Source organism: Streptomyces sp. NPDC051364, from assembly GCF_040682115.1.
Taxonomy (GTDB): Bacteria; Actinomycetota; Actinomycetes; order Streptomycetales; family Streptomycetaceae; genus Streptomyces.
The window spans coordinates 1-56,981 of the sequence record NZ_JBFBAH010000004.1; the positions used below are offsets into that span (position 1 = coordinate 1).

Annotated in this window: 47 protein-coding genes and 1 pseudogene; 26 read left to right on the forward strand and 22 right to left on the reverse strand. The window is 71.5% G+C overall.

From position 1 onward, the window contains the following. Positions 1-106: 106 nt before the first annotated feature. The gene (gene glgP, locus AB0M76_RS09625; RefSeq protein WP_365952365.1) at positions 107-2,761 is read right to left on the reverse strand and encodes an alpha-glucan family phosphorylase; all 2,655 of its coding nucleotides are present in this window, start codon (positions 2,759-2,761) and stop codon (positions 107-109) included. An 891-nt stretch (positions 2,762-3,652) separates the two neighbouring features. Between glgP and AB0M76_RS09630 the strand changes: the two genes are divergently transcribed. From AB0M76_RS09630 to glgB, 4 genes are all read left to right on the forward strand, one after another. Further along, a complete protein-coding gene (locus AB0M76_RS09630) occupies positions 3,653-5,647 on the forward strand; it encodes an alpha-1,4-glucan--maltose-1-phosphate maltosyltransferase (RefSeq protein ID WP_365952366.1) in 1,995 nt (664 codons plus the stop codon). Further along, positions 5,644-7,338: a maltose alpha-D-glucosyltransferase gene (gene treS / locus AB0M76_RS09635; protein ID WP_365952367.1), complete on the forward strand. Its 1,695-nt coding sequence runs from the start codon at positions 5,644-5,646 to the stop codon at positions 7,336-7,338. Before AB0M76_RS09630 ends, treS begins: the two co-directional genes overlap by 4 nt. A gap of 154 nt (positions 7,339-7,492) precedes the next feature. Then, complete coding sequence (locus AB0M76_RS09640; protein ID WP_365952368.1) at positions 7,493-9,016, forward strand: maltokinase; 1,524 nt, start codon at positions 7,493-7,495, stop codon at positions 9,014-9,016. Beyond that, positions 9,013-11,340: a 1,4-alpha-glucan branching enzyme gene (glgB, locus tag AB0M76_RS09645; RefSeq protein ID WP_365952369.1), complete on the forward strand. Its 2,328-nt coding sequence runs from the start codon at positions 9,013-9,015 to the stop codon at positions 11,338-11,340. Before AB0M76_RS09640 ends, glgB begins: the two co-directional genes overlap by 4 nt. Here glgB and trxA read toward each other — a convergent pair. Together trxA and AB0M76_RS09655 are read right to left on the reverse strand one after the other, a co-directional pair. Beyond that, positions 11,330-11,686, reverse strand: a complete 357-nt coding sequence (trxA, locus tag AB0M76_RS09650) for a thioredoxin (protein WP_365952370.1) — start codon at positions 11,684-11,686, stop codon at positions 11,330-11,332. The two genes, glgB and trxA, sit on opposite strands and share 11 nt — an antisense overlap. A 17-nt stretch (positions 11,687-11,703) precedes the next feature. After that, the gene (locus tag AB0M76_RS09655) at positions 11,704-12,099 is read right to left on the reverse strand and encodes a MerR family transcriptional regulator (RefSeq protein ID WP_053784736.1); all 396 of its coding nucleotides are present in this window, start codon (positions 12,097-12,099) and stop codon (positions 11,704-11,706) included. Between the two features lie 348 nt (positions 12,100-12,447). On the opposite strand from AB0M76_RS09655, the gene AB0M76_RS09660 reads away from it, so the two are divergent. Further along, positions 12,448-13,140 carry a helix-turn-helix transcriptional regulator gene (locus tag AB0M76_RS09660; protein WP_365952371.1) on the forward strand — a complete coding sequence of 231 codons (693 nt, stop codon included), beginning with the start codon at positions 12,448-12,450 and terminating at the stop codon, positions 13,138-13,140. Here AB0M76_RS09660 and AB0M76_RS09665 read toward each other — a convergent pair. Continuing rightward, on the reverse strand, positions 13,137-14,162 hold the full coding sequence (locus AB0M76_RS09665) for an ATP-dependent 6-phosphofructokinase (RefSeq protein ID WP_030295196.1): 1,026 nt from the start codon (positions 14,160-14,162) through the stop codon (positions 13,137-13,139). The genes AB0M76_RS09660 and AB0M76_RS09665 overlap by 4 nt on opposite strands. Before the next feature lie 308 nt (positions 14,163-14,470). On the opposite strand from AB0M76_RS09665, the gene pta reads away from it, so the two are divergent. From pta to pyk, 3 genes are all read left to right on the forward strand, one after another. Next, positions 14,471-16,555 (forward strand): phosphate acetyltransferase, encoded by a 2,085-nt coding sequence (pta, locus tag AB0M76_RS09670; protein WP_365952372.1) that lies wholly within the window; start codon positions 14,471-14,473, stop codon positions 16,553-16,555. Positions 16,556-16,644: 89 nt separating this feature from the next. Beyond that, complete coding sequence (locus AB0M76_RS09675; protein ID WP_365952373.1) at positions 16,645-17,862, forward strand: acetate kinase; 1,218 nt, start codon at positions 16,645-16,647, stop codon at positions 17,860-17,862. A 61-nt stretch (positions 17,863-17,923) separates the two neighbouring features. Then, positions 17,924-19,354: a pyruvate kinase gene (gene pyk / locus AB0M76_RS09680; RefSeq protein ID WP_365952374.1), complete on the forward strand. Its 1,431-nt coding sequence runs from the start codon at positions 17,924-17,926 to the stop codon at positions 19,352-19,354. A 148-nt stretch (positions 19,355-19,502) separates the two neighbouring features. On the opposite strand, the gene AB0M76_RS09685 is transcribed toward pyk, so the two are convergent. The 4 genes from AB0M76_RS09685 to AB0M76_RS09700 form a co-directional block, all read right to left on the reverse strand. Beyond that, positions 19,503-20,801 carry a hypothetical protein gene (locus AB0M76_RS09685; RefSeq protein ID WP_365952375.1) on the reverse strand — a complete coding sequence of 433 codons (1,299 nt, stop codon included), beginning with the start codon at positions 20,799-20,801 and terminating at the stop codon, positions 19,503-19,505. Then, positions 20,776-21,348, reverse strand: a complete 573-nt coding sequence (locus AB0M76_RS09690; RefSeq protein WP_365952376.1) for a DUF6114 domain-containing protein — start codon at positions 21,346-21,348, stop codon at positions 20,776-20,778. Before AB0M76_RS09690 ends, AB0M76_RS09685 begins: the two co-directional genes overlap by 26 nt. A gap of 114 nt (positions 21,349-21,462) precedes the next feature. Further along, positions 21,463-22,101, reverse strand: coding sequence for a DUF6230 family protein (locus AB0M76_RS09695; RefSeq protein ID WP_266663613.1), 639 nt, complete (start codon positions 22,099-22,101; stop codon positions 21,463-21,465). A 607-nt stretch (positions 22,102-22,708) separates the two neighbouring features. Next, positions 22,709-23,713, reverse strand: coding sequence for a tetratricopeptide repeat protein (locus AB0M76_RS09700; protein ID WP_365952377.1), 1,005 nt, complete (start codon positions 23,711-23,713; stop codon positions 22,709-22,711). A gap of 260 nt (positions 23,714-23,973) precedes the next feature. Here AB0M76_RS09700 and AB0M76_RS09705 point away from each other — a divergent pair, with 260 nt between their 5' ends. Then, on the forward strand, positions 23,974-24,600 hold the full coding sequence (locus tag AB0M76_RS09705) for a TetR/AcrR family transcriptional regulator (RefSeq protein ID WP_365952378.1): 627 nt from the start codon (positions 23,974-23,976) through the stop codon (positions 24,598-24,600). Positions 24,601-24,803: 203 nt separating this feature from the next. Here the strand turns inward: AB0M76_RS09705 and AB0M76_RS09710 are convergent, their stop codons facing one another. From AB0M76_RS09710 to AB0M76_RS09725, 4 genes are all read right to left on the reverse strand, one after another. Continuing rightward, complete coding sequence (locus tag AB0M76_RS09710) at positions 24,804-26,504, reverse strand: methylmalonyl-CoA mutase family protein (RefSeq protein WP_365952379.1); 1,701 nt, start codon at positions 26,502-26,504, stop codon at positions 24,804-24,806. An 87-nt stretch (positions 26,505-26,591) separates the two neighbouring features. After that, positions 26,592-26,921, reverse strand: a complete 330-nt coding sequence (locus tag AB0M76_RS09715; RefSeq protein ID WP_365952381.1) for a DUF3817 domain-containing protein — start codon at positions 26,919-26,921, stop codon at positions 26,592-26,594. 74 nt (positions 26,922-26,995) lie between these two features. Continuing rightward, positions 26,996-27,505: a MarR family transcriptional regulator gene (locus tag AB0M76_RS09720; RefSeq protein ID WP_266663623.1), complete on the reverse strand. Its 510-nt coding sequence runs from the start codon at positions 27,503-27,505 to the stop codon at positions 26,996-26,998. Positions 27,506-27,526: 21 nt separating this feature from the next. Then, a complete protein-coding gene (locus AB0M76_RS09725) occupies positions 27,527-28,780 on the reverse strand; it encodes an MFS transporter (protein WP_365952382.1) in 1,254 nt (417 codons plus the stop codon). Positions 28,781-29,059: 279 nt separating this feature from the next. Between AB0M76_RS09725 and AB0M76_RS09730 the strand changes: the two genes are divergently transcribed. Further along, on the forward strand, positions 29,060-30,055 hold the full coding sequence (locus AB0M76_RS09730; protein ID WP_365952383.1) for a DUF5937 family protein: 996 nt from the start codon (positions 29,060-29,062) through the stop codon (positions 30,053-30,055). 123 nt (positions 30,056-30,178) lie between these two features. Continuing rightward, a complete protein-coding gene (locus AB0M76_RS09735; protein WP_365952384.1) occupies positions 30,179-31,228 on the forward strand; it encodes a glycoside hydrolase family 6 protein in 1,050 nt (349 codons plus the stop codon). 58 nt (positions 31,229-31,286) lie between these two features. Here the strand turns inward: AB0M76_RS09735 and AB0M76_RS09740 are convergent. The 3 genes and pseudogenes from AB0M76_RS09740 to AB0M76_RS09750 all read right to left on the reverse strand — a co-directional run. After that, positions 31,287-31,517 (reverse strand): annotated as a pseudogene (locus tag AB0M76_RS09740) (galactose oxidase early set domain-containing protein); the annotation flags it as partial. Positions 31,518-31,572: 55 nt separating this feature from the next. After that, on the reverse strand, positions 31,573-31,863 hold the full coding sequence (locus AB0M76_RS09745) for an MTH1187 family thiamine-binding protein (RefSeq protein WP_030153812.1): 291 nt from the start codon (positions 31,861-31,863) through the stop codon (positions 31,573-31,575). Continuing rightward, entirely contained in the window at positions 31,860-32,210 is a 351-nt protein-coding gene (locus AB0M76_RS09750) for a DUF3817 domain-containing protein (RefSeq protein ID WP_030295226.1), read from the reverse strand. The genes AB0M76_RS09745 and AB0M76_RS09750 overlap by 4 nt, the downstream gene beginning before the upstream one ends. Before the next feature lie 179 nt (positions 32,211-32,389). Between AB0M76_RS09750 and AB0M76_RS09755 the strand changes: the two genes are divergently transcribed. The 5 genes from AB0M76_RS09755 (at position 32,390) to AB0M76_RS09775 (ending at position 35,749) form a co-directional block, all read left to right on the forward strand. Further along, on the forward strand, positions 32,390-33,028 hold the full coding sequence (locus AB0M76_RS09755; protein WP_365952385.1) for an AIM24 family protein: 639 nt from the start codon (positions 32,390-32,392) through the stop codon (positions 33,026-33,028). Next, entirely contained in the window at positions 33,028-33,678 is a 651-nt protein-coding gene (locus AB0M76_RS09760) for an AIM24 family protein (RefSeq protein WP_030295230.1), read from the forward strand. The genes AB0M76_RS09755 and AB0M76_RS09760 overlap by 1 nt, the downstream gene beginning before the upstream one ends. Further along, positions 33,675-34,505, forward strand: coding sequence for an AIM24 family protein (locus AB0M76_RS09765; RefSeq protein WP_365952386.1), 831 nt, complete (start codon positions 33,675-33,677; stop codon positions 34,503-34,505). Before AB0M76_RS09760 ends, AB0M76_RS09765 begins: the two co-directional genes overlap by 4 nt. A 63-nt stretch (positions 34,506-34,568) precedes the next feature. Next, positions 34,569-35,045 (forward strand): MarR family transcriptional regulator, encoded by a 477-nt coding sequence (locus AB0M76_RS09770; RefSeq protein ID WP_266633215.1) that lies wholly within the window; start codon positions 34,569-34,571, stop codon positions 35,043-35,045. 128 nt (positions 35,046-35,173) lie between these two features. After that, positions 35,174-35,749 (forward strand): PepSY domain-containing protein, encoded by a 576-nt coding sequence (locus AB0M76_RS09775; RefSeq protein ID WP_365952387.1) that lies wholly within the window; start codon positions 35,174-35,176, stop codon positions 35,747-35,749. A gap of 283 nt (positions 35,750-36,032) precedes the next feature. Here AB0M76_RS09775 and meaB read toward each other — a convergent pair whose 3' ends face one another. Both meaB and AB0M76_RS09785 read right to left on the reverse strand, forming a co-directional pair. Beyond that, positions 36,033-36,992 carry a methylmalonyl Co-A mutase-associated GTPase MeaB gene (meaB, locus tag AB0M76_RS09780; protein WP_365952388.1) on the reverse strand — a complete coding sequence of 320 codons (960 nt, stop codon included), beginning with the start codon at positions 36,990-36,992 and terminating at the stop codon, positions 36,033-36,035. 64 nt (positions 36,993-37,056) lie between these two features. After that, the gene (locus AB0M76_RS09785; RefSeq protein WP_365952389.1) at positions 37,057-38,253 is read right to left on the reverse strand and encodes an acetyl-CoA C-acetyltransferase; all 1,197 of its coding nucleotides are present in this window, start codon (positions 38,251-38,253) and stop codon (positions 37,057-37,059) included. 137 nt (positions 38,254-38,390) lie between these two features. Between AB0M76_RS09785 and mce the strand changes: the two genes are divergently transcribed. The 7 genes from mce (at position 38,391) to AB0M76_RS09820 (ending at position 48,777) form a co-directional block, all read left to right on the forward strand. Beyond that, complete coding sequence (mce, locus tag AB0M76_RS09790) at positions 38,391-38,819, forward strand: methylmalonyl-CoA epimerase (RefSeq protein ID WP_030153803.1); 429 nt, start codon at positions 38,391-38,393, stop codon at positions 38,817-38,819. Positions 38,820-39,012: 193 nt separating this feature from the next. Further along, entirely contained in the window at positions 39,013-43,548 is a 4,536-nt protein-coding gene (gene scy, locus AB0M76_RS09795; RefSeq protein WP_365952390.1) for a polarized growth protein Scy, read from the forward strand. 193 nt (positions 43,549-43,741) lie between these two features. Beyond that, positions 43,742-44,680: a cellulose-binding protein gene (locus AB0M76_RS09800; RefSeq protein WP_030153801.1), complete on the forward strand. Its 939-nt coding sequence runs from the start codon at positions 43,742-43,744 to the stop codon at positions 44,678-44,680. A 137-nt stretch (positions 44,681-44,817) separates the two neighbouring features. Beyond that, positions 44,818-45,840 (forward strand): ABC transporter ATP-binding protein, encoded by a 1,023-nt coding sequence (locus AB0M76_RS09805; protein WP_365952746.1) that lies wholly within the window; start codon positions 44,818-44,820, stop codon positions 45,838-45,840. Between the two features lies 1 nt (position 45,841). Next, positions 45,842-46,615 carry an ABC transporter permease subunit gene (locus AB0M76_RS09810; protein ID WP_365952391.1) on the forward strand — a complete coding sequence of 258 codons (774 nt, stop codon included), beginning with the start codon at positions 45,842-45,844 and terminating at the stop codon, positions 46,613-46,615. 189 nt (positions 46,616-46,804) lie between these two features. Continuing rightward, a complete protein-coding gene (locus tag AB0M76_RS09815; RefSeq protein ID WP_365952392.1) occupies positions 46,805-47,932 on the forward strand; it encodes an ABC transporter ATP-binding protein in 1,128 nt (375 codons plus the stop codon). Next, complete coding sequence (locus AB0M76_RS09820; RefSeq protein WP_365952393.1) at positions 47,929-48,777, forward strand: ABC transporter permease; 849 nt, start codon at positions 47,929-47,931, stop codon at positions 48,775-48,777. Before AB0M76_RS09815 ends, AB0M76_RS09820 begins: the two co-directional genes overlap by 4 nt. A gap of 14 nt (positions 48,778-48,791) precedes the next feature. Here the strand turns inward: AB0M76_RS09820 and AB0M76_RS09825 are convergent, their stop codons facing one another. Continuing rightward, entirely contained in the window at positions 48,792-49,118 is a 327-nt protein-coding gene (locus tag AB0M76_RS09825) for an ATP/GTP-binding protein (RefSeq protein ID WP_266663658.1), read from the reverse strand. Between the two features lie 228 nt (positions 49,119-49,346). Here AB0M76_RS09825 and AB0M76_RS09830 point away from each other — a divergent pair, with 228 nt between their 5' ends. Then, a complete protein-coding gene (locus AB0M76_RS09830; RefSeq protein WP_365952394.1) occupies positions 49,347-50,366 on the forward strand; it encodes an LLM class flavin-dependent oxidoreductase in 1,020 nt (339 codons plus the stop codon). A gap of 97 nt (positions 50,367-50,463) precedes the next feature. Here AB0M76_RS09830 and AB0M76_RS09835 read toward each other — a convergent pair whose 3' ends face one another. Further along, positions 50,464-50,856: an SCO5389 family protein gene (locus AB0M76_RS09835; protein ID WP_030153794.1), complete on the reverse strand. Its 393-nt coding sequence runs from the start codon at positions 50,854-50,856 to the stop codon at positions 50,464-50,466. Between the two features lie 220 nt (positions 50,857-51,076). Here AB0M76_RS09835 and nucS point away from each other — a divergent pair, with 220 nt between their 5' ends. Further along, positions 51,077-51,748 (forward strand): endonuclease NucS, encoded by a 672-nt coding sequence (gene nucS / locus AB0M76_RS09840; RefSeq protein ID WP_266625384.1) that lies wholly within the window; start codon positions 51,077-51,079, stop codon positions 51,746-51,748. Positions 51,749-51,906: 158 nt separating this feature from the next. Then, positions 51,907-52,689 carry a DUF4190 domain-containing protein gene (locus AB0M76_RS09845; protein WP_365952395.1) on the forward strand — a complete coding sequence of 261 codons (783 nt, stop codon included), beginning with the start codon at positions 51,907-51,909 and terminating at the stop codon, positions 52,687-52,689. A gap of 228 nt (positions 52,690-52,917) precedes the next feature. On the opposite strand, the gene AB0M76_RS09850 is transcribed toward AB0M76_RS09845, so the two are convergent. The 3 genes from AB0M76_RS09850 to AB0M76_RS09860 all read right to left on the reverse strand — a co-directional run bounded on the left by AB0M76_RS09850 (position 52,918) and on the right by AB0M76_RS09860 (position 56,874). Then, a complete protein-coding gene (locus tag AB0M76_RS09850) occupies positions 52,918-55,323 on the reverse strand; it encodes an ATP-binding protein (RefSeq protein ID WP_365952396.1) in 2,406 nt (801 codons plus the stop codon). A gap of 192 nt (positions 55,324-55,515) precedes the next feature. Next, positions 55,516-55,839 (reverse strand): STAS domain-containing protein, encoded by a 324-nt coding sequence (locus tag AB0M76_RS09855; RefSeq protein WP_030153791.1) that lies wholly within the window; start codon positions 55,837-55,839, stop codon positions 55,516-55,518. Positions 55,840-56,025: 186 nt separating this feature from the next. Next, positions 56,026-56,874 (reverse strand): 3-hydroxyacyl-CoA dehydrogenase family protein, encoded by an 849-nt coding sequence (locus AB0M76_RS09860; protein WP_030295254.1) that lies wholly within the window; start codon positions 56,872-56,874, stop codon positions 56,026-56,028. Positions 56,875-56,981 lie beyond the last annotated feature (107 nt).

Consider the following 56,981-nt stretch of genomic DNA (forward strand, 5'->3'; position numbering starts at 1 on the left):
CGCGTTGTCGCAGCACCCTGGTACGTCCAGTACAAGCGTGCCGCTCCGCCTTGCGATGCACCGCACCGGACGACGCGAAAACGAAACCCCACTTCACCGAGGCCTCTTAGCGCAGCAGTACGCCGCCCCCCGCCCCCGTGTCACCGGCCGCGTCGGCCTCCACCGGGGCTGCGACCAGCCCCAGTTCGGCCGGCGTCGCCAGCAGCGGGTGCGCGGGCAGGATGCGCACGGTGTAGCCGTAGGGCCCCGTGCGGTCGAGGGCGAGCGGGCCCTCGTACATCCAGCGCCCCTCCAGGTCGGGCCCGGCGGCCGGCTTCAGCGGAAAGGTCCGCCCGTCGCGGATCACGTCCTGCGGATCCACCCGGCCGGCGACGGCCTGCACCTCCACGTCCTCGGGGGTGAGTGCGTCGAGCGCCACCCGCACCCGCAGCGTGAGGGTGGCCCCGAGCTCGGCGGTGCCGTTCACGGGAGCCGCGGCCAGCGCCTCCACGTGCTCGACGCCGACCCGCGGCCAGGCCGCCCGGACGCGGCCCTTCCACCAGGCCAGGTCCCGTGCCGCATCGGGGTTCAGGGCCCGGTGGGCGCGCGCGGCCGGCGCGTACAGCCGCTCCACATACTCCCGCACCATGCGCCCCGCGAGCACCTTGGGACCCAGCGAGACGAGGGTGCGCCGGACCATCTCGATCCACCGCACCGGCAGTCCGCTGCGGCCCGCCCGGTCGTAGAACCGCGGCGCGACCCGGCCCTCGATCAACTCGTAGAGGGCATTGGCCTCCAGGTCGTCGCGCCGGTCCTCGTCCGTCCCGAGCCCGTCGGCCGTCGGGATGGCCCAGCCGAAGTCCGGCTCGAACCACTCGTCCCACCAGCCGTCCAGCACGGACAGGTTGAGGCAGCCGTTGAGCGCCGCCTTCATCCCGCTCGTCCCGCAGGCCTCCAGCGGCCGCAGCGGGTTGTTCAGCCAGACGTCGCAGCCCGGGTAGAGCTTCTGCGCCATGGCCATGCCGTAGTCGGGCAGGAAGACGATCCGGTGCCGCACCCGCGGGTCGTCCGCGAACCGCACCAGCTCCTGCACGAGCCGCTTGCCCCCGTCGTCGGCCGGGTGCGCCTTGCCCGCGACGACGATCTGCACGGGCCGCTCCGGGTCGAGCAGCAGCCTGCGCAGCCGGTCGGGGTCGCGGAGCATCAGCGTGAGCCGCTTGTACGAGGGCACGCGCCGGGCGAACCCGATGGTGAGCACGTCCGGGTCGAGTACGGAGTCCACCCAGCCGAGTTCGGCCTCCGCGGCCCCGCGCTGGAGCCACGAGGCCCGCAGCCGGTCGCGCACCTCCTGCACCAGCTGCTCGCGCAGTACGCGCCGCAGGTCCCAGATGTCCTGGTCGGCGATGTCGGCGACCGCGTCCCAGCGCTGGGAGCCGCCCACCGACAGCGCGTCCTCGGTCCGCCCGGCGCCGATCTGGCGGACGCCGAGGCGGACGACCTCGGGGGCCACCCAGGTCGGGGCGTGCACACCGTTGGTCACGGAGGTGATGGGCACGTCGGCCGGGTCGAAGCCCGGCCACAGGCCGGCGAACATGCCCCGGCTGACCGCCCCGTGCAGGGTCGAGACGCCGTTGGCGCGCTGGGCCAGGCGCAGCCCCATCACCGCCATGTTGAACACGCCGGGGTCGCCGCCGGGGTAGGACTCGGCGCCCAGTTCGAGGATCCGGTCGACCGGGAGGGCGGCCAGCTCCGCGCCGGGCCCGAAGTGCCGGGCGACCAGGCCCCGCTCGAAGCGGTCGATGCCGGCGGGCACCGGCGTGTGCGTGGTGAACACGGTCCCGGCGCGCACCGCCTCCACGGCGGCGTCGAAGCCGAGCCCCTGCTCCCCTTCCAGTTCCCTTATGCGTTCGAGCCCGAGGAATCCTGCGTGTCCCTCGTTCGTGTGGAACACCTCGGGGTCGGGATGCCCGGCGATCCGGCAGTACGTGCGCACCGCGCGCACGCCTCCGATGCCGAGCAGCATCTCCTGGAGGAGGCGGTGGTCGCTGCCGCCGCCGTAGAGCCGGTCGGTCACCTCCCGGGCGCCGGCGTCGTTGTCCTCGACGTCGGAGTCCAGGAGCAGCAGCGGCACCCGGCCGACGCGGGCCTGCCAGATGTGCGCGTGCAGGGCCCGGCCGCCCGGCAGACTCAGGGACACCCGGGCCGGTGCCCCGTCGGTGTCCCGCAGCAGGGACACGGGGAGCTCGTTGGGGTCGAGGACGGGATAGTGCTCCTGCTGCCAGCCGTCACGGGAGAGGGACTGACGGAAGTACCCGTGCCGGTACAGCAGTCCCACGCCGATCAGCGGGACGCCGAGGTCGCTGGCGGCCTTGAGGTGGTCCCCGGCGAGGATCCCGAGCCCGCCGGAGTACTGCGGCAGGGCGGCGGTGATCCCGAACTCGGGGGAGAAATAGGCGATCCCGGCGGGCAGCTCGGCGCCGTTTTCATGGCTCTGGTACCACCTCCCGCCGTGGACGTAGTCGTCGAGGTCGGCGGCGACGACGGCGAGCCGGCGCAGGAACCGCCGGTCGCCGGACAGTTCCTCGAGCCGGGGGGCGGAGACTGCGCCGAGCAGCCGGACGGGATCGCCGCCGGCGGCCTGCCAGCCCTCGGGGTCGACGGATTGGAAGAGTTCACGGGTCTCGGCATGCCACGACCAGCGCAGATTGCGCGCGAGGTCGGCGAGCGGCAGCAATGGTTCCGGGAGAACGGGGCGCACGGTGAATCGACGGATAGCCTTCACACGTTCTACCTTCGCAGGCGATTACGGATCGAAGCGGCCGCACCACGCTGTGCGTCCGCGCATCACCCCGGGAAGGCTAGCTTCACTGCGCCCCGCCCTGCCACGGTGCCTCGGGCGCCGAAGGCCGCCGAAGGCCGCCGAACGACGCCGAAACGACGCCGAAACGACGCCGCCCCGGTCACCGCGTGCGCCGCACGGGTGGCCGGGGCGGCTGTCCGGGCGGGTGTCGGAGCAGTTGGCGTCAACGTTGTCGACCTACAGCGAGGGTGGTGTATCGGCGGCCTTCGGCGCCCGAGCCAGCGCCCGGGACACCGAGAAGGGTGACGAGGCCCGCGGCGAGCAGGACCACCGTACGAGTGGGACGCAACAGGAACGTTCCTTCGAAAAAGGTGATGTGAATTCAGGACATTCCGGCGGCCGGAAGCACACATGAAATCCGCCGAGACGGGCCCTGCGATCCCTCCCGCGGAGGGCGCTGTCACTCCGGATATTCCGCCCTCACCGCCCCAAACCCCCAGTCACAGATGATGCCTGTGGTGCTCGTGGGGCGGGGGTGTCACGACGTACATCCGGTAGTCCCAACCGACTTGACTGAGCCTCGGCGGATGTCGGCCAGGGGCTTGGTCTGGGCCGCGCAACTACGTACGAGTAGTTAACCAAGCGCACGGATTGGGCGGGGTGAGAGTGGGCAGGGCTCCCCGCGTACACGCACGGCACCCCCGCCCTACCACCTCTCCCGCCACCCGAGTGAACGCGGACAGGAGCGGCCATGCCCGCAGCCCAGCCGTCTTCTGAGCGGCTAGAAACAGAGCGAACAGAGCGTGCACGACCAGCCGGTGCTCCGGCTGGGCTGATGTCACCGAGCCCTGCGAACTGCCCCCAGGTGATCCCATGATCGGTCGTATTCCCGTGCTGGACGTCCGCCCCGCCGTCGACTGCGGGGCCAGACCCGCCAAGGCGGTCGTGGACGAGGTCTTCGAGATCTCCGCCACCGTGTTCCGCGAGGGCCACGACGCCGTCGCCGCCCATGTCGTGCTCCGCGATCCGAGCGGGCGGCTGCGGCCCCCCGTGCCGATGCGCGAGCTGGCGCCCGGCACCGACCGGTGGGGGGCGCGCGTCTCCGCCGAGGTCGAGGGGAGATGGACGTACACCGTCGAGGCGTGGAGCGACCCCGTAGGCACCTGGCAGGCCCACGCCGCCATCAAGATCCCCGCGGGCATCGACCCCGGGCTCACCCTGCTCGAGGGCGCCGAGCTCTACGAGCGGGCCGGCTCCAGGATCCCCAAGAAGGACGGGCGCGAGCACGTACTGGCCGCCGCCGAGGCGATGCGCGACGAGGACCGCCCGGTGTCGCTGCGGTACCCGGCCGCCCTCGCAGTCCCGGTGCAGGCCGCGCTCGCCCGGCGCCCGTACCGGGAGCTGGTCACCGCGTCCAAGGCCCTGCCGCTGGTCGTGGAGCGCAAGCGGGCCCTCTTCGGCTCCTGGTACGAGATGTTCCCGCGCTCCGAGGGAGCCGTCGTCGAGCCCGGCGAGCAGCCCGTGAGCGGCACGTTCCGCAGCGCCGCCGACCGGCTGGCGGCCATCGCCGCGATGGGCTTCGACGTGGTGTACCTGCCCCCGATCCACCCCATCGGGAGTACGTACCGCAAGGGCCCGAACAACACTCTTTCGGCCGGAAGTTGGGACCCCGGGGTGCCGTGGGCCATCGGCTCCACCGAGGGCGGCCACGACGCGGTCCACCCCGACCTCGGCACGATCGAGGACTTCGACGCCTTCGTCGCCCGCGCCCGCGAGCTGCGCATGGAGATCGCGCTCGACTTCGCACTCCAGTGCTCCCCGGACCACCCCTGGGTGGAGAAGCACCCCGAGTGGTTCCGCCACCGGGCCGACGGGACGATCGCGTACGCGGAGAACCCGCCGAAGAAGTACCAGGACATCTACCCGATCCACTTCGACACCGACATGGCCGGCCTCGTCGAGGAGACGGTCCGGATCCTGCGGTACTGGATGGACCACGGCGTCCGCATCTTCCGGGTGGACAATCCGCACACGAAGCCGGTCGTCTTCTGGCAGAAGGTGATCGCGGACATCAACAAGTCCGACCCCGACGTGATCTTCCTGGCGGAGGCCTTCACCCGGCCCGCCATGATGCGCACGCTCGCCGCCGTCGGCTTCCAGCAGTCGTACACGTACTTCACCTGGCGCAACACCAAGGCCGAGCTGACCGAGTACCTGACCGAGCTCGCGGACACCCGCTCCGCCGCCGTCATGCGGCCGAATTTCTTCGTCAACACGCCCGACATCCTCCACGAGTACCTCCAGCAGGGCGGCCGTCCGGCCTTCGAGGTGCGCGCCGTCCTGGCCGCCACCCTCTCCCCCACCTGGGGCGTCTACGCCGGATACGAGCTGTGCGAGAACGCCCCGGTCCGGGAGGGCAGCGAGGAGTACCTGAACTCCGAGAAGTACGAGTTCCGGCCACGCGACTGGGCGGCCGCGGACCGCGAGGGCCGCACCATCGCCCCGCTGATCACCGCCCTGAACCGGATGCGCCGCCGCAACCCGGCGCTGCAGCAGCTACGCGACATCCATTTCCACACGACCGACAACGACCAGGTGATCGCCTATTCGAAGCATGCCGGCGCCAATTCCGTACTGGTGGTCGTCAACCTCGATCCGCACCACACCCAGGAGGCGACGGTCTCGTTGGACATGCCGGTACTCGGCCTCGACTGGCACGGGTCCCTCGCGGTGCGCGACGAGCTCACCGGCGAGACCTACCACTGGGGCAGGGCCAACTACGTGCGCCTGGAACCGGGCCGCACGCCCGCGCACGTACTGGCGGCCCTGCGACCGTCCCCGCCCACCGGAGGGTCACCCACCACATGATGATCAACGATCCCGTCCACGACACGTTCGAGGACACCCCCGCGAAGGACCGCGACCCCGACTGGTTCAAGCGGGCGGTCTTCTACGAGGTGCTCGTACGGTCCTTCCACGACAGCAACGGAGACGGCGTAGGGGACCTGAAGGGACTCACCGCCAAGCTCGACTACCTCCAGTGGCTGGGCGTCGACTGCCTCTGGCTGCCGCCGTTCTTCGCCTCGCCGCTCCGCGACGGGGGCTACGACGTGGCCGACTACACCTCGGTTCTCCCCGAGTTCGGCGACCTCGCCGACTTCGTGGAGTTCGTGGACGCCGCGCACCAGCGCGGCATGCGGGTGATCATCGACTTCGTCATGAACCACACGAGCGACCAGCACGAGTGGTTCCAGCAGTCCCGCAAGGACCCGGACGGGCCGTACGGCGACTACTACATGTGGGCCGACAACGACAAGCAGTACCAGGACGCCCGCATCATCTTCATCGACACCGAGACCTCGAACTGGACGTACGACCCGGTCCGCAAGCAGTACTACTGGCACCGGTTCTTCTCGCACCAGCCCGACCTCAACTACGAAAACCCGGCCGTGGTGGAGGAGATCGTCTCCGCCCTCCGGTTCTGGCTGGACCTCGGGATCGACGGGTTCAGACTCGACGCGGTGCCCTACCTGTACGCGGAGGAGGGCACCAACTGCGAGAACCTGCCGCGCACCCACCAGCTGCTCAAGCGGGTCCGCGCCGAGATCGACGCGCACTACCCCGACACCGTGCTGCTCGCCGAGGCCAACCAGTGGCCCGAGGACGTCGTCGACTACTTCGGCGACTTCGCGAAGGGCGGGGACGAGTGCCACATGGCCTTCCACTTCCCCGTCATGCCGCGCATCTTCATGGCCGTACGAAGAGAGTCGCGCTACCCCGTCTCCGAAATCCTGGCCAAGACCCCGGCGATCCCGGACCGCTGCCAGTGGGGCATCTTCCTGCGCAACCACGACGAGCTCACCCTCGAGATGGTCACGGACGAAGAGCGCGACTACATGTACGCCGAGTACGCCAAGGATCCGCGGATGCGGGCCAACATCGGCATCCGGCGCCGGCTCGCCCCGCTCCTCGACAACGACCGCAACCAGATGGAGCTGTTCACCGCCCTGCTGCTGTCGCTGCCCGGTTCGCCGGTGCTCTACTACGGCGACGAGATCGGCATGGGCGACAACATCTGGCTCGGCGACCGCGACGGCGTCCGCACGCCGATGCAGTGGACCCCGGACCGCAACGCCGGTTTCTCCTCCTGCGATCCGGGCAGGCTGAACCTGCCGGTCATCATGGACCCGGTCTACGGGTACCAGGTCACCAATGTCGAGGCCACGATGGCATCGCCCTCCTCACTGCTGCACTGGACCCGCAGGCTCATCGAGGTCCGCAAGGCGAACCCGGCCTTCGGCCTCGGCTCGTACACCGAACTGCCCTCTTCCAACCCGGCGGTGCTCGCGTTCCTGCGCGAGTACGGGGACGACCTGGTTCTGTGCGTGCACAACTTCTCCCGCTTCGCGCAGCCCACCGAGCTGGATCTGCAGTCGTTCAACGGGCGGGTCCCGGTGGAGCTCACGGGTGACGTGCGCTTCCCGCCGATCGGCGAATGGCCGTACCTGCTCACGCTCGCGGGGCACGGCTTCTACTGGTTCCGCCTGCGCAACGAGTAGCCCGCCGAGTACGGGGTGGGCGGCGCGAATGGGTCAATCGCCCGCCCCTGTACGGATCATCCTGACCCGACACTCGTACACCACCGGAGAAGCACTGACGCGATCCGGGACACTCTCCGCATTCTGTGACGGCCCGGGGAAAGGACGCGACGCCATGTCGGAGGCTGCATCCGCCGGGACGACGAGCACGACCGGACTCAGTCCGCTGGAGCCGATGCTGCGGGACTGGCTGCCGGTCCAGCGCTGGTTCGCCGGCAAGGGCCGGCGCATCGGCCGGCTCCGGATGATCTCTGCGGCAGATCTGCTGCCGCCGGGATCCTCCCCCAGGCTGGTCCACCTGCTCCTCGACGTCGACGGCGACTGCTACCAACTGCTGCTCGGCGTCCGCGCCGCGCTGCCGCCGGCCCTGGCGCCCGCCCTCATCGGGCGCGCCGAGCAGGGCCCGTACGCCGGCCAGTACGTGTACGAGGGGCTGGGCGACCCACGGCTGGCGGCCCTGCTGCTGGAACGATTGCGCGCGCCCGGCACCCTCGGCCCGCTGCGGTTCGACCGCGACCCGATGGCGCTGATCCCGGCGGCGCTCACCCCCCGGCCACTGTCCGGGGAACAGACCAACTCCTCGCTGATCTACGGGGATTCGCACATCCTGAAGGTGTTCCGCCGGGTCGGCCCCGGGGTCAATCCGGACCTGGAGCTGCCCAGGGCGCTGGCCGCCGCGGGATGTACCCGCGTGCCCGCGCCGGTCGCCTGGTACGAGGCCGAGCTGCCCGGTGCGGAGCCGCTGACGCTGGGCGTGCTCCAGCCCTATCTGCGGGGCTCCGACGATGGCTGGCAGCTCGCGCTGCGCCGGCTCGGCGCCGGGGCCGACTTCACCGCCGAGGCGCATGCGCTGGGCCGGGCCACCGCCGAGGTGCACAGTGCGCTCGCCGCCGCCCTGCCCACGGTCGCGCTGGGCCCGGAGCAGACCGCCCGGCTCGCCTCCGGGATGACGGCCCGGCTGGCGGCCACCGCCCGCGAGGTGCCCGCGCTGCGGCCCTACGAGGCGGGGCTGCGCGGGGCGTTCGACGCGCTGGCCGCCTCCCGCGGGGCCGGGGTGCCCGCGCAGCGGATCCACGGGGACCTGCACCTGGGCCAGACGCTGCGGACCGCCGACGGCAGCTGGGCGCTGATCGACTTCGAGGGCGAGCCGGCCCGGCCGCTGGCCGACCGCCGCCGCCCCGAACCCGCCGTCCGCGACATCGCCGGGATACTGCGCTCGTTCGACTACGCGGCCCGCTCGCACCGCCCGTTCGCGCCCGCCTGGGCGGACGCCTGCCGGGCCGCCTTCTGCGAGGGCTACGCCCGCACCACCGGCCGCGACCCGCGGGAGGATCCCGTCCTGCTGCGCGCGTACGAGACCGACAAGGCGGTGTACGAGGCGCGTTACGAGTCCCGGCACCGCCCCGACTGGCTGCACGTCCCCATGGCGGCGATCCGGCGCCTCGCCTCCGGCGCGGACCGGGGATTCGGCCGGGCGCTGCCCGGCCCCGGGTCCGCAGCCCGCCCGGGGCAGTCCCACCGGCCCGGCCCCGGCGCCGCCGCGGGACCCGGCCCGGGACCCGGGGCCGGCCCCGGCGAAGGCTTCTCCTCCCTCTCCCCCCACCCCCGCCCGCAGCCGCCTAGGAGGCCGCACACGTGAGCCCCGCCCGTCAGTCACCCTCCACCACCCCGCCGTCCGCGGCTCCGGCCACGGCTCCGGCCCCGGCCGCCGCTTCGGGCCGCGGAGCGCCGGCCGCGGCGGCGCCGCGCAAGGCCCAGGCACCGCGCGCCCGGCGGGCGCCCTCGCACGGGGTACGGCCGGCGCCCGGGCTCGGGGCCGAGGATCGGGCCCGGCTGCTGGAGGGCCGCCACCACGACCCCCACGGGGTGCTGGGCGCCCGGACCCGGCGGGACGGCGTGGCCTTCCGCGTGCTGCGCCCGTACGCCAAGGCGGTCACGATCGTCGCCAAGGGGCTGCGGGCCGAGCTCTTCGACGACGGCGACGGGCTGTTCTCGGGGCTGCTGCCGCTGACCGGCGTGCCGGACTACCGGCTGCTGGTCACGTACGACGGCGACGAGCTCGAGGTGCACGACCCGTACCGCTTCCTGCCCGCGCTCGGTGAGCTGGACCTGCACCTGATCGGCGAGGGCCGGCACGAGGAGCTGTGGACGGCGCTCGGGGCCCGCCCGATGGAGCACCAGGGCGTGGCCGGCACCCGGTTCACGGTGTGGGCGCCGAACGCCCAAGGGGTGCGGGTCACCGGGGACTTCTCGTACTGGGACTCGGTCGCGTACCCCATGCGCTCGCTGGGCGCCTCCGGGGTGTGGGAGCTGTTCCTGCCGGGGGTGGGCGAGGGCACGCTCTACAAGTACGACATCACCCGCCCGGACGGCAGCCACACCCTGCGCGCCGACCCGATGGCCCGGCACACGGAGGTCCCGCCGGCCACCGCCTCGGTGGTCACCGCGTCCCGGTACGAGTGGCAGGACGCGGAGTGGATGGCGCAGCGCGGGACCCTCCCCGTGCACCGGGCCCCCTTCTCGGTCTACGAGCTGCACCTGGCCTCCTGGCGGCCGGGGCTCTCGTACCGGCAGCTGGCCGAGCAGCTCCCCCCGTACGTCAAGGAGTTGGGCTTCACGCACGTGGAGCTGATGCCGGTCGCCGAGCACCCCTTCGGCGGCTCGTGGGGCTACCAGGTGACCGGGTTCTACGCGCCGACCTCGCGGATGGGCGGTCCGGACGATTTCCGGATGCTGGTGGATGCACTGCACCGGGCGGGGATCGGGGTGATCGTCGACTGGGTGCCCGCGCACTTCCCGCGCGACGAGTGGGCGCTGGCGGAGTTCGACGGGCGGCCGCTGTACGAGCACCACGACCCGCGGCGGGCCGCGCACCCGGACTGGGGGACGCTGGAGTTCGACTACGGCCGCAAGGAGGTCCGCAACTTCCTCGTCGCCAACGCCGTGTACTGGTGCCAGGAGTTCCACGTGGACGGGCTGCGGGTGGACGCGGTGGCCTCGATGCTCTACCTGGACTACTCGCGGGGCGAGGGCGAGTGGGCGCCGAACGAGCACGGCGGGCGGGAGAACTGGGACGCGGTGGCGCTGCTCCAGGAGATGAACGCGACGGTGTACCGGCGCTGTCCGGGCGTGGTGACGATCGCGGAGGAGTCCACGGCCTGGGAGGGCGTGACCCGGCCGACGGACGGCGGCGGGCTCGGCTTCGGGCTGAAGTGGAACATGGGCTGGATGCACGACACCCTGCGGTACGCGTCGAAGGATCCGGTGCACCGCAAGTACCACCACCACGACATGACGTTCGGGATGATCTACGCGTACAGCGAGAACTACGTGCTGCCGATCTCGCACGACGAAGTGGTGCACGGCAAGGGCTCGCTGGTGTCGAAGATGCCCGGGGACTGGTGGCAGCAGCGGGCCATACACCGCGCGTACCTTGGCTTCATGTGGGCCCATCCCGGCAAGCAACTGCTGTTCATGGGACAGGAGTTCGCACAGGGCTCGGAGTGGCAGGAGCGGTACGGGCCGGACTGGTGGCTGCTGGACTCCTCGTACGGGGCGGCCGCCGACCACCGGGGCGTACGCGACCTCGTGCGCGACCTGAACCTCACGTACGCGGCGGCGCCCGCGCTGTGGGAGCGGGACACCGAGCCGGAGGGCTTCGCCTGGGTGGAGGCGGACGCGGCGGAGGACAACGTCTTCGCGTTCCTGCGGTACGCGCAGGACGGCTCGCCGCTGCTGTGCGTGTCGAACTTCTCGCCGGTGGTCCGGCACGGCTACCGGATCGGCGTCCCGGAGGAGGTGCCGTGGTGGCGGGAGGTCCTGAACACGGACCTGGAGCAGTACGGCGGCAGCGGCGTACGCCATCTGCAGCCCGTGCGGCCCGAGCCCGTGCCCTCGCAGGGCCGTCCGGCGAGCCTGCGCATGACCCTCCCGCCCCTGGCGACGGTCTGGCTCAGGCCGTGACGCCGGTGACCCCGGTGACCTCCTCGAGCTCCTGAAGCAGCTTGCGCTTGGCGCGGGCGCCGACCATCTGCTTGACGGGCTCGCCGTCGCGGAAGACGAGCAGGGTCGGCATGGACAGCACCCCGTACCGGACGACGGTGGCGGGGTTGCTGTCCGCGTCGATCTGCACGACCTTGAGTCGGTCGGCTTCCTCGGCGGCGACGGCGGACAGCACGGGCGCGAGCTGCCGGCAGGGCCCGCACCAGTCCGCGGTGAACTCCACGAGGACGGGCCGGCCCCGCTCGGCGAGCACCTCCGCCTCGAAGTCCAGGTCGGTCACTTCGGCGACACCCTTGGCGTGGATCATCTCTTCCCTTCCCCTTCTCACGGTCCGGTCATTTCGCAGCGCGGCGACGCCGCCTCGCCGGCGGCCTCCTCGGCGGCGGTGAGCTGCCGGGCGACCTGCTCCCGTACGTCGGCCAGCTGGCCGATCAGCCCGTCGAGCTCGGCGAGCTTGCGCCGGTACACGGCCAGGGACGCGGGACAAGAGTCCCCGGCGGGATGGCCGGCGCGCAGGCAGTCGACGAACGGGCGGGTCTCCTCCAGCTCGAAGCCGAAGTCCTGGAGCATGCGGATCTGGCGCAGCAGCCGCAGGTCGTCCTCGTCGTAGGTGCGGTAGCCGTTGCCGGTGCGGCGCGCGGGCAGCAGTCCGCGCGACTCGTAGTACCGCAGGGTCCGCGTGGTGGTCCCCGCCTGCTCCGCCAGTTCGCCGATGCGCATGCCCCGACGGTAATCCTTGACGCCGAGGTCAAGGCAAGGAGCGGCTCCGGGGTGAGGGGTGGGGCCCTCGCCACCCCCGTATGCGAGGGCCCCCGATATGGATCACGGGCGGGGAGGGCGGCCGGTTCAGGAGGGGTGGGGGAGATCGGTGGAGATCCGTGGAGATCGTGCGCAGGGGTATCGCAACGGCTGGCCGGAACCGTACGCTTGCCAATGGATCTAGAAATGATCCGATTACCGGACGGTCGCAGGGAAACCCGGCCAAAGCGTCGAACTCCATAGGACTTTCCTACGAGTTCTGGGCTTGTTTGAACGGTCTGTAGTCGCCACGCCTTGGGCACTCCTACGGTGTGCCCTGTGCACTCCAGCCCTCCCTTCAATGCCCCCGCCGCGCGTCGCCTCCGCGCAGCCCTGGGCATGGCTCCCGGTCATGTCGCCTATGGCCTGCGTGCCCAGTACGGACTGATCGTCGAGCCCGAGACCGTGATGGCCTGGGAACGTGGCGAGATATCGCCCAGCTCCGCAGAGCTCACGGCGCTCGCGGGCGTGCTCTGGTGCGCCCCCGGCGAGCTGCTCGCCGAGCCCGTGACCTTGCGGGAGCACCGGATGGCCCGCGGCATGGCGGCGGACGAGCTGGCCCGGCGGATCGGGCTGGAGACGAGCGCGTACCAGAAGATGGAGGACACGGGGCGCTGGAAGGGCAACGAACGGCAGTCCGTGGCCCTGGCGCAGGTGCTCGGGCTGTCACTGGCCCAGTTCGTGACGGCGACCGGCAAGCAGGACGAGCTCGCCGAGCTGCTGCGCAATGCGGTGACCACGCGCTGGCAGGCGTACGTGAAGCCGCTGGCCAAGCTGCTCCCGGTGCCCAAGCAGCACCTGGAGCCGGTGCTGGAGCAGCTGCACGCGGACTACCAGTCGAAGATGGTGGCCACCCTGAGCTGGGGCGGCGCCTCGGGCACGGCCGGCGCGGGCGACGCGGGCCGGGAGTTCCTCGCGAACATCGTGGCCCACTTCTGGGCCTTCGCGGGCGGCGCCCGCTAGAAGACGGACTCGGCCTCGTACATGCGGCCCTCCGGGACCGTCTTCAGTTCGGTGACCGCCTGGGCCAGCGGGGCCATCACGATGTCGGTGCCGCGCAGGGCGGTCATGTTGCCGAAGTCGCCGCGGTGGACGGCCTCCACCGCGTGCCAGCCGAAGCGGGTGGCCAGGACCCGGTCGTACGCGGTGGGGACGCCGCCGCGCTGGACGTGGCCGAGGATGACCGGGCGGGCCTCCTTGCCGAGGCGGTGCTCCAGCTCGGTGGCGAGGCGGTTGCCGATGCCGGCGAAGCGCTCGTGGCCGTAGGCGTCGATCGCGCCCCGCTCGTACGGCATCGAGCCCTCGGCGGGGTGCGCTCCCTCGGCGACGCAGATGACGGCGAACTTCTTACCGCGGGAGAAGCGTTCCTCCACCATCTTCACCAGGTCGTCCACCTCGAAGGGGCGCTCCGGCAGGCAGATCCCGTGGGCGCCGCCGGCCATGCCGGACTCCAGGGCGATCCAGCCCGCGTGCCGGCCCATGACCTCGACGACCATCACGCGCTGGTGCGATTCGGCGGTGGTCTTGAGGCGGTCGATGGCCTCGGTGGCGACCATGACGGCGGTGTCGAAACCGAAGGTGCGGTCGGTGGAGGAGATGTCGTTGTCGATGGTCTTCGGCACGCCGACGACCGGCATCCCGGCGTCCGACAGCATCCGGGCGGCGGTCAGGGTGCCCTCGCCGCCGATCGGGATGAGAGCGTCGATGCCGTAGCGCGTCGCCAATTCCTGCGCGTTCTCGGCGGCTTCGTGCAGCCGTGCGCGCTCCATGCGGGCCGAGCCGAGGATCGTGCCGCCGCGGGCGAGGATGCCGCTGACGGCGTTGATGTCGAGGGGCCGGTGGTGGCCGTCCAGGAGGCCCTTGAAGCCGTCCTCGAAGCCGATGACTTCGTCGCCGTGGCCGACCACGGCGCGGTGCACGACCGAACGGATGACAGCGTTCAGGCCCGGGCAGTCGCCGCCTGCGGTGAGAACTCCGATACGCATCGTGCTGTGTCTCCTGCTCCTGGTCGTACCGGGCCGTACGCGTGCGGGCGGACGGCCGTACATCTGAAGGGCGTATTGGTGAAGCCCTGTCCGATTGTTCCACGGGCCGGGGATGCGGCGCGTTCTGTGGTGCTCCGCCCACCAGGCCCTTCGGCCCATCCGACATTCACTCTTCCGGCGGGCGCCCTATCTGTCCGCCGGGGTATTGTCAAGAGGTCAAGCCCACCCTATCGGGGAAAATCGACTCGGATCCGCCCGCCGGCCCGGCGGGCGGCACCCACATCCAGACCATGGGACGGAGAGCACGCGTGACGCGCAGCGTGTACGTGACCGGTATCGAGCGGGGGGACGGCCGGCAGGTCGTCGAGCTGGGGATCATGGAGCTGCTGACCCGCCAGACGGCACGGGTCGGCGTCTACCGTCCGTTGCTGCACGACGGACCGGACCGGCTCTTCGACCTGCTCAGGGCCCGCTACCGGATCGACCAGGACGCCCGCGCGGCGTACGGCATGGAGTACCACGAGGCCTCCGCCATCCTGGCCGAGAAGGGCACCGACGAACTCGTCTCCCGCCTGGTGGACCGCTACCACCGGATGGCCCGCGACTACGAGGTCATGCTCGTCCTCGGCACCGACTACGCCGATACGAACCTCCCCGACGAGCTCGCGCTGAACGCCCGCCTCGCCAACGAGCTGGGGGCCGTGGTGGTCCCCGTCGTCGGCGGCACCAAGCACCCCGCCGAGGCGGTGCGCGCCGAGGCCCAGAGCGCTTTCCGCGCGTACGAGAGCCTGGGCTGCCACGTCGTCGCGATGGTGGTCAACCGGGTGGCCGCCGAGGACCGGGACGCCATAGCCGAGCGGCTGGCCGCCCGCCTGCCCGTCCCCTGCTACGTGCTGCCGGACGACAAGTCGCTCTCCGCCCCGACCGTCGCCGAGATCACCCGGGCGCTCGGCGGCGAGGTGCTTCTCGGCGACGACGCCGGGCTGGCCCGCGACGCCGTGGACTTCGTCTTCGGCGGCGCCATGCTGCCGAACTTCCTGAACGCCCTGACCCCCGGCTGCCTGGTCGTCACCCCCGGGGACCGGGCCGACCTGGTCATCGGGGCGCTGGCCGCACACGCCTCGGGCACTCCGCCGATCGCCGGTGTGCTGCTGACCCTGAACGAGCGTCCGGGCCCCGACATCCTGACGCTGGCCTCGAAGCTGGCGCCGGGCACCCCGGTGGTCTCCGTTGCCGGCAACAGCTTCCCGACGGCCACCGAACTGTTCTCGCTGCAGAGCCGGTTGAACTCCGCGACCCCGCGCAAGCTGGAGACCGCGCTCGGCCTGTTCGAGCGGCACGTGGACACCGCCGAGCTGCGCGGACTGCTGTCGGTGGCCCGCTCCGAGCGCGTCACGCCGATGATGTTCGAGCACGAGCTGCTGGAGCGGGCCCGCTCCGAGCGGCGCCGCGTGGTGCTGCCCGAGGGCGGCGAGGAGCGCGTGCTGCGCGCCGCGGACGTGGTGCTGCGCCGCGGGGTCTGCGACCTGACCCTGCTGGGCGAGGAGCAGGCGATCCTGAAGAAGGCCGGCGACCTGGGCGTCGACATCTCCGGCGCCCAGCTGATCGACCCGGCGACCTCCCCGCTGCGGGAACGTTTCGCCGAGTTCTACGCCCAGGCTCGCGCCCACAAGGGCATGACCTTCGAGCTGGCCCTCGACGTGGTCACCGACGTCAACTACTTCGGCACGCTGATGGTCCAGGAGGGCCTCGCCGACGGCATGGTCTCGGGCTCGGTGCACTCCACCGCCGCGACCATCCGCCCCGCCTTCGAGATCATCAAGACGAAGCCCGACGCTTCCATCGTCTCCTCGGTCTTCTTCATGTGCCTCGCCGACCAGGTCCTCGTCTACGGCGACTGCGCGGTCAATCCGGACCCGGGCGCCGATCAGCTCGCCGACATCGCCATCCAGTCGGCGGCGACCGCGGCCGCCTTCGGCGTGGAGCCGCGGATCGCGATGCTCTCGTACTCGACCGGTACCTCGGGCTCCGGCGCCGACGTGGACAAGGTCCGCAAGGCCACCGAGATCGTCCGCGCGCAGCGCCCGGACCTGCTGATCGAGGGCCCGATCCAGTACGACGCCGCCGTCGAGCCCTCGGTCGCCGCGACGAAGCTGCCCGGCTCCGACGTGGCCGGCCGGGCGAGCGTGCTGATCTTCCCCGACCTCAACACGGGCAACAACACGTACAAGGCCGTGCAGCGCTCGGCGGGCGCCGTCGCGGTCGGCCCGGTGCTCCAGGGTCTGCGCAAGCCGGTCAACGACCTCTCGCGCGGCGCGCTGGTGCAGGACATCGTCACCACCGTGGCGATCACCGCGATCCAGGCGCAGGGCACCCCGGCCCCCACCGCCTGACCCCCGCACAGCCCGCACAGCCCGCCCGGCCCGCCCGGCCCGCCCGGCCCCCGCCACCGGGCCCTCACCCCGAAGGAAAGACCCTCATCGTGACCACCGCATCGCGCGTACTCGTCCTCAACTCCGGCTCCTCGTCGGTGAAGTACCAGCTGCTCGACATGGCGGACTCCACCCGCCTCGCCGTCGGCCTGGTGGAGCGGATCGGCGAAGAGACCTCGCGGCTCGTGCACGAGCCGCTCACCGGTCCGGGCGCCGAGGGCGGCAAGCGCGAGCGGCTCGGCGCGATCGCGGACCACGAGGCCGCGCTCCGGGCCGTCGCGGCGGAGCTCGCCGCCGACGGGATGGGCCTGGACTCGCCCGAACTGGCCGCCGTCGGGCACCGGGTGGTGCACGGCGGAACCCGGTTCACGCAGCCGACGGTGATCGACGACGAGGTGCTGGCGGAGATCCGGAGCCTGATCCCGCTGGCGCCGCTGCACAACCCGGCGAACCTGACCGGCATCGAGGTGGCCCGCGCGCTGCGCGCGGACCTCCCGCAGGTGGCGGTCTTCGACACGGCCTTCCACTCGACGATGCCGGAGTACGTGGCGCGGTACGCGATCGACGCCGCGACGGCGGACAAGTACGCCATCCGGCGGTACGGGTTCCACGGCACCTCCCACGCGTACGTCTCGCGGGCGACGGCGGGGCTGCTCGGCCGGCCGGTGGAGGACGTGAACGTGATCGTGCTGCACCTGGGCAACGGGGCCTCGGCCTCGGCGGTCCGGGGCGGGGTGTGCGTGGACACGTCCATGGGCCTGACCCCGCTGGAGGGTCTGGTCATGGGCACCCGTTCGGGCGACCTGGATCCGGCGGTCGTCTTCCACCTGGCGCGGGTGGGCGGCTTCTCGGTGGATGAGATCGATTCGCTCCTGAACAAGAAGAGCGGTCTGCTGGGCCTGTGCGGCGACAACGACATGCGCGAGGTGCTGCGGCGGGCGGGCGAGGGCGACGAGTCGGCGCGGCTCGCCTTCGCGGCGTACGTCCACCGCCTGAAGAAGTACATCGGCGCCTACTCGGCGGTGCTCGGCCGGGTGGACGCGGTGGCGTTCACGGCCGGGGTCGGCGAGAACGCGCACCAGGTCCGGGAAGCTGCCGTGGACGGCCTCGCGGAGCTGGGACTCGTCCTGGACCCGGAGGCCAATGCGGTGCGCTCCCCGGAGCCGCGGCTGGTGTCGCCGGAGTACGCGCGGGTGGCGGTGGCCGTGGTCCCGACGGATGAGGAACTGGAGATCGCCACCCAGGCGTACGCCCTCGTTACTCAGTAGTCACTTGGACTTTCCACCAGACGGAATATTCCGCTACGAAACAAACCGATAGGATCCAGTCATGCGCCGTTCCAAAATCGTCTGCACGCTGGGCCCCGCCGTCGACTCGTATGAGCAGCTGAAAGCGCTCATCGAGGCAGGTATGAACGTGGCCCGATTCAACTTCAGCCACGGGTCCCAGGCAGAACACCAGGAGCGGTACGACCGCGTCCGGAAGGTCTCCGAGGACACCGGGCGTGCGGTCGGCGTCCTCGCCGACCTCCAGGGTCCCAAGATCCGTCTGGAGACCTTCGCCGAGGGCCCCGTCGAGCTGGTGCGCGGTGACGAGTTCACCATCACCACCGAGGACGTCCCGGGTGACAAGTCCATCTGCGGCACCACCTACAAGGGCCTGCCGGGCGACGTGACCAAGGGCGACCAGATCCTGATCAACGACGGCAACGTCGAGCTGCGGGTGACCGAGGTCGAGGGCCCGCGGGTCAGGACCATCGTCATCGAGGGCGGTGTCATCTCGGACCACAAGGGCATCAACCTGCCGGGTGCCGCCGTGAACGTCCCCGCCCTGTCGGAGAAGGACGTCGACGACCTCCGCTTCGCCCTGCGGATGGGCTGCGACATGGTCGCCCTGTCCTTCGTCCGCGACGCCAACGACGTCAAGGACGTCCACAAGGTCATGGACGAGGAGGGCCGCAGGGTCCCCGTCATCGCCAAGGTCGAGAAGCCGCAGGCCGTCGAGAACATGGCGGCCGTGGTCGACGCCTTCGACGCGGTCATGGTGGCCCGTGGCGACCTGGCCGTCGAGTACCCGCTCGAGAAGGTCCCGATGGTCCAGAAGCGGCTCATCGAGATGTGCCGCCGCAACGCCAAGCCGGTGATCGTCGCGACCCAGATGATGGAGTCGATGATCACCAACTCGCGCCCGACGCGCGCGGAGGCGTCCGACGTCGCCAACGCGATCCTCGACGGCGCGGACGCGGTCATGCTGTCGGCCGAGTCCTCGGTCGGCGCGTACCCGATCGAGACGGTCAAGACGATGTCGAAGATCGTCACGGCGGCCGAGGAGGAGCTCCTCTCCAAGGGCCTCCAGCCGCTGGTCCCCGGCAAGAAGCCCCGTACCCAGGGCGGCTCCGTCGCCCGCGCGGCCTGCGAGATCGCGGACTTCCTCGACGGCAAGGCGCTCATCGCCTTCACCCAGTCCGGTGACACCGCCCGCCGGCTGTCGCGCTACCGCGTGACCCAGCCGATCCTGGCCTTCACCACCGACGTCAACACCCGCAACCAGCTCACGCTGAGCTGGGGCGTCGATTCCTACATCGTCCCGCACGTGGACACCACCGACGCGATGGTCGACCTGGTGGACGGCGAGCTGCTGAAGCTGGGCCGCTACAACGAGGGCGACACGATGGTCATCACCGCCGGCTCGCCCCCCGGGGTCCCGGGCACGACCAACATGGTCCGCGTCCACCACCTGGGCGGCCAGTCCCAGGGCTGACACCGCACGGTGTGACTCTGCCGCACAGAGACCGAGGGCGGCACCCCGATCCTGACAAGGATCCGGGGTGCCGCCCTCGGTGCATCGGACGCGGTGTGCGGGGCGCGAACGCCCTGCGCGGGGCCGTACGGGACGGCCCCGTACGGGACTACTCCGGCGGGCCGATGTAGTTCTTGAGGCCCGGGACGGTGAGCGTGCCGCCGAACTGGCCGGCCTGGACGACCTTGACGTTCGTGAAGAACGCGAACGGGACGTTCAGGGGCGGCGGGCTGTTCGGGGTGAACTCGATCGGGATCAGGCCGAAGAGGTTCCCCTTGAGGCTCTCGGTGTACATCGTCACCGTGCCGCCGCGGATCTTGGAAGTGGAGCCGGAGCGGGACTTCAGGTGGGCGACGTTCCCGCTCTTGCCGACCGTCTGGTAGAGGTCCTTGATGTCCAGCGAGTCCGCCGTGAACTTCAGGACCTTCTTCGTCTTGCCGCCTGCCGTCTTCACCTCGACGATGCCGTGGTAGTCCAGGCCGTAGAGGGTCAGCAGCGAGCTGTCGAGGTACCAGGGCTCGTCCGGCAGGAGCGGGATGCCCGGCTCCAGCTGGGCGTCGGCCAGCGCCTTGGCGTCGTACGTCGGGCAGGGGAAGGGTTGCTTCCCGTCCGCGTCCTTCGTCTCCTCGGGCTTCGGCTTGTCCGCGTCCTCGTCCGCCGTCTTGCCCGTCTCGTCCTTCGGCTTCGCCGCGGTGTCCTTGACGTCCTGCGACAGCTCCTTGACGTCGACGCCGGCCTTCTTCGCCGCGTCGCGGATCGCGTCCGCGGCCGGGTCCGGGGCGGGCTTCGTCGGGGTCGGCGTCGCCGTGGCCGGCTTGGACGGCGTGGGCGTCGGGGTCGCCGACGGCTTCGCGGTCTCGAGCGGCTTGGTGATCCCGTCGACGATGCCCTTGAGCGCGTCTCCGACGCCCAGCGGGTCCAGCGGGTTCGGGGTCTTGGACGCGGACGGTGCTGCGGCCGGGGCCGACGGCTCCGTCTGCTTCGACGCGGTGGTGGGACCGGCCGGCTTGCTGGCGGAAGGCTTCGGGGCCGGCGGGGTGACGCCGGGCTTCGGGGCCTGGGACGCACCGGGCGAGGGCGTCGCGCTGGGCGACGAACTCGGCGAGGGCGACGTGGAGGGGCTCGGCGAGGCCGACTCCGCGGGCCCGTCGGACCGCGTCACGCACGGGCCGGGCGCGAAGGGGATCTCGTGGTCGTCGGCCAGGGCCAGCTTCGGGGCCACGCCCATCCCGACGAAGACCGCGGTCGGCATGGCCGCCAGCGCCATCGTCTTGCCGACGGGTATCTGGATCTTGTTCAGCAGCGACTTCCGGGGCGCGGCGTGCCGCGGTCCCCTTCTTTCACGGGACTCTGCGCTCGGGGCCACGCCCCGCTGCGTCTCGTCACCCCGCACTGTTCCTCCCGCCATCGGCGTGGGCAGTCGTCTCGCTCGCGTATGCCGTTTCCGTCTCGCGGGGCGCCGGGATGCCCGGGATGCCCTGGGGGTTGTCCGCCATGGCTGCCGACTTGCCCGCGCCACCGTCCGGGACGGCGGTCTCTTCCACGGGGCTGCCGGGGACCCACGACAGTGCGAGGGCGCCGCCGACCATGGAGAGGATGAAGCCCACGAAGAACCCGCCGAGGTTGGACACCGGCAGGGACACCAGGGCCAGCAGGATCGAGGCGACCCCGGCGAAGACCCGGATGCTCTGCTGGAACCAGAGGGCCAGGCCCAGCGTCATCAGCAGGATGCCGATGATCAGCGAGCCGGATCCGGTCGTCGTCGCCATCGCGAGAGTGACGTTGCCCAATCGCATGTCCGCGTACGGGAAGTACACGATCGGGACACCACCGAGGAGCGTGAACAGGCCTGCCCAGAAGGGACGGCGGCCGCGCCAGGCGAAGAAGTGGTAATACACCACGGTGAGCCAAGCATCATCAGAGCGGCGAACGTAGACCGGGGCCTGGTGGTTCATGGACTACAGCTCCCTGGAAACGGTGGTACGGAGAACTAGGTGGAGCCCCGGACGGGCGGGCGGAATCGGCTGCAGCCGGCACCGACCGCCCCTCCGGTCACGCTCCGGGACGAATTACTTCTCGTCCTGGTAGCACGGCTGGTCGCCGCCGAGCAGGCGCAGCTTGAGGTCGGGCAGCTTGAACGTACCCGCCGTCGTCGCCCATGCCTTCTGGCGCACGTTCGACAGAATCGCCTTGTCGGCGCGCTGGGAGAACGCGTAGGGGCTCGCGACCGTACCGGCCTGCGGCTTGGTCTTGTGGCTCGCGTCGCCCACGGCGACACCGATGTCCAGGTTCTTGAACTCGGCGTCGGTGTCGAGCTCCGCAACATCCAGGTAGATGTTGTCGGCGACGGCCGGCTTGCCCTTGTGGCCCGTCCGCAGCTGCAGCGTGATGTTGCCCAGCGGGGTCGGGGTCACCAGCGACTGGCACATGTTGGTGATCTCGGCATGGCTGAACCCGGAGATGGTCACCGGGTGGTGCGCAGCGTTGCCCTTGAGGTCGTGACCCTCGGCGATACCGCCGTACTGAATGAGGTTGTCACCGTCGAGCTTGTCGGCCGAGACCTTGAAGTCCTGGCCGGACACGGCGAAGGACGCCGCGAGGGCACCCTGCGCCAGACCCACACCGACCGCGGCGGTTGCCGCGATGCTCGGCACCATGACGAGCGCGAAGCGCTTCCATCTGGTCCCGCCACGAACCTGAGAACTCATTATTCGTTCCTCCTTCTCGGACGTACATCTCCGGTCCGGGCCGTACCCGTCCTGGGATGGGAGAAGTGCTACGTCCTCGGGAAGGAGCGCAGGCGGCCGAGCCGCGACAGAGCCGCGTCCGGTACACCGGCGTTCACCCCCGAGCGACAACCACTGGGTCACGCGTTCGCGCAACCAGGAGGACAGGCTCCGCCGGTGTGGCGAAGACCCCCCTGTCCCGCAGCCGGCGCCACAGGCACCGGCCGGCCCGGTGGGGACCCTCCACGCGGCTCCGGATGAGCGGCTCTGCGGGAAGGACCGAGCGTCGCCGATCGTGGTCCATTCCAGGCCGGGACACAAGGGGGTTCGTTACTGGCGGGTAACGGGAAGATAACCGGGGATCGACCCGGCGCCATCGGGTGACGACGCAGGGTGTCACCAAGGGCCACGACAGAGCGTCGGATTTATGAACACACCGGACAGATCGCGGGGTTCCTCTTACTGCGAGTAACAGCGGCCACAATTGCCAAGTTTTGGCAAAGTGCGGCCGCTGTTTATCTCTGTGTCAACAAATCGCCGGTGGTCCGGCGGTCTCCCGGACGCTTCCGGAAGGGACACGGAGCGGGCTCTAGAACAGCACCCGCGCGAGCGCCGTACGCGCCGCCGCCACCCGGGGATCGTCCGCCCCGATGACCTCGAACAGCTCCAGCAGCCGCACCCGTACCGCGTCGCGGTCGGCGCCGGCCGTCACCCGGACCGTGTCCACCAGGCGCCCGAAGGCGTCCTCCACGTGGCCGCCGACCAGATCCAGGTCCGCGGCGGCGATCTGGGCCGCCGGGTCCTTCGGGTCCTCGGCCGCCGCGGCGCGCACCGCCTGCGGGTTCATGTCCTTGACCCGGGCGAGCAGCTCGGCCTGGGCCAGGCCGAGCTTGGCCTCGGTGTTGGCCGGGTCGTCCGCCAGTACGTTCTTGTACGCCTGCACCGCGCCGCCCAGGTCACCGGCGTCCAGCGCGACGACCGCCGCCTCGAGCAGCGCGTCGTACGGGCCCGCCGGGGCCGCGGCCTCGGCGGCCGGGGCGCCCGCGGGAACGCCCTCGGCGTTCGGGTCCACCTCGATGCCGATGATCCCGAAGCGCTCCTCGGCGACCTGGACCAGCTGCGCCAGGGTCGCGCGGATCTCCTGCTCGGGCGCCACGCCCTGGAACAGCGGCAGCACCTGGCCCGCGACCACGGCGAACACGGCCGGGATGCCCTGGATGCCGAACTGCTGCATCAGCATCTGGTTGGAGTCGACGTCGACCTTGGCGAGCAGGAGGCGGCCGTTCGCCTCGATCGTCAGGCGCTCCAGCAGCGGGCTGAGCTGCTTGCACGGCTCGCACCACTCGGCCCAGAAGTCCAGGACGACCGGGACCTCGGCGGAGAGCTGGAGGACGTCGCGTTCGAAGCCGGCCTCGTCGACGTCGATCACGAGCGCGGACGGCGCCGCGGCGCCCGCGGACGCGGGTGCGCCACCCTGGGCGGCCTGCCGGACCGCTTCGGCACGGGCCTGCTCGGCCTTCGCCTTGGCCTCGCCGGCCGCCTTCACCGCGGCAAGGTCGACGACACCGCTCATGGACATGTTTCTGGGCTGCATGCGTACATCCTCCCCCGTGTGTGCGCGCCGACGAAAAAGATCGGCCGAAATGCCTTCTTGCCCGCGTCGGGCCGATCGGTTGTGCGGTAGTCATGTGGTGTGGCGCCGGGTCCCCACCTGGCGCCGGTAGCTCTTCGCGTGGTCGTCGCTCTTACGCTACGAGCCGTAGCGTAACTCCTCGCGGCCTTTCGCGCCCCGTGATCTCAAGCACAGCATTTCGGGGGGCTCCGGTTCCGCTACCGACGGGTATGGTCTGCGCCATGCGCAAGCCCAGCCCCCCGACAGGACGCACCGGCCGCCCCCGCAGCGCCGCTGCGGACGCGGCGATCCTCGCCGCGACGCGGGACGCGCTGGTCGAGCTGGGCTGGTCGAAGCTGACGATGGGCGACGTCTCGGCCCGGGCCGGGGTCGCCAAGACCACCCTCTACCGCCGCTGGGCGGGCAAGAACGAGCTGGTCGTGGACGCGGTCGCGGAGCTCTTCGACTCGCTCGAGCTCCCCGACCGGGGCTCCCTCGAAGCCGACATAGAGAACGTGGTCCTCCAGTTCGCGGCGCTGCTGCGGCGGCCGGAGGCCCGTACGGCCCTGATGGCCGTCGTCGCCGAGTCCACCCGGGACGAGGCCCTGCGCGACCGCATCCGGTCGGCGATCGTGGACCGGCAGAAACGTCTCGTCGTACTGGGCCGCGAACGGGCCCAGGCCCGCGGCGAACTCCCGTACGAGGAGGACGAGAGCCTCACCGGCCGCACCACGGACCTGATCTTCGACGTGATCGCGGGCACGGTGGTCCACCGCGCGCTGGTCAGTTGCGAGCCGGTGGACGAGGCCTGGGTGTCCACCTTCACGGCCCTCCTGATGCACGGCCTCCAGGGCCCGGCCCACGTCTGAGCCCCGGATCGGCCCGGGCGAACGGAAAGGCCGGTCCCGGCCGCCCCCGCAGGGGCCGCCGCGACCGGCCTTCCGCCGAACGGGGGCGGGCTGGTGCCGCGTTGTCGCAGCACCCTGGTACGTCCAGTACCAGCGTGCCGCTCCGCCTTGCGATGCACCGCACCGGACGACGCGAAAACGAAACCCCACTTCACCAAGGCCGCTCAGAAGCCCGGCGGCTCCGTGTACGTACCCCACTCGTCGCGCAGCACGTTGCAGATCTCGCCGAGCGTGGCCTCGGCGCGCACCGCGTCCAGCATCGCCGGAATCATGTTCGACCCGTCGCGGGCGGCGGCCAGCATGGCGTCCAGCGAGGACTTCACCTTGGCGTCGTCGCGCCGCTCCTTGCGCGCGGCCAGCTCCTGGACCTGCACGCGCTCCACCTCGTGGCTGACGCGCAGGATCTCCAGGTCCCCGGTCACCGACCCGTGGTGCACGTTGACGCCGACGACCCGCTTGTCGCCCTTCTCCAGGGACCGCTGGTACTGGAAGGCCGACTCGGCGATCTCCCCGGTGAACCAGCCGTCCTCGATGCCGCGCAGGATGCCCGAGGTGATCGGTCCGATCGGGTGCTGCCCGTCCGGGTGGGCGCGCAGGCCGCGCTCCTTGATCTGCTCGAAGATCTTCTCGGCGTCGGCCTCGATGCGGTCAGTGAGCTGCTCCACGTACCAGGAACCGCCCAGCGGGTCGGCCACGTTGGCCACCCCGGTCTCCTCCATCAGCACCTGCTGCGTGCGCAGGGCGATCTCGGCCGCCTGCTCGCTGGGCAGCGCGAGGGTCTCGTCGAGGGCGTTGGTGTGCAGGGAGTTGGTGCCGCCGAGGACGGCCGCAAGGGCCTCGACCGCGGTGCGTACGACGTTGTTGTACGGCTGCTGCGCGGTCAGCGAGACGCCGGCCGTCTGGGTGTGGAAGCGCAGCCACATCGACTTCTCGCTCTGCGCCGCGTACACCTCCTTCATCCAGCGCGCCCAGATCCGGCGGGCGGCGCGGAACTTGGCGATCTCCTCGAAGAAGTCGAGGTGCGCGTCGAAGAAGAAGGAGAGGCCGGAGGCGAAGTGGTCCACGTCCAGGCCCCGGGAGAGGCCCAGTTCCACGTAGCCGAAGCCGTCGGCCAGGGTGTATGCGAGCTCCTGCGCGGCCGTGGCCCCGGCCTCGCGGATGTGGTAGCCGGAGACGGACAGCGGCTTGTACGCCGGGATGCCCTTCGCGCAGTACTCCATGAGGTCGCCGATGAGGCGCAGGTGCGGCTCGGGTTCGAAGAGCCACTCCTTCTGGGCGATGTACTCCTTGAAGATGTCCGTCTGGAGGGTGCCGTTGAGCTGGGCCGGGTCCACCCCCTGCCGTTCGGCGGCGACCAGGTACATGCAGAAGGCGGGCACGGCCGGGCCGGAGATCGTCATCGACGTGGTCACATCGCCGAGCGGGATGTCCTTGAACAGGACCTCCATGTCGGCGGCGGAGTCTATGGCGACCCCGCAGTGGCCGACCTCGCCGAGGGCGCGGGGGTCGTCGGAGTCGCGCCCCATGAGGGTCGGCATGTCGAAGGCCACGGAGAGCCCGCCGCCGCCGGCGGCCAGGATCATCTTGTAGCGCTCGTTGGTCTGCTCGGCGTTGCCGAACCCGGCGAACTGGCGGATGGTCCAGGTCCGGCCGCGGTATCCGGTGGCGTGCAGGCCGCGGGTGTAGGGGTACTCCCCCGGCCAGCCGATGCGCTCGAATCCCTCGTACGAGTCACCGGGCCGGGGCCCGTAGACGGGATCGACGTCATCCCCGGAGAGCGTGGTGAAATCGGCCTCGCGCTTGCGGGCATTGTCGTAACGGGCCTGCCAGCGGCGGCGGCCCTCCTCGATGGCGTCAGCGTCCATACCCACGAATTTACTAGGACGTCCTAGTAAATGTCGATGGGAAACCCCGGGGAGTATCCCCGGGGTACCCGATGGGCGAGCGGCGCTCTAGGCGTCGACGGTGGCCACGGCGTCCACGACCAGCGGCTCGACCTCGGCGCGGACCTTGCGCTCGACGAAGAAGGCGGCCAGCGGGATCGTGCCGGAGGCGAGCACCCAGAGCAGCTTCGGGAACGGCCACCTGGCCTTGGAACCCAGGTCGAAGGCGAACACCAGGTAGATCATGAACAGCACACCGTGCACCTGGGAGACCGCCAGGGTCAGGTCGGCGCCGGTGTCGAAGCCGTACTTGAAAACCATGCAGGTGCAGAGGATCAACAGCATGACCGCGGTCAGGTAGGCCATGACGCGGTAGCGGGTCAGCACGCTTCGTTTCATGGATACGAGCGTAACGATCCGTTTTGCGCGATCTTGACGGGGGCCCGGTGACGGCGGCCGCTACTGCTCGGCTGCTACTGCTCGTCGAAGTCCGCGGCGGCGATCCGCAGGGGGCGCAGGAGCGCGAAGATCTCCTGGCACTCCTCGGCGTCGTACGCGCGCAGCCCGAAGTCGACCGCCATGAGGTCCTTCGTCGCCGCCTCGACGACCTCGCGGCCCTTGTCCGTGATGGAGGCGAGCGTGCCGCGGCCGTCGTTCGGGTTCGGCCGCTTGGCCACCAGCCCGGACCGCACCAGCCGGTCCACCGTGTTCGTCACCGACGTCGGGTGGACCATCAGCCGCTCTCCGATCTTCGACATCGGCAGCTCGCCGGCCTTGGAGAAGGTGAGCAGGACCAGCGCCTCGTAGCGCGCGAAGGTCAGCCCGTACGGCTTGACCACCGAGTCGACCTCGCCGAGCAGGATCTGGTGCGCGCGCATGATCGAGGTGATGGCGGCCATCGAGGGCACCGGCCCCCAGCGGCGCTGCCACAGTTCGTCGGCGCGGGCGATGGGGTCGAAGGGGAGGCTGAGCGGCTTGGACACGTACCCGACCCTACCGGGCGGTCATTTGGCCGTGGGCCCCGTCTCATTCTTCGGTCCGCCCTCCCGCCGGTTCGCGGACCGCAGTTCGGCGAGGAGAAGCAGGACCACCGCCGTGCCGAGCACCGCGGCGCCGGTGACGACCACGTGTACCGGCAGGAACTCGGCGGCCAGCCCGGCCAGGGCCATGCCGACGCCCTGGAGGGTCATCAGACCGGTGCTCAGCAGGGTCATCGCCCGGCCGCGCAGCTCGTCCGGGACGGCGTCGACGTACCACTGGTCGAGGCCGAGGCTGTACGCGTGCGCCAGACCGGCGAGCAGCAGGGCGGCCAGTACGGTCACCACCCCGGGCCGGACGGCGTATACGAGCAGCGGCAGCAGGCCGGCGGCGGCGAGCGGGGCCACGAGCCGGGAGCGGGCACGGGGGCCGAGCGCCGAGCCGGCCCACAGTTCACCCGCGATGGTGCCGACGGGCAGGGCGCACATCATCACTCCCAGCGCGGCGGTGTCGGCGCCTATGCCGTCGGCGTACGGGACGAGCAGCGCCTCGGGGGCGATGACGAAGACGGGCGGCAGCCAGAACAGCAGGGTGAGCGCCCGCAGCCGGCGGTCGCCGAGGACGGCGCGCAGCCCGGCGAGCGGGGAGGTGCGGTCGGCGCCGGCGCGGGCCGGCCGGGCCCGGGTGCCGAAGCGCAGCAGCAGGGCCGAGCACAGGAACCCGGCGGCGGTCAGCGCGATGGCCGCGCGCGGGGCGAGGACGGTGAGCAGCAGCCCGCCGAGGCCGAAGCCGATGAGCTGGGCGCTCTGGGCCACCATGCGCATCAGCGAGCGGCCGAGGACGAAGGCGTCGCCGGGGCCGAGGATGTCGGCGAGGGAGGCGTTGCGCGTGCCCTGGAACAGCGGTGCGACGAAGGCCATGGCGCAGCGCAGGACGAGGAGCCCCGCGACGGGGGTGCCGGGCAGGACCATGGCCGCCGCGCAGGCTGCGCAGACGAGGTCGCACCCGACGAGGACCCGGCGGGCGGGCCGTCGGTCGGCGATCCCGGCGAGGAGCGTGCCGCCGAGGGCGTACGGGAGGAAGCCCAGGGCGAAGGTGAGCGCGCTCATCAGGGGCGAGCCGGTGGTGCGGAAGACGAGGACGGTGAGGGCGATCTCGGCGACGACGATGCCGAGGACGGACATGAGGTGTGCGGCGAAGACGGGCCGGAACTCCCGGACCCGGAAGACGGACCGGTAGCCGCCGGCGGTCGGCGAGGTGGCTTGGTTGACGGTTGCCATGCGGTGACCTTGCGGGGCTACGGTTGGTGAACACAGTGATTCGGCCTGTGGCGAATCACTGTGTTCACCAACCGACCCCGCCGGTATTTGAGGCGCTGGGGGTCCCCCCCAGCTCGGCGAGGGGGAGGGTTCGGGGGCAGCGCCCCCGCAACGGCGCCGCAGAGGGGCGCGGGGCCCGGGGCCGCGCCCCGGGATACGGAGAAAGGGCGGGGCGGGGAGAGGTTCCGCGCAGCGGAAACCGCGGGCACGGACCAACCGCCACAGCCCGGAGGGAGCGGCATGGTGTTCCATTTCCGGTTCGGGCCCGGGGATTTGTTGCGCTGCCGGTTCTCGATCTCGCCCCGCTGGGAGACCCAGGAGGCGGTCCGGACCCTGATGAGGCCCGCCCGGCAGGCGTACCACCTGCCCTGGCTGCGGCAGATCCGCGTGGCCGCCGACGGGCTGGACCTGCGGCCGCTGTGGCTGCTGATGCCGCGCACCGGCCACAACCCCGACTTCCTGAGCCCGCCGCCGGTCGGCCCCTCCGTCACCTTCGAGGAGGAGCTGGCCCGGGTGCGGTCCTCGGCCGCCGATCCGGAGGCGCTGCGCGAGGACCTGCGGCGCGCCCTCGTCTGCACCCCGGGAGCCGTCGAGAGCGAGCTCGGGCGGCGGATGCTCGCGGATCCGGCCCGGGCCGTACAGGAGTTGGCCGATCTGTACGAGCAGGCGTGGGCAGCGCTGATCGCCCCGCACTGGCCGCGGCTGCGGGAGCTGCTGGAGGCGGACATCCTGTTCCACTCGCGGCGGCTGGCGGCGGGCGGGCTGGAGGCGCTGTTCGACGGCCTCCACCCGGACCTCAGGTGGTCGGACGGCACGCTCACCATCGACCGCCCGACCCACCACGACCGCTCCCTGGACGGGCAGGGCCTGCTCCTGATGCCGAGCGCGTTCGTGTGGCCGGAGGTGGTCGGGGGGTACGACCCGCCCTGGCAGCCGACGCTGGTCTACCCGGCGCGCGGTATCGGTGCCCTGTGGACGGCTTCGCCGGGCCCGACCCCGCAGGCGCTGGCACGGCTGCTGGGCCGGGGCCGGGCGGACGTGCTGTGCGCGCTGGACGAGCCGGCCTCCACGACGGCGCTGGCCCGCCGGCTCGGCCTGGCACCGGCCACGGTCTCGGCGCACCTGAAGGCCCTGCACGGGGTGGGCCTGCTGGTCTCGGCCCGCCACGGCCACCGGATCCTCTACGAGCGCACCCCGCTCGCCATCGCCCTGACCACGGGCTCCCGGTCGGTGTAGCCGGGTTCCGGTGCCTCCAGGCGGCGGCACCTGCGGTGTCGCGGAGCAGGGCTCACTGACCGTCATGTCACGATATGCCGGTCCTTGATTCCGCGTACCGACCCTTCGTCCCGAGGAACCCGGATGCCAGGCCGACCCAGCCCACGCCCCAGACCCCTCACCGCCGCACTCGGCCTCGCGCTGCTGCTCGCCGCGGCGCCCGCCTGCGGCAGTCCGGAAGCCGCCCGGGAGTCCGCCCCCTCGCACGCCCCCGCGGAGGCTCCGCCGGGGGCACCGGGCCAGGCCGCGCCCGCCACATCCCCGTTCTGGGTGGACCCCCGGAGCGACGCCGCCCGGCAGGTCGCCGCCTGGGAGGCCCAGGGCCGCAACAGCGACGCCCAGGTCCTGCGCCGGATCTCGGAACGGCCCATGGCCTTGTGGGGGCCCGGCGACGACCCCGGTCCCGAGATCCGCCGGGCCGCGAAGAGCGCCAGGCCGGCGGGCCGGGTCCTGGTGCTCACCGCGTACAACATCCCGTACCGCGACTGCGGAAGGCACTCGGCCGGCGGGGCGAAGAACGCCACCGCCTACCGCAACTGGATCGGCGCCTTCGCCGACGGCATCGGCGACGCCAAGGCCGTGGTCGTCCTGGAACCGGACGCCGTCCCGCACATCGTGGACGGCTGCACCCAGGCCGACCACCACGACGAGCGCCTGCGGCTCCTCGCCGAGGCCGTCACCCGGCTGAAGAAGAACCGGAACACCAAGGTCTACCTGGACGCCGGCAATCCGGCCTGGATCCCGGACCCGATGAAACTGGTCGCACCCCTCTACAAGGCCGGGCTCGACCAGGCCGACGGCTTCTCCCTCAACGTCTCCGGCTTCCAGCCCGACGCGGCCGGCCGGGAGTACGGCGCCCGCATCTCCCGGGCCGCCCACGGCAAGCACTTCGTCATCGACACCAGCCGCAACGGCGCGGGCCCGCTCCCCGGCGACGGCCACGAGGCCTGGTGCAATCCACCGGGCCGCGCCCTCGGCGTCCCGCCGACCGACAGGACGGGCGACCCGCTCGTCGACGCGTACCTCTGGATCAAGCGGCCCGGCGAATCCGACGGTCCCTGCCGCGGCGGCCCGGGGGCGGGCAAGTGGTGGGCGGACTACGCACTCGGCCTGGCCGCCCGCAGTAAGGAGTAAGGAGTAAGGAGTAAGAGGCAAGGAGTGCGGAGCAAGGAGCGGCCACCCCCGCCAGGGGCTACTCCCCCGGCACCGGCTCCGGCTCCGGAGCCCGCACCTGGAGCCACTTCGCCACCGAAGGCGTCCCGTCCGCGTCCGTCACGAACAGCATGTACGAGCCCGGCGGCACCAGCGTCGGGTCCTTCGGCACCTCGACCGTCACCGAGCCGGCCGCCTTGGTCAGCCCGAGCTCGATCGACCGCTGCTCGACGTCCGTGGTGTGCGTGACCGCGCTCGGCCCCATCAGCCGCCCCCGGACAGGGCCGTACGGGCGGTCCGGGGGGGGAGGGGTGGGGTGGGCCGGGTCAGGCCAGGTGGCGTTCCACCGTCTCCACCTTCGACGTCAGCCCGTCCACCACCCCGGGACGGATGTCGGCCTTCAGGACGAGCGACACCCGCGGCGCCCGCTCCTCCACGGCCGCCACCGCGCGCTTGACCACGTCCATCACCTCGTCCCACTCACCTTCGACCGAGGTGAACATCGCGTCGGTGCGGTTCGGCAGACCCGACTCCCGTACGACGCGCACCGCATCGGCCACGTACTCGCCGACCTCTTCGCCGACCCCCAGCGGAGTCACCGAGAACGCGACGATCATGCGGCGTTCGCCGCCTCGCGCCGGGCCCGGGCCGCCAGCACGCTGTCGGCCTCCTCGCGCTTGAGCAGCTTGTCGCCGTACAGGCCGCCGAAGGGCACCAGCGCGAGCACGAAGAACAGGGCGGCCTTCTTGGCCGGCCACTTCGCCTTGTTCCAGACGTCGGCCAGGAAGACCAGGTAGATGAGGAACAGGATCCCGTGCAGGCCACCGAGAGGCATCATCAGGTAGTCGATGTCGGAGATCCGGCTCAGCAGCGAGCCGAAGATCAGCAGGGCCGGGAACGACAGCGCCTCCGGTACGGAGACGAGGCGCAGCCGGTGCAGGGCGGAAGCGGTCTTGATGTCCACGGTGAGCCTTCGGGGTGGTGGCCGGGGGTCCGTCCCAGTGTCTCAGCCGCATTGCGGGATCTTGACCGGGGGTCCGCGGGGGTCCGGCGGGCCCGCCGCGGGTGTGCGAGATGCCGCAGTCGCCGGATATAGGCCACGGGGCCCTGTTCGCCTCCGCCCGCTGCCGATAACGTCATCCCGTGGCTCAGTTCCGACTCCAAGGCAGCAAGGTGCTCGCCGTCGACCTGACCGGGGATGCCGTGAAAGCGAAAAACGGCTCCATGGTTGCGTACGACGGCCAGATGGCCTTCAAGAAGATGACCGGCGGCGGCGAAGGCCTCCGGGGCATGGTGACCCGTCGACTGACGGGTGAGCAGATGACCGTGATGGAAGTGCAGGGGCACGGCACCTGCTTCTTCGCCGACCGCGCGAGCGAGATCAACCTGGTGAACCTGCGCGGTGAGAAGCTCTACGTCGAGTCCAGCAACCTGCTGTGCACCGACGCGGGTCTGCGCACCGGCACGACCTTCACCGGGCTGCGCGGCGCGACGACGGGCAACGGCCTGTTCACGACGACCGTCGAGGGCTCCGGGCAGGCGGCGATCATGTCCGACGGCCCGGCCGTCGTGCTGCGCGTCAGCGGCCAGTACCCGCTCTCCGTCGACCCGGGGGCGTACATCGCGCACACCGGCAACCTCCAGCAGTCCTTCCAGTCCGGGGTGAACTTCCGGACGCTGATCGGCGAGGGCTCCGGCGAGTCGTTCCAGATCCGCTTCGAGGGCGAGGGCCTGGTCTACGTGCAGCCCAGCGAGCGCAACACCATCGGGGGCGACGTCTGATGCCGTTCCGCGAGATCAACTCGAAGATGGTCGAGGCCCAGGTGATCCCGGGGCAGCGGATGTACAGCCAGCGCGGCGCGATGCTCGCGTACCGCGGCGAGGTCTCCTTCACCCCGAGCCTGACCGGCGGTCAGGGCGGGGTGATGGGCATGATCGGGCGCCGCGTGGCGAACGAGCAGACTCCGCTGATGACGGTCGAGGGCAGCGGCACCGTGATGTTCGGCCACGGCGGCCACCACATCCAGGTGATCGGCCTGACTGGGGAGACCCTGTACGTCGAGGCCGACCGGCTGCTCGCCTTCGACGGCACCCTGCAGCAGGGCACGATGTTCATGGGCTCGCAGGGCGGCGTCATGGGCATGGTCCGCGGTCAGGTGACCGGCCAGGGCCTGTTCACCACCACCCTCAAGGGGCACGGCTCGGTAGCCGTGATGGCCCACGGCGGGGTCATCGAGCTCCCCATCACCCCGAACCGGCCGGTCCACGTCGACCCGCAGGCGTACGTGGCCCACCACGGGGACGTCAGGAACAAGCTCTCCACCGCGCTCGGCTGGCGCGACATGGTGGGGCGCGGCTCGGGCGAGGCGTTCCAGCTGGAGCTGTCGGGCCAGGGAGCGGTGTACGTGCAGGCCTCGGAGGAGAAGCTGTGAATTTCGGCCCTGTCATCGGCGGGCCCGGAGGCCCGACGGTCTTCGACCCGCACACCCTGCCCTCCGACGACAACGTGAACGCGTACACCTTCTGCGTGGAGCTCAAGGGGAGCCAGTGGTTCCTGCAGAAGGGCAAGATGATCGCCTACTACGGGCGCATGGAGTTCAACGGCGTCGGCAACGGGCGCTTCGACCGGCTGCTGCGCACCAGCTTCCACTCGCCGCTGCACGCGGCCGACTGGGTGGTGGCCGAGGGCCAGGGCAAGATGCTGCTGGCCGACCGTGCCTTCGACGTGAACTCGTACGACCTGGACAATGGGAACCTGACGATCCGGTCGGGCAACCTGCTGGCCTACCAGCCCACGCTCGCCCTCAAGCAGTCGATCGTGCCGGGGTTCCTGACCTTGATCGGAACGGGGAAGTTCGTGGCGGCGTCCAACGGGCCGGTGGTGTTCATGGAGCCGCCGATGCGCGTGGACCCGCAGGCGCTGGTGGGCTGGGCGGACTGCCCGTCTCCCTGCCACCACTACGACCACGGCTACATGTCGGGTGTCATCGGCGGGCTGCGCTCGCTGACCGGCATCGGCGGCAGCTCCGGCGAGGAGCACCAGTTCGAGTTCGTCGGGGCCGGGACGGTGCTGCTGCAGTCGTCGGAGATGCTGATGGCGGAGAAGGCCGTCGGAGCGGTCGGCGCCGGCGCGGAATCGGCGGGCGTGCCCGGGGCCGGGTACGGCGGCGGCCACGGCCAGCAGGGCCCGCTGGGGCAGCTGGGCGTACCGCGGATGCCGGGGCAGCTGGGTGACATCCAGCGGCGCCTCGGACTGTGATCTTCAGCTTTCCATTTTTTGTACGTAATTCAACTTCTTAGGTAGAGTTCATTCATGGAGACCATGGAGACCGAGACGGCCACGCGCTGGCTGACCGACGCCGAGCAGTGCACCTGGCGCACCCATCTGGACGTCAGCAGGCTGCTGATGCACCAGCTGGAAAAGGATCTCCAGCCCTTCGGACTCACCAACAACGACTACGAGATCCTCGTGAACCTCTCGGAGTCCGAGGACCACCGGATGCGGATGAGCGATCTCGCCACGTCGACGCTGCAGTCCAAGAGCCGGCTGTCCCACCAGATCACCCGCATGGAGACGGCCGGCCTGGTCGTCCGCGTGAACTGCGAGTCCGACCGCCGGGGGCTGTACGCCGTGCTGACGGACGAGGGCATGGAGCTCATGCGGAAGGTCGCCCCGCACCACGTGGCGTCCGTCCGCCGGCACTTCATCGACCTGCTGCCGCCGGAGGCCCTGGCGGCGCTGCGCGCCTCGCTGGAGCCGGTCGCGAGCCACCTGCGCGACCAGCGCGGCAAGGCCTGACACCACCCCGGACGGCGCCCGTCCCGGGTGCCGTCCCCGGCGGCAGCCCGGAGAATGGGTGGTAACGCTCGCTCGCCGGCCGCCCGCCGGGCAACCGTAAGCGCATGGCCGGCCCGAGGAGGTCAGCCATGCACAGCAAGCACAAGGCGTACGTCGCGTCGGCCGCGGCCGTGGTCCTGGCGTTCGGGGGCCCGGTGGCGGCCGCCGCCGCACACACGGCCGACGCGGCGAGAACCGCCTCGTCGGCCGCTTCGGCGCGCGCCGACGTGGACGCCGAGGGGGCCGCGGCCGCCGCGCTGAAGAAGTACCCCGGTGTCGTGGAGTCCCTCGACAAGGACAACGCCGTCTGGCACGTCGACATCATCGGCAAGGACGGCAAGCACGCGGAAGTGACGGTCGACTCCCGCAGCGGCAACGTGTCCACCGACAACGCGGACGACGGCAGCGACGACGGCAGCGGCGGGAACAAGGAGCTGCTCGCCGCGAAAGTCACCGCCCAGCAGGCGATGAAGGCGGCCGTCGCCGCCCACCCCGGCCAGGTCTGGTCGGTGGAATGGGACGACGATGACGACAACGGCTCCCGCTACTGGAACGTCGAGGTCAAGTCCGGCGGCAAGACCACGAACGTCCACGTCGACGCCACGACGGGCAAGGCGACGGTGTCCGGCTCGGACTCGGACGGCGACGACAACGACAACGACTGACTCGCGCCGGTCCGCGGGTTCCGATGCGGACCGGATCGGGCGCCCCTAGACTGGCGAACGCCCGGATTACCCCGATCTTCGAGGGAGTGGCGTCATGGCCAAGCGCGGCAACAAGAAGCGAGCACGCAAGAAGAAGAAGGCGAACCACGGCAAGCGTCCCAACGCCTGACCGGTCCGCCCCGCAGACGTACGAGAGCCGCGCCCCGGAAGAACCGGGGCGCGGCTCTCGCGTGCGTACGCCGTACGGAGGCGGCCGCAGGCCCTACGCGGGCCTGCGGCCCGCTCAGGCCTCCGTGAGCGTCGCCAGGAGCGTGTCCGCGGCCGCGTACGGGTCCAGCTCGCCGGCCGCGACCCGGGCCGCCAGGGCGTCGAGGTGGGCGTCCCCGTGCACGTCCGCCATCCGGGCCCGCAGGGACGTCACCGCGATGGTCTCCACCTCGCGCGCGGCCCGGGCCGTACGGCGCTCGGCCAGCACCCCGCGCTCGCCCATCCACGCCCGGTGCTTCTCCAGGGCCTCGACCAGCTCGTCGATGCCCTGGCCGCGGGCCGCGACCGTCTTCACGATCGGCGGCCGCCAGTCCTCCCGGCCCCGTGCCTCGCCCAGCCCCAGCATGTGGTTCAGCTCCCGGGCGGTCGCGTCCGCGCCGTCCCGGTCCGCCTTGTTCACCACGTACACGTCGCCGATCTCCAGGATGCCCGCCTTCGCGGCCTGGATCCCGTCGCCCATCCCGGGGGCCAGCAGCACCACCGAGGTGTCGGCCTGCGCGGCGATCTCCACCTCCGACTGCCCGACCCCGACCGTCTCGACCAGGATCACCTCGCAGCCGGCCGCGTCCAGCACCCGGATCGCCTGCGGGGCGGCCCAGGCGAGGCCGCCCAGGTGGCCGCGGGTGGCCATGGAGCGGATGTAGACCCCCGGGTCGGAGGCGTGGTCCGACATCCGGACCCGGTCGCCGAGCAGCGCACCGCCGGAGAACGGCGAGGACGGGTCGACGGCGAGGACGCCGACCCGCTTGCCGGCCTTGCGGTACGCGGAGACCAGCGCCGAGGTCGACGTGGACTTGCCGACGCCCGGGGATCCGGTCAGGCCCACCACGTAAGCCCCGCCCGTCAGCGGGGCCAGCGCTGCCATCACCTCGCGCAGCTGCGGGGACGCCCCCTCGACCAGCGAGATCAGCCGGGCCACCGCCCTCGGCCTGCCCTCACGCGCCTGGGCCACCAGCTGGGGGACGTCCACCGTCATACGTGCTGCGCTCCTCTGTTCTCGCTGCGGTTACCGCTACGGCTGCTTCTGCGGGCTGTGCCGGTCAGGGAACCCGGATGATCAGGGCGTCGCCCTGGCCTCCGCCGCCGCACAGTGCGGCCGCGCCGACCCCGCCGCCCCGGCGCTTCAGCTCCAGCGCGAGGTGCAGCACCACGCGGGCGCCGGACATGCCGATCGGGTGGCCCAGGGCAATGGCGCCGCCGTTGACGTTCACCCTTTCCGGGGTCACGCCGAGGTCCTTCATTGACTGCACGGCGACCGCCGCGAAAGCCTCGTTGATCTCGATGAGGTCCAGGTCGGAGACCTCGAGGCCGTCCTTCTTCAGGGCGTGCAGGATGGCGTTCGACGGCTGCGACTGCAGCGAGTTGTCCGGACCCGCCACGTTGCCGTGGGCGCCGATCTCGGCGATCCACTCCAGGCCCAGCTCCTCGGCCTTCGCCTTGCTCATCACGACCACGGCAGCCGCGCCGTCGCTGATCTGGGAGGAGGTGCCGGCGGTGATCGTGCCGTCCTTCGCGAAGGCCGGGCGCAGCTTGCCGAGGGACTCCACCGTGGTCTCCGGGCGGATGCCCTCGTCCTGGGAGAAGACGACCGGGTCGCCCTTGCGCTGCGGGATCTCGATCGGGGTGATCTCGGCCTCGAAGACGCCGTTCTTCTGCGCGGCGGCGGCCCGCTGGTGCGAGGCGGCGGCGAACTCGTCCTGCGGGGCGCGCTCGATGCCCAGGCGGGTGTTGTGCTTCTCGGTGGACTCGCCCATCGCGATGTTCTCGAAGGCGTCGGTGAGGCCGTCGTAGGCCATCGCGTCCAGCATCTCGATCGCACCGTACTTGAAGCCCTCTCGAGACTTCGGCAGCAGGTGCGGGGCGTTGGTCATGGACTCCTGGCCGCCCGCGACCACGATGTCGAACTCGCCGGCGCGGATCAGCTGGTCGGCCAGCGCGATCGCGTCGAGGCCGGAGAGGCACACCTTGTTGATGGTGAGCGCCGGCACGTTCATGGGGATGCCGGCCTTGACAGCGGCCTGGCGGGCGGGGATCTGGCCCGCGCCGGCCTGCAGCACCTGGCCCATGATCACGTATTGCACCTGGTCACCGGCGATGCCGGCCCGGTCCAGCGCGGACTTGATGGCGAACCCGCCGAGGTCGGCGCCCGAGAAGGACTTCAGCGAGCCGAGCAGCCGCCCCATGGGCGTGCGGGCCCCGGCGACGATCACTGACGTGGTGTTGTTCGTTCCGGACATGGAGCACAGCCCCTTGAAGATGAGGAGTGAACGAGGGTTTACCTGAATGTACTGAGCAGTACCCGCGCCGTCACCGGGCAGTCGGTGTGATCGCTGGCACGTTGCGTGACCACCCTCCTCGGCGGTGCACTGGTCCCATGCTGACAAGAATCGACCACATCGGGATCGCCTGCTTCGACCTGGACAAGACCGTCGAGTTCTACCGTGCCACGTACGGCTTCGAGGTGTTCCACTCCGAGGTCAACGAGGAGCAGGGCGTGCGCGAGGCCATGCTCAAGATCAACGGGACCTCCGACGGCGGCGCCTCCTACCTCCAGCTCCTCGAGCCGACCCGCGAGGACTCCGCGGTGGGCAAGTGGCTGGCCAAGAACGGCGAGGGTGTGCACCACATCGCCTTCGGCACCGAGGACGTCCTGGGCGACTCGGAGGCCATCCGCGGCAAGGGCGTCCGGGTCCTCTACGACCAGCCCCGCACGGGCTCGATGGGCTCCTCGATCACCTTCCTCCACCCCAAGGACTGCCACGGAGTCCTCACCGAACTGGTCACCTCCAACCCCGACCATTGATGGACCACTGATGGCCCGATTCCCCGGCCGGTAGAGTGGCCATGGCTCGGCCGGGGTTCGGTGCGGAGACGGGGTCGGGGCCTGTGATCCCTGCCCCGGTATCTGACACCATTCCCCCGGGGGCGTCGTTCAGCGGGCGAGCGATGCTCAATTGGGAGTGAGCTTGCGACCAGGGGACGGATGGGACCGCGCTGTGCGGGGCTACGAAAGCCAGGAGAGCCATCAGGCTGAAGCCGACCATCTCTCGCGCTTCGAAGCCGAGATGGAGCGGCTGAAGAAGGAGCGCGGGAAGGCCGTCCAGCACGCCGAAGACCTCGGGTACCAGGTCGAGGTGCTGCGCGCCAAGCTCCACGAGGTACGCCGCAATCTGGCGTCCCGCCCTGCCTACGACGGCGCGGACATGGGCTACCAGGCGGAGCAGCTGCTCCGCAATGCCCAGATCCAGGCCGACCAGATGCGCTCGGACGCCGAGCGCGAGCTGCGCGATGCCCGGGCGCAGACCCAGCGCATCCTGCAGGAGCACGCCGAGCACCAGTCGCGCCTGCAGGCCGAGCTGCACGCCGAGGCCGTCAATCGCCGCCAGCGCCTGGACCAGGAGCTCAACGAGCGCCGCCAGACCGTCGAGGCGCACGTCAACGAGAACGTCGCCTGGGCCGAGCAGCTGCGCGCCCGTACGGAGTCCCAGGCCCGCCGGCTCATGGACGAGTCCCGCGCCGAGGCCGAGCAGTCCCTGAACGCCGCACGCGCCGAGGCCGCACGCGTCGCCGAGGAGACCCGGCGCCGGCTGGCCGCCGACGCCGAGGCCGCCCGTGCGGAGACCGAAGCCACGCTGCTGCGCGCCCGCAAGGAGGCCGAGCGGCTGCTGACCGCCGCTTCCGCGCAGGCCCAGGAGGCCACCGAGCACGCGGAGCGGCTGCGCAGCAGCACCTCCGCCGAGGCCGAGCAGACCCGGCAGCAGACCCTCGACCTCGGTCGGGTCGCGGAGCAGCGGGTCCAGGAGGCCGACGGCGCCCTGCGCTCCGCGCGCGCCGAGGCCGAGAAGCTCCTCGCGGACGCCAAGGAGAGCTCCGCCCGGCAGCTCGCGTCGGCGGAGTCCGTCAACGAGCAGCGCACCCGCACCGCCAAGGAGCAGGTGGCCCGGCTGGTCGGCGAGGCCACCAAGGAGGCCGAGGTCCTCAAGGCCGAGGCCGAGCAGACCCTCGCCGACGCCCGCGCCGGCGTCGAGCGGCTGCGCGCCGAGGCCGCGGAGCAGGCCCGCGCGGCGGCGGCCGAGGACACGGCCGCCCAGCTGGCGAAGGCGGCCCGCACGGCCGAGGACGTACTGAACAAGGCCTCCGAGGACGCGCGGGCCACCACCCGCGCCGCGTCCGAGGAGGCGGAGCGGATCCGCCGCGAGGCCGAGTCCGAGGCCGACCGGCTGCGCCTGCACGCGGCGACCACGGCCGACGAGCTCAAGGGCGCCGCGAAGGACGACACCGAGGAGTACCGGGCCCGGACCGTCGAACTCCAGGAGGAGGCCCGGCGGCTGCGCGGCGAGGCCGAGCAGCTGCGCGCCGAGGCCGTCGCCGAGGGCGAGCGGATCCGCGGCGAGGCCCGCCGCGAGGCGGTCCAGCAGATCGAGGAGGCGGCCCGGACCGCCGAGGAGCTGCTGGGCAAGGCCAAGTCGGACGCGGACGAGCTGCGCGGCGGGGCGAGCGCCGAGAGCGAGCGGGTCCGAGCCGAAGCGGTCGAGCGGGCCACCACGCTGCGCAAGCAGGCCGAGGAGACCCTCGAGCGGACCCGCACCGAGGCGGAGCGGCTGCGCGGCGAGGCCGACGAGCAGGCGGAGGCCGTACGGGCCGAGGCCGACGCGGCGGCGCGTGCACGGCGCGAGGAGACCGAGCAGGCCGTCGCCGCGAAGCGGGCGGAGGCCGACGAGGAGCTCGTACGCCTGCACTCGGAGGCCGAGAGCCGGCTGGACACGGCCGAGCAGACGCTGCGCGACGCCCGCGGGGCGGCGGAGAACATCCGCCGGGAGACCACCGAGGAGATCGACCGCCTGCGCGCCGGGTCGGCGGAGCGGATCCGCAGCCTCCAGGCGCAGGCGGAGGCGGAGGCCGACCAGCTGCGCACGGACGCGGCGGACGACGCCGGGCGGGCCCGGGCGGAGGCCGAGCAGGTCGCCGTACGGCTGCGCAGCGAGGCGGAGTCCGAGGCGGAGCGGGTGCGTATCGAGGCGCAGGAGACCGCGGACCGGCTGCGTGCGGAGGCCAAGGCCGCCGCCGAGCGGGTCGCCGCGGAGGCCGCCGAGGCGCTGGCCGCCGCACAGGAAGAGGCCGCCCGGCGCCGCCGGGAGGCCGAGGAGACCCTCGCGTCGGCCCGGACCGACGCGGACAGCGAGCGGGCCCAGGCCCGCGAGCAGAGCGAGGAGCTGCTGGCCGCGGCCCGCAAGCGCTCCGAGGAGGCGCAGGCCGAGGCGGCCCGCCTGACCGAGGAGGCGGAGCGGCGCGCCGCGGAGCTGGTGTCGGCGGCGGAGACCACCGCCCAGCAGGTACGCGACTCCGTGGCCGGTCTGCACGAGCAGGCCGAGGAGGAGATCACCGGGCTGCGCAGCGCCGCCGAGCACGCGGCGGAGCGTACGAAGACGGAGGCCGAGGAGGAGGCTGCGCGCGTCCGCTCGGACGCCTACGACGAGCGCGAGCGGGCCACCCAGGACGCCAACCGGATCCGCACCGAGGCGCGTTCCGAGACGGACGCGGCGAAGGCACTGGCCGAGCGCACGGTCGGCGACGCGATCGCCGAGGCGGAGCAGCTGCGCAGCGACACCGCCGAGTACGCACAGCGGGTGCGTACGGAGGCGACGGACGCGCTGGCCGCGGCCGAGCGCGACGCGACCCGTACCCGGGCCGATGCACGTGACGACGCGAACCGGATCCGCGGCGAGGCGGCGGAGTCCCTGGAGTCCTCGCGCACCGAGGGCGGCCGGATCGTCGCCGAGGCGACGGCGGAGGCCGAGCGGCTCACCGAGGAGACTCTGACGGCCAACGCGGCCACCGTCGGCGAGGCCACCGCGGAGGCGGAGCGGATCACCGCCGAGGCGGCCGAGGCGGCCGACGCCACCCGCACCGAGGCGGCGGGCACCCTGGACGAGGCGCGCTCGGAGGCCAACCGGCTGCGTACCGAGGCCGCGGAGCAGGCGGACCGGCTCATCACCGAGGCCGCGTCCGAGGCGGAGCGGCTCACGGACGAGACGCGTTCCGCGAACGAGGCGACGGTCGGCGAGGCGACGGCTAAGGCCGAGCGGCTCACCCGGCAGGCCACCGACATGCTGGCCGCGGCCGAGCGGGATGCGACGCGGATCCTGGTCGACGCCCGCAACGAGGGCGACCGGCTGGTCGACGAGACGCGTGCGGCCAACGAGGCCACCGTCGGCGAGGCAGCGTCGGAGGCCGAGCGGCTGCGTACGGAGGCGGCGCAGACCCTGGACGACGCCCGCGCGGAGGGCGGCCGGATCATCGGCGAGGCCACCGCGGAGGCGGACCGGGTCACGGTTGCGGCGAACGAGACCCTGGCGAGCGCCGAGCGGGAGTCCGAGCGGACCCTCGACGAGGCGCGCGCGGAGGCGGGCCGGCAGCGCAGCGAGGCAGCCGAGCAGGCGGACCGGCTCATCACCGAGGCGGCGTCCGAGGCGGACAAGCTCACCGAGCAGACCCGCAAGGACAACGAGCGCACGGTCGGCGAGGCCCAGGCCGAGGCCGAACGGCTGCGTGCGGAGGCGTCGGAGGCCCTGGCCTCGGCGCAGGAGCACGCGACCCGTACCCGGTCGGAGGCCGAGCGCGTCAAGGCCGAGGCGGCGACCGCGGCGGAGCGCACCCGTACGGAAGCCCGCGCGGAGTCCGAGCGGCTGCTCGACGAGGCCCGCGAGGAGGCCAACAAGCGGCGCAGCGAGGCTGCGGAACAGGTGGACCGGCTGATCACCGAGGCCGCGTCCGAGGCGGACAAGCTCACCTCCGATGCCCAGGCGCAGGCCCTGGCCGCCACGACGGCGGCCGAGGAGCAGGCAGACGCGATGGTCGACGCGTCCCGCAAGGAGGCCGTGCGGATCTCCTCGGAGGCGACGGTCGAGGGCAACTCCCTGGTGGAGAAGGCCCGTACGGACGCGGACGAGCTGCTCGTCGGGGCGCGTACGGACGCCGCTGCCATAAGGGAGCGGGCGGAGGAGCTGCGCTCCCGCGTCGAGGGCGAGGTCGAGGAGCTGCACGAGCGGGCCCGCCGGGAGTCGGCCGAGCAGATGAAGTCGGCGGGCGAGCGCGTGGACAAGCTGGTCCGGGCGGCGACCGAGCAGAGCGTCGAGGCCGAGGCGAAGGCCAAGGCGCTGGTGTCGGACGCGAGCAGCGAAGCGAGCAAGGTCCGGATCGCGGCGGTGCGCAAGGCCGAGGCGCTGCTCAAGGAGGCCGAGCAGAAGAAGGCCGAGGTGACCCGCGAGGCCGAGAAGGCCCTCGCGCAGGCGAAGGCGGAGGCGGAGCGTCTGGTCGACGAGGGGCGCCGTGAGCTGGAGGTCCTGGTGCGCAGGCGCGAGGACATTCAGGCGGAGATCTCCCGTGTCCAGGACGTTCTTGAGGCGTTGGAATCATTCGAGGCGCCTTCGGGTGGCGGAAAGCCCGCGGTCGGCGGCCAGGGCGCGGGGGGCGTGAAGGCGGGGGCTGCTGCGGGTTCCACTCGTTCGGGTGGCAAGTCGTCGGAGGGCTAGTCAGCGAGCGAGATGTGTGTTCCTGATGAAGGTTCAGGCGAACGAGTGACAAGCATTCTGCCGCCTTGCCACTCAAAAGGGGTGTCATTGTCCAGATCAATCGTGGATTGACTCGAAGACACGCCGCTTCGGCGCCTAGGATTCCCCTAACACCTCACGTAGCACCTCATCGGTCTCATTCGACAGGAACCCCATGAGCGACACTTCCTCCCCCTTCGGCTTCGAGCTCGTGCGGCGTGGTTACGACCGCGGTCAGGTGGACGACCGCATTACCAAGCTGGTCTCCGACCGCGACAGCGCCCTTGGACGTATCAACTCTCTGGAAAAGCGGATCGAGGAGCTGCACCTCGAGACGCAGAACGCCCAGGCCCAGGTGAGCGACGCCGAGCCGTCGTACGCCGGCCTCGGCGCCCGGGTCGAGAAGATCCTGCGCCTGGCCGAGGAGGAGGCGAAGGACCTGCGCGAGGAGGCCCGTCGCGCGGCCGAGCAGCACCGCGAGCTCGCCGAGTCGGCTGCCCAGCAGGTCCGCAACGACGCCGAGTCGTTCGCCGCCGACCGCAAGTCGAAGGCGGAGGACGAGGGCGTCCGCATCGTCGAGAAGGCCAAGGGCGACGCTTCCACCCTGCGCGCCGAGGCCCAGAAGGACGCTGCCTCCAAGCGCGAGGAGGCCGACGCCCTGTTCGAGGAGACCCGCGCCAAGGCCGCGCAGGCCGCCGCGGACTTCGAGACCAACCTGGCCAAGCGCCGCGAGCAGTCCGAGCGCGACCTGGCCTCGCGTCAGGCCAAGGCCGAGAAGCGCCTCGCGGAGATCGAGCACCGCGCCGAGCAGCTGCGCCTGGAGGCCGAGAAGCTGCGTACGGACGCCGAACGCCGCGCCCGCCAGACCGTGGAGACCGCGCAGCGCCAGGCCGAGGACATCGTCGCCGACGCCAACGCGAAGGCCGACCGCATCCGCAGCGAGTCCGAGCGCGAGCTGGCGGCGCTCACCAACCGCCGCGACTCCATCAACGCCCAGCTGACCAACGTCCGCGAGATGCTGGCGACGCTGACCGGTGCGGCCGTCGCGGCGGCCAACCCGATCGTCGACGACGAGCCCGTCACCCGCGGCGTTCCGGCGCAGCAGAGCCGCTAGTACGCCGGGCAGTTCACCGGCGGTCGACCTGTCGGCCACTCACCGGCTACTCGCTGGTAGCGAAAGTCCCTGCCCGAGGGCCCTGTGTCACCTGTTTGAGGTGGCGTGGGGCCCTCGGGCGTTCTAGCGTGAGCCGCATGATCGAGCTTGAGGGCCTTACCAAACGATTCGGCGCGAAGACCGCCGTGGACCACCTCAGCTTCCAGGTCAGACCGGGGGTGGTGACCGGCTTCCTCGGCCCCAACGGGGCTGGGAAGTCCACGACCATGCGCATGATGCTCGACCTCGACAACCCGACCAGCGGTACGGTCCGGATCGACGGGAAGCACTACCGGGACCTGCCGGAGCCGCTGAAGCACATCGGGGCGCTGCTGGACGCGAAAGCCATGAACGGCGGCCGCAGCGCATACAACAACCTTCTCTGCCTTGCCCAGTCGAACCGGATCCCGGAGAGCCGGGTGGCCGAGGTACTGGATCTTGTCGGGCTGACGCCCGTGGCAAAGAAGAAGTCGAAAGGATTTTCGCTCGGCATGGGCCAGCGACTGGGAATCGCCTCTGCGCTGCTGGGTGACCCGGAGATCCTCATGTTCGACGAGCCCGTCAATGGTCTGGACCCGGAGGGAATTCTCTGGATCAGGAATCTGATGAAGGGGCTGGCGGCAGAGGGAAGGACGATCTTCGTCTCCTCCCACCTGATGAGCGAAATGGCGCTGACCGCAGACCATTTGATCGTCATCGGCCAGGGAAAGCTTCTGGCCGACATGTCTATGGCTGATTTCATTCACAAGAACTCGCGCAGCTACGTCCGGCTGCGCTCGCCGCAGCAGGAGCGGCTCAAGGACCTCCTGCACGAGGCCGGGATCGACGCCATCAGCGTCCCGGCCACCGGCACGCTGGAGATCGACGGGGTGGCCGCGGAGCAGCTCGGCGAGCTGGCCGCCCAGCACCAGATCGTGCTGCACGAACTCAGCCCGCAACGGGCTTCACTGGAGGAAGCGTTCATGCGCATGACGGCGGACTCCGTCGAGTACCACGCCCACGCGCCGGGCGCCCCGGGCCTGTTGCCCGGGCCCGGCCAGGCGGCCGACAACCCGGCCCGGCCGGCCGACGTCCCCGCGTGGGGCGCCGGTCACGAGGCGACGCGCAAGGGCGGCGAGTGACATGTCCTCCTTCCCCGCCGTTCTCCGGTCCGAGTGGACCAAGATCCGTACGGTCGCCTCGACCAGCTGGACCCTCGCCACCGCGTTCCTGATCACCGTCGCCATCGGTGCCGGGCTGTGCGCCGCGGTCAACGCGACCTTCGAGGACTTGCCCAAGGACCAGCAGGTCACGTTCGACGCCACGCAGATGAGTTTCTCCGGGATGCTCCTGGGCCAGCTGGCCATGCTCGTCTTCGGGGCGATGGTGGTCGGCAGCGAGTACAGCACGGGCATGATCCGCACCTCCCTCGCCGCCGTTCCCCGGCGCGGCAGCCTGCTGCTCGGGAAGGTCACCGCCGCGACCGCCCTGGCCCTGGTGGTGGGCCTGGCCACCGGCTTCGTGTCCTTCTTCCTCGGGCAGGCGATCCTCGGCGACCACAGCATCGGACTGGGCGGGGAGAACGTCCTGCGCGCGGTTGTCGGCGTCGGCCTGTACATGGCGCTGCTCGCCCTGTTCGCCATCGGCGCGTCGATGGTGCTGCGGAACACCGCTGCCTCGATCGCGATCCTGATCACCTTCATCCTGATCCTGCCCATCGTCCTCAGCGTGGTCGACGCCACCCGCAAGATCGCCTACTACCTGCCCAGCCAGTCCGGTGCCGCGATCATGCAGACCGTGCCCGCGGGCAGCTCGGACGCGCCCTACGGGCCGTGGGGCGGCCTCGGGATCATGGCGCTGTGGGCGCTGGCCGCCGTGCTCGGGGGCTACCTGGTGCTGAAGAAGCGGGATGCCTGACGGATCGGAGCGAACGGACGTCCGTCCTGCGACGGACGTCCCTCGCACTACGGGTCATCCCCGGGTCGGAGTCAGGGTCAGCTCAGGGATCCGGTCCGGGGTGGAACCGTAGGCGACTCGATATCCTCTTAACCCTTACGCGGACGAAAGCCGTCCGGTCCTGGCAAGGGGCAGAGCAGAGGCAGAGCAATGATCGAGGCTGTCGGCCTGACCAAGCGCTACGGCGCCAAGACCGCCGTCGACCAGCTGTCCTTCCAGGTCAGGCCGGGTCACGTGACGGGATTCCTGGGGCCGAACGGCTCCGGGAAGTCCACCACCATGCGCATGATCCTCGGCCTGGACCGGCCCACGGCAGGCCGCGTGACGATCAACGGCGTGCCCTTCCGGCAGCTTCCGAACGCCCAGCGGCACGTCGGGGCCCTGCTCGACGCCAAGGCCGTGCACGGCGGCCGCCGGGCCCGCAGGCACCTGCTCTCCGTCGCCCAGCTCTCCGGCATCCCGGAGAAGCGGGTGGACGAGGTGCTCGCCGTGGTCGGCCTCCAGGACGTCGCCGGCCAGCGTACGAAGGGCTTCTCGCTCGGCATGGGCCAGCGGCTCGGCATCGCCGCCGCCCTCCTCGGCGACCCCCAGGTGCTGCTGTTCGACGAGCCGGTCAACGGGCTCGACCCCGAGGGCATCCTCTGGGTCCGCACCCTCATGCGCCGCCTCGCCGCCGAGGGCCGCACGGTGTTCGTTTCCTCACACCTGATGAGCGAGATGGCCCTCACCGCCGACCACCTCATCGTGATCGGCCGGGGGCGGCTGCTGGCCGACATGGGCACCCAGGAGTTCATCGCGCACAACTCGGCCGGATTCGCGCGGGTGCGCGCGGCCGACAATGATCACGATGGCCGGGATGCACTGGGTGCGGCCCTGACCAAGGCGGGCGGCCGGGTCCTCCAGGAGCCCGACGGGGCACTGCGCGTGACCGGCCTGGAGCTGCCCCGCATCTCCGACCTCGCGCACGAGGCCGGCGTACGGCTGTGGGAGCTGTCCCCGCACCGGGCCTCGCTCGAGGAGGCCTACATGCGGATGACACAGCCCGCCGTGGAGTACACCTCCACCGACGACCCGCGCGCCGAGCTGTGGGAACCGGAGCCGCTGAGCGTCCCCGCCTGGGAGGACGAGCTCCCGGCCCCGGAGGTGCCGCAGACCGGCTTCTTCGCTCCCCCGCCGCCCGGGGCGGGCGGGCAGCCCTTCCTGATGCCCAGCAGCCCCGGCGAGCTCGCCGGCACCCCGCAGAACACCCCGACGGACACCCGCAAGGACACCCGATGACCGGCCCCACGAGCACCGGCCCCACGAGCACCGCGGACCGGCCGAAGAGCTACGCCTCGCCGCTCCCGACGCCCCGGCCGCACCTCGGGCACGCCGTGGCCTCGGAGTGGACGAAGATGATCTCGGTGCGCTCGACGGTGTGGACGCTCGGCTCGCTGGTCCTGCTCGTCGTCGGCGTCGGGCTGTTCGCCGTCTCCGAGACCCGGTCCGCCGACTACCAGGACGTGCCGCTCACGGCGCCCGCGCTGTTCGGGCTGCTGGTGGGGCAGGTCTCCGTGATGGTGCTCGGCATCCTGACGATCACCTCCGAGTACGGCACCGGGCTGATCCGTACGACCTTCACCGCCGCCCCCGACCGGGCCCGGGTGCTGACCGCGAAGTACCTCGTCTTCTCCACCGTCGCCTTCCTGACCGTCACAGGATCGGTGGCGGTGGTCGGCCTGGCCTCCGCGATCCTGCGGGGCGGCACGGCCGCCGGGCCGCACGGCAGCCGCGAATGGGTCGCCGCCCTGGTCGGCTGCCTGTACGTCACCCTGCTCGGCGTGCTGGGCCTGGCGATCGGGGCGATGCTGCGGCACTCCGCCGGGGCGATCGCCGTGATGCTGGGGCTGGTCACGCTGCCGCCGGTGATAGGGGGGATGCTCAGCATGTGGGAGACCATGGCCCCGCTCGGCCGGACCGTGCTCCGGTACAACGCCCCGGTCGCCCTCATGCAGCTGTACGGCCTGCCGAACAACGACACCGCCAACCTGCCGGGCAACGCGGCGCAGCTGCTGATGATCCTGCTGGTGACGGGGGCCGCGGTGGCGGGCTCGTACGTGGTGGTCGGCCGCCGCGACGTCTGAGCCCCCGAGGCCGCTTAGTACTTGGGAGCGTTCCTGGACCGCTGCACCCGCGAGGTGCGGCGGTCCTTCGCGTTCCAGCAGGCCTTGTGCCAGTGCCGGCGGTCGTCCACGCCGCCGTACTCCGGCCAGGCCACCAGGTGCGGGGTCCCGGAGGGGATCTCCTGGTCGCAGCCCGGGCAGCGGTAGCGCTTGCCCGCCGCGCTCGCGCCCGCGACGTGCCGGACCTTCCACTCCTCGCCCTGGTACTCCTCGGTGCGCTCCAGCCCGTACCGGTCGAGGCCGGTGCCGGGGCGTTCGTCCGGAGTCTCGCCGCCCCTGGGGCGGTTGTGGCGCGGTGACACGTATACCTCACGGATGGGCGGACGGCAGTGACTTTCTCCCAGACTACGCGCAGCGAGGCCGGGTACCCGCAGGGTGGCTGACAGAGTCAACGCGATGACGTCAACTGGCCTGACTATCCCAATAACTTCCTGTCAGGCCGTGCCTTTGGCACGTGTCAGACGTTGTTGCCAACGGATGAACCGGTCCACCTGGGGGAGGCCGCGTCAGCCACGAGGAGGGTAAAGGCGATGCGCGTAGGAGCGTTTGTACTGGCGGCCCAGTTCCCGGGCCAGGGGCAGGGGGAGGCTCTGCACCGGGCGGTGCGGACCGCCGAGGTGGCCGAGGAGGCCGGGCTCGACTCGGTCTGGCTCGCCGAGCATCATTTCGTCCCGTACGGGGTCTGCCCGTCGGCGGTGACGCTGGCGGCGCTGCTGCTGGGGCGGACGCGGCGGCTGCGGGTGGGCACGGCGGTGAGCGTGCTGCCGAGCACGCACCCGGTGGCCCTCGGGGAGCAGGCGGCGCTGCTGCACCTGACCTCGGGCGGCCGGTTCACCCTGGGGGTGGGCCGGGGCGGGCCCTGGGTGGACCTGGAGGTGTTCGGCGGCGGCCTGGACGCCTACGAGAAGGAGTTCCCGGAGGGCCTGGACCTGCTGCGGCGCTGGCTCACCGAGCCGCGGGTGGCGGCCGCCGGCGAGCGGTACGGGTTCCGCGAAGTGGCCGTCGTACCGCGCCCGTCGGAGGCGCTGGACGGGGACGGATCAGGGCCGGAAGTGATCGTCGCCTGCACCTCCCCCGCGTCGGTACGGCTCGCCGCGGAGCGGGGGCTGCCGATGCTGCTGGGCATGCACTGCGGGGACGAGGACAAGGCGGCCATGGTCGCGCTGTACCGGCGTACGGCCGCGGCGGCGGGCCACTGCCCGGACGCCCCGCACGTGTCGGCGGGCGTGTGCCAGCTGGCGGACCGGACGGTCGACGCCCGCGAGGCCCTGCTGAAGGCGATGCCGGGCTGGCTGAAGCAGGGGCTGGACGCGCACGTGACGGTCGACGGCCGGGAGCGCGCGATACGGGACCCCGCCGCTTACACCGAGCTGCTCTGCGATCTGCACCCCGTGGGCACCCCGCGGCTGGCGGCGAACCGGCTCGCGGCCACGTCCGAGCGGACGGGGATCACGCGGTTCGCCCTGCTGACGGAAGGGTCCGGGGATCTCGCCGCGACGGAGGAGAACGTACGACGCCTCGGCGCCGAGGTCCTGCCCCGTCTCGGCTGAGGCTGCCGCTCCGGTATCAATGGCACCTCCCCCGATACGGAGCGGCAGCGAAGTACGGTCGTGCGGGTCGTGCATGTCATGCGGTTCGTACGGTTGGTCAGCAGTCCCGGAGCTCGGGCGACTGGTTGAGCAGCTGGCCGCGGATCGAAGTGAACTTGGCCAGCCGGTCGTCCGAGGAAGGATCCAGCGGGAACACGGCCACACGGTGACAGTTCTGGAATGCCAGGCGCACCCCGAAGTGCCGCTGCAGCGCACCACGTATCGCGTCACTCGCGAGAGCGCGCAGCAGCTGGCCACGCGCCTGCTCGTCGGGCGGCGGCGTCTGGTTGTCGGCGAACTCTCCGCCGTCCACCTTCAGCTGTGCCACCAGCGAGCTGATCATCTCCCACGCGAAGGGCAGGGAGGTCCGGACGCAGTCGACGAAAGCGGCTTCGTCGACCTCGCCTCGCTCGGCCTGTTCGAGTAGGGCCGGTGAGACGTCGAGCGACATGGGTTCTCCTCTCGCGACCCCGGCGCTTTGGGTTGCCGGAGTCTTACGGGCAGGGACGGAGGCGGCGACGCAGCGTGCACGCTCCGCAACCTCCTGCTCACCACGGTAGGCGCCCCATGGGTGGCGCACCAGGAGAATGCGCATACAACGCGCCATCGGCGAACGGGGCTTTCAGGGGCGAATCGCGTGGAGGCCTTCTCGTCGAGTAGCGTTGCCGACCATGCGTCTCGTCATTGCCCGCTGCTCCGTCGACTACGCGGGCCGGCTCACCGCCCATCTGCCCTCGGCACCCCGTCTGATCCTCGTGAAGGCCGACGGCAGTGTCTCGATCCACGCGGACGACCGGGCGTACAAACCGCTCAACTGGATGTCGCCCCCCTGCACCCTCAAGGAGGGGAGCGGGGACGAAGCCGGCGTCTGGACGGTCGTCAACAAGGCAGGTGAGAAGCTCATCATCACCATGGAGGAAGTCCTCCACGACTCCTCCCACGAGCTGGGCGTCGACCCGGGCCTGATCAAGGACGGCGTGGAAGCACACCTCCAGGAGCTCCTGGCGGACCGGATCGAAACGCTGGGCGACGGCTACACGCTGATCCGGCGCGAGTACATGACGGCGATCGGCCCGGTGGACATCCTGTGCCGGGACGCCTCCGGCGGGACGGTGGCGGTGGAGATCAAGCGCCGCGGCGAGATCGACGGCGTCGAGCAGCTGACCCGGTACCTGGAACTCCTGAACCGGGATCCGCACCTGGCGCCGGTGCGGGGCGTCTTCGCGGCCCAGGAGATCAAGCCGCAGGCCCGCGTCCTGGCCACGGACCGCGGCATGGACTGCGTGATCCTGGACTACAACGCCCTGCGCGGCATCGAGGACGACAAACTCCGCCTCTTCTGATCCACGGCTCGCCGGGCGCAGGGCCCGGCAGTAGCGTGGAAGTGGCACAACTCTCCATCGGCGGGCATGCGTCGGCGTGGTACGGCGCATGCGGTCCGATCCGCCGGGGTTGCCGCTGTCGGCTGCGTCTCACCTTCTGCACAAGGAGGGCAACGCGCATGTCCACACCACCGCAACCGCCGTCATCCCCCGAGCCGTACCCGCAGTGGGGACAGCAGGGGCAGTCCGGACAGCCCGGGCAGCCGGGGCAGCCCGGACCGTATGGCGGACAGCAGGGCTGGCACGCGCCGCCGACGTCCCAGAAGACCAACACGATGGCCGTCGTGGCATTCGTCATGTCGGTCATCTGCGCGATACCGCTGGTCCCGCTGATCCTCGGCTTCGTCGCCCTCTCCCAGATCCGCGAGCGCGGCGAGAAGGGCAGGGGCTTCGCCATCGCGGCCATCGTCATCCACGGCCTGACTCTCGTGTTCCTCGGGCTGGCGCTCGGGCTCACCGGAATGCTGGACGACGGGCCGGAGCGCGACGGCAGCGGCAAGGTCACCGCCGCCGGCTCCGGCGAGCTCCAGGACATCCGCATGGGGGACTGCTTCAACACGGACGACAAAATGCCGGAGGGCCAGAAGGACACCAAGGCCTCCCTCTCGGTGACGATCGTGCCCTGCGACCAGCCTCACAAGGGGGAGGCGTACGCCGTCTTCGACTTGGAGGACGGGCCGTTCCCGGGCAAGGACGAGGTCAACTCGACCGCCGAGAAGAAGTGCGACAGCACGGCGCTCACCGATTACCTGGGCACGGGCGCGGAGCTCCCGGAATCGCTGGAGACCTACTACTCCGTCCCGCAGTCCAGCAGCTGGGACGTCGGCCACCACAAGGTCACCTGCTTCGTGGCCGACCCCAGCGGTTCGAGCACCGGCTCGGTCCGCGGCACCGGATCCTGAGCCGCTTGCGGTGGCTCCGCGGTCGCCGTGGGGCTCCCGCCCCGGGATCCCCGGGCTAGGCGGCCTCGGTGGAGTGGGGCACGCCCCCGCGCCGCCCGGCACGGCGCCTCGCCGCGTTGTCGCAGCACCCTGGTACGTCCCGTACAAGCGTGCCGCTCCGTCGTGCGATGCACCGCACCGCACGACGCGAAAACGCACCCCACTCCACCGAGGCCGCTTAGGCCACGCTTAGGCCGTCGCGGACGGGTTGGCCGGGGTCGTGCTCGTCGGGGTCGGTGTCGGGGTCGGCACCGGAGGTGTCGTCGGCTCCGTCACGGTCGGCGTCGGCACCGGGTTCGAGGACGTGCCCGTCGGCCCCGTCGAAGACGGCGTGCGCGACGGCTGCGTCGACGACGGCTTGCGCGACGGGGTGCGCGGCGACTGGTTCGGGTCAGGGCTGAGGCCCGGCTCCGGGGCGGCCGGCTCCGAAGCGTCCGGAGCCGTCGTCCCGGGATCCGGTGCAGGATCGTTCCCGCCCGTCCCCGGCACGCTGCCCGCACCGCCCGAAGTCCCCGCCGTCGGCGTCGAGGACACCGCCGGGCCGACCCCGCCCGCCGGGGTCTCGGGGTCCGAGCCCGACATCGCCAGGCTCACCACCGTGCCCAGCACCACCACCGTCAGCGCTCCCGCCGCCGCCAGCAGCACGGGCTTCCGGCGCGGCTCCGCAGCCCGCACCGGCGCGGCCACGACCGGCGCGGCCACCGCCGGCTTCGGGTCGAGGGGGAAGGCCTCCTCGAACACCTCCGACAGCGTCGTCGGCGCCGCCGCCCGCCCGATCACCGGCACGACGGGTGCCACCGCAGCCACCGCAGTCGTCGGCGCCGTCTTCGACACCGCCGGCACCGCAGTCGTCACCGCTTCGGACGCCGTCCCTGACGCCGCAGCCACCGGCGGCTCCAGCCGCAGCGGCGGCGACACCTCCACGCCCGCCTTCTCGCGGTCCGTGACCAGCGCGAGCGCCCGCCGCCCGGCCACCGTGCCCCGCTTGTCGGCGAGAGCACCCTTCAGGCCTATCGACGCCTCCAGCTCGGCCCGCGCCCGGTCCAACCGCCCCTCGCACAGCGCGAGCACGCCGAGCTCGTGGTGGAAGTACGCCTGCTCCGCGACCTCTCCCGCCTTGCGCGCGGCCTCGGCCCCGGAGCGCAGCACCCGCTCCCACGCCTCCCAGTGCCGCGAGGCCGCGAACGCCGGGGCCGCGGTCCGGGCCAGCAGTACGGCGGCCACCACATCGGCGCCGGCCAGCGCCGCCAGCACCGCGTCGGCCTCCGAGGCGACCCGCTCCGGGGTCACCGAGGCGTGTCCGGTCCACCAGGCGTAGTGGCGGGCGGCCGTACGGGCCTCCTCCGCCGCGGTGTCCGCGAACTCGGCCTCCTCCAGCTGCCGTGCGACCCCGGCGGCCAGCCGGTAGCGCGTGCCGACCGGGGTGAGCAGTCCGCAGCCCAGCAGTTCCGCGACCGCCGCGTCGGCGTGGGTGTCCCCCACGAGCGCCGGCAGGTGGGCGTGGTGCGGCATCTCCCCGCCCAGCGCGCACGCGATCCGCAGCGCCGCCCGGGCCGACTCGCTGACCCGGGAGGCCAGCAGCTCGGCGGGGGCCGCGCCCTCGGACAGCGTCGGCAGCGCCACGAACGCGGCGTCGCGCGGCCGCTCCTCGAAGACGCCGGGCTCATCGTCGTCGTCCTCGGCGGAGGACTGGTTGCGCTCGTCGCGCTGGCGCAGCAGTGCCGCGGCCTGTACGAAGCGCAGCGGCAGCCCCTCGGACGCGAACCGCAGGTCTCCCGCCCAGGCGGTCTCCTCCTCCGTCAGCGGCCGTCCTGTGCCCGCCTCGAGCAGCTCCACGCAGTCGGCCCGGCCGAGGCCGCCGAGGAAGACCTCCTCGAGGTGCGAGTCGTCGGAGGGGGCGCGGGTGTCCGGGGTGGCGGCCAGCAGGTACGCGCACTCGGGCGTGGCACGCAGCAGCTCGTCGAGGGCGCTGCCGCCCATCTCCAGGTCGTCGAGAAGCACGATGGCGCCGATGTCCCGTACGCGGGCCAGGAGTTGGGTCCGCTCGGGCCGCTCCGCCGAGGCCTCGTACACGGCGGCGTACAGCGCGTGCAGCAGCTCGCCGGCCTGCTGGTGCCCGTACCCGCTGAGCCGTATGACGCCGTCGGGCGCCAGGCCCGTGCAGTCGGCGGCGACCGCGTCGAGCAGGGCGCTGCGGCCGGATCCGGCGGGTCCGGTCAGCCGTACGGAACGGCCGCGTCCCAGCAGCCGTACGAGCCGCTCCCGCTCCTCCTCGCGCGCGAGGAGCGGCGGGGCCGGGGCGGCGGGTCCGGGCAGGGCGGGCGGCCGTGCGGCGGCGTCCCGGGCGCTGCGGTCGGCGGCGTCGCGCTTGGCGGGGGCAGTGCCGCCGGTGCCGGGGCGGCGCGGCTCGATCTCGCTGCCGTCGACGGGGTTCACGGTCAGCGTGAAGTCCCCGGCGGTGAGCGTGACGATCCGCGCGACGGGGCCGGGAGCGGAGGCGGCGGCCGGTCCGGCTGCCGCGGAAGCCGTCGCGGGGGACGCAGGCGCCGTCGCGGGCTGCTCCACCGGTTCGGCCTGCCCCTGTGTGCGGTCCATGACCTGGTCCCCCGATCGCGCCCTGCGCCGTCGCCGTCGTGTCGTACCGTCCGGCCTTCGCACATTCCGCTGTCGCTACGGGTCCGGTTTCCGCCCGAACCCTAGACGGTGCCCGGTCATACGGGGAACCGCAGGGGTGCCTTCACCACCGGACCGTTACGTTTCCGCAGGAAACGTGGGCGGCGGACCACATCAGACCCGCGGGAGGGATTCCGCTTCCAGGCCGCCCTCGATCGCGAGGATGCGGTGCAGCCGGGTGGCGACGAGGAGCCGCTGCATCTGCGGCGGTACTCCGCGCAGGACGAGGCGGCGGCCGGTCCGGCCGGCCCGCCGGTGGGCTCCCATGATCACGCCGAGCCCGGTCGCGTCCCAGGAGTCGAGCCCGGTGAGGTCGAGCACGAGATCGCCGTGGCCGTCGTCGAGGGCGGTGTGCAGGGCCGTACGGGCGTCCGCCGCGCTGCGCACGTCGAGGCGGCCCCCGACAGCGAGTTCGGCGTGGTCGCCCCTGATGTGCATATGCGCTCCCGGCAGTCCTGGGTACGTAGGATCCGACTGGTCCGTGGTCGGCAACTCTCACTGCAACTGACTGCCGTGCGGGCAGGGAAGTTGCCGACCGTGAGCGAACCGATACCTAATTCACCCGTGCGGGTGCAGATATTCGAACTGGCGCCCAAAGACTCGGCGCCCGGACGGCTCGGCGGCTCAGTGCTTGTAGAAGCCCTGCCCGCTCTTGCGGCCGATGTCACCGGCGTCCACCATCCGGCGCATGAGCTCCGGCGGTGCGAACTTCTCGTCCTGGGACTCGGTGTAGATGTTGCTGGTGGCGTGCAGCAGGATGTCGACGCCGGTGAGGTCGGCGGTGGCGAGCGGCCCCATGGCGTGGCCGAAGCCCAGCTTGCAGGCGATGTCGATGTCCTCGGCGGAGGCCACGCCCGATTCGTACAGTTTCGCGGCTTCCACGACCAGGGCGGAGATCAGACGGGTCGTCACGAAACCGGCGACGTCGCGGTTGACGACGATGCAGGTCTTGCCGACGGACTCGGCGAACGCCCGCGTGGCCGCGAGGGTCTCGTCGCTCGTCTTGTAGCCGCGGACGAGCTCGCAGAGCTGCATCATCGGGACGGGCGAGAAGAAGTGCGCGCCGACGACCCGCTCCGGACGCTCCGTCACGGCCGCGATCTTGGTGATCGGGATGGCGGAGGTGTTGGACGCGAGGATCGCGTCGTCCCGTACGAGCTTGTCGAGCGTGCGGAAGATCTCGTGCTTGACCTCGAGCTTCTCGAAGACGGCCTCGACGACGATGTCGACGTCGGCGACGGCGTCGAGGTCGGTGGTCGTCGTGATGCGGGCGAGCGCGGCCTCGGCGTCCTCGGCCGTCATCTTGCCCTTGGAGACGAACTTGTCGTACGAGGCCTTGATCCCGTCGGTACCGCGGGTCAGCGCGGCATCGGTGACATCACGCAGTACGACGTCCCACCCCGCCTGAGCGGAGACCTGAGCAATTCCGGAACCCATCAGTCCGGCACCGATGACGGCGAGCTTCCCAGCCACTGCACACCCCACGTTCTTCAATTCGGCCCAGCTTCGTAGCCTCTCCGGCGGAGACTAGCGCTCGCGCGGGGTCGTGTGACCGCGAAGTAACACGCGTCACGTCTCAA

What these genes read in the sequence shown, in the direction of transcription:
- AB0M76_RS09630 (WP_365952366.1), top strand. Translation starts at nt 3,653, where the DNA reads ATGATCGGTCGTATTCCCGTGCTGGACGTCCGCCCCGCCGTCGACTGC.
- treS (WP_365952367.1), top strand. Translation starts at nt 5,644, where the DNA reads ATGATGATCAACGATCCCGTCCACGACACGTTCGAGGACACCCCCGCG.
- AB0M76_RS09640 (WP_365952368.1), top strand. Translation starts at nt 7,493, where the DNA reads ATGTCGGAGGCTGCATCCGCCGGGACGACGAGCACGACCGGACTCAGT.
- trxA (WP_365952370.1), bottom strand. Translation starts at nt 11,686, where the DNA reads ATGATCCACGCCAAGGGTGTCGCCGAAGTGACCGACCTGGACTTCGAG.
- AB0M76_RS09655 (WP_053784736.1), bottom strand. Translation starts at nt 12,099, where the DNA reads ATGCGCATCGGCGAACTGGCGGAGCAGGCGGGGACCACCACGCGGACC.
- AB0M76_RS09665 (WP_030295196.1), bottom strand. Translation starts at nt 14,162, where the DNA reads ATGCGTATCGGAGTTCTCACCGCAGGCGGCGACTGCCCGGGCCTGAAC.
- pyk (WP_365952374.1), top strand. Translation starts at nt 17,924, where the DNA reads ATGCGCCGTTCCAAAATCGTCTGCACGCTGGGCCCCGCCGTCGACTCG.
- AB0M76_RS09685 (WP_365952375.1), bottom strand. Translation starts at nt 20,801, where the DNA reads ATGGCGGGAGGAACAGTGCGGGGTGACGAGACGCAGCGGGGCGTGGCC.
- AB0M76_RS09690 (WP_365952376.1), bottom strand. Translation starts at nt 21,348, where the DNA reads ATGAACCACCAGGCCCCGGTCTACGTTCGCCGCTCTGATGATGCTTGG.
- AB0M76_RS09695 (WP_266663613.1), bottom strand. Translation starts at nt 22,101, where the DNA reads ATGAGTTCTCAGGTTCGTGGCGGGACCAGATGGAAGCGCTTCGCGCTC.
- AB0M76_RS09700 (WP_365952377.1), bottom strand. Translation starts at nt 23,713, where the DNA reads ATGCAGCCCAGAAACATGTCCATGAGCGGTGTCGTCGACCTTGCCGCG.
- AB0M76_RS09705 (WP_365952378.1), top strand. Translation starts at nt 23,974, where the DNA reads ATGCGCAAGCCCAGCCCCCCGACAGGACGCACCGGCCGCCCCCGCAGC.
- AB0M76_RS09710 (WP_365952379.1), bottom strand. Translation starts at nt 26,504, where the DNA reads ATGGACGCTGACGCCATCGAGGAGGGCCGCCGCCGCTGGCAGGCCCGT.
- AB0M76_RS09715 (WP_365952381.1), bottom strand. Translation starts at nt 26,921, where the DNA reads ATGAAACGAAGCGTGCTGACCCGCTACCGCGTCATGGCCTACCTGACC.
- AB0M76_RS09725 (WP_365952382.1), bottom strand. Translation starts at nt 28,780, where the DNA reads ATGGCAACCGTCAACCAAGCCACCTCGCCGACCGCCGGCGGCTACCGG.
- AB0M76_RS09730 (WP_365952383.1), top strand. Translation starts at nt 29,060, where the DNA reads ATGGTGTTCCATTTCCGGTTCGGGCCCGGGGATTTGTTGCGCTGCCGG.
- AB0M76_RS09735 (WP_365952384.1), top strand. Translation starts at nt 30,179, where the DNA reads ATGCCAGGCCGACCCAGCCCACGCCCCAGACCCCTCACCGCCGCACTC.
- AB0M76_RS09745 (WP_030153812.1), bottom strand. Translation starts at nt 31,863, where the DNA reads ATGATCGTCGCGTTCTCGGTGACTCCGCTGGGGGTCGGCGAAGAGGTC.
- AB0M76_RS09760 (WP_030295230.1), top strand. Translation starts at nt 33,028, where the DNA reads ATGCCGTTCCGCGAGATCAACTCGAAGATGGTCGAGGCCCAGGTGATC.
- AB0M76_RS09770 (WP_266633215.1), top strand. Translation starts at nt 34,569, where the DNA reads ATGGAGACCGAGACGGCCACGCGCTGGCTGACCGACGCCGAGCAGTGC.
- AB0M76_RS09775 (WP_365952387.1), top strand. Translation starts at nt 35,174, where the DNA reads ATGCACAGCAAGCACAAGGCGTACGTCGCGTCGGCCGCGGCCGTGGTC.
- meaB (WP_365952388.1), bottom strand. Translation starts at nt 36,992, where the DNA reads ATGACGGTGGACGTCCCCCAGCTGGTGGCCCAGGCGCGTGAGGGCAGG.
- AB0M76_RS09785 (WP_365952389.1), bottom strand. Translation starts at nt 38,253, where the DNA reads ATGTCCGGAACGAACAACACCACGTCAGTGATCGTCGCCGGGGCCCGC.
- mce (WP_030153803.1), top strand. Translation starts at nt 38,391, where the DNA reads ATGCTGACAAGAATCGACCACATCGGGATCGCCTGCTTCGACCTGGAC.
- AB0M76_RS09800 (WP_030153801.1), top strand. Translation starts at nt 43,742, where the DNA reads ATGAGCGACACTTCCTCCCCCTTCGGCTTCGAGCTCGTGCGGCGTGGT.
- AB0M76_RS09805 (WP_365952746.1), top strand. Translation starts at nt 44,818, where the DNA reads ATGATCGAGCTTGAGGGCCTTACCAAACGATTCGGCGCGAAGACCGCC.
- AB0M76_RS09810 (WP_365952391.1), top strand. Translation starts at nt 45,842, where the DNA reads ATGTCCTCCTTCCCCGCCGTTCTCCGGTCCGAGTGGACCAAGATCCGT.
- AB0M76_RS09815 (WP_365952392.1), top strand. Translation starts at nt 46,805, where the DNA reads ATGATCGAGGCTGTCGGCCTGACCAAGCGCTACGGCGCCAAGACCGCC.
- AB0M76_RS09820 (WP_365952393.1), top strand. Translation starts at nt 47,929, where the DNA reads ATGACCGGCCCCACGAGCACCGGCCCCACGAGCACCGCGGACCGGCCG.
- AB0M76_RS09830 (WP_365952394.1), top strand. Translation starts at nt 49,347, where the DNA reads ATGCGCGTAGGAGCGTTTGTACTGGCGGCCCAGTTCCCGGGCCAGGGG.
- AB0M76_RS09835 (WP_030153794.1), bottom strand. Translation starts at nt 50,856, where the DNA reads ATGTCGCTCGACGTCTCACCGGCCCTACTCGAACAGGCCGAGCGAGGC.
- nucS (WP_266625384.1), top strand. Translation starts at nt 51,077, where the DNA reads ATGCGTCTCGTCATTGCCCGCTGCTCCGTCGACTACGCGGGCCGGCTC.
- AB0M76_RS09845 (WP_365952395.1), top strand. Translation starts at nt 51,907, where the DNA reads ATGTCCACACCACCGCAACCGCCGTCATCCCCCGAGCCGTACCCGCAG.
- AB0M76_RS09850 (WP_365952396.1), bottom strand. Translation starts at nt 55,323, where the DNA reads ATGGACCGCACACAGGGGCAGGCCGAACCGGTGGAGCAGCCCGCGACG.
- AB0M76_RS09855 (WP_030153791.1), bottom strand. Translation starts at nt 55,839, where the DNA reads ATGCACATCAGGGGCGACCACGCCGAACTCGCTGTCGGGGGCCGCCTC.